We start from the raw sequence: 43,127 nt of genomic DNA on the forward strand, positions 1-43,127 counted from the left end.
GCTGGTTGAACATCGAGTCGACGATGTGGATGAACGCCTCGTAGCAGTTGAACAGGCCGTGCCGACCGGTGAGCAGGTAGCCCTCGAGCCAGCCCTGGCACAGGTGTTCGGACAGCACCTCCATGACCCGGCCGTCGGGCGCGAGATGGTCGTCGCCCGGCAGGGTCTGCGCGTCCCACGCCCGGTTGGTCTGTTCGAAGACCCCGCCAAGCCGATTCGACACCGTCTCGTCCGGCCCCATCAATCTGAAGCGGTCGGGATTGTGGGCGATCACGTCACGCAGGAAGGTTCCGAGCACGCGGGTCGCCTCGCTGCTCGTCACGCCAGGCAACTCGACGGGGACGGCGTAGTCGCGGAAGTCCGGCAGGACCAAGTCACGTAGCAGCCGGCCTCCGTTGGCGTGTGGATTGGCGCTCATTCGCCGCTCACCGGCCGGAGCGAGGGCCTGGAGCTCGGGGACGAGGCGGCCGGTGGCGTCGAAGAGTTCCTCAGGCCGATAGCTGCGCATCCACTGTTCGAGCTGAGCTCGGTGCTCGTCGTTCGTCCGTGTCTCTGCCAGCGGCACCTGATGGGCCCGCCACGTTCCTTCCACGGGCAGCCCGTCCACCGTCTTCGGTCCGGTCCAGCCTTTAGGAGTACGTAGCACGATCATCGGCCAGGCCGCCCTGGTCATACCGTTTCCCCGGCGCGCGTCCCGCTGAATGGTGCCGATGTCGTCCAGGACGCGATCGAGGGTCTCGGCGAGCTTCAGGTGCACGGCGAACGGGTCGCTGCCGCCCGCGCCGGGCCCGCCGACGAAATGGGGTTCGTAGCCGTAACCGCGCATGAGTGCCCTGAGCTCCGACTCGGGGATGCGAGCCAGGACGGTGGGATTGGCGATCTTGTAGCCGTTGAGGTGCAGCACTGGCAGCACAGCACCGTCGGTGACTGGGTTGACGAACTTGTTCGAGTGCCAGCTCGCGGCCAGCGGCCCGGTCTCGGCCTCACCGTCGCCGATCACGCACAACGCGAGTAGGTCGGGGTTGTCGAACACCGCTCCGTAGGCGTGCACGAGGGAGTAGCCGAGTTCGCCGCCCTCGTGGATCGAACCCGGCGTCTCGGGGGCGACGTGACTGGGGATTCCGCCGGGGAAGGAGAACTGACGGAACAACGCCCGCATGCCGTCCTCGTCCTGGCTGATGCCGGAGTACACCTCGGTGTACGTGCCATCCAGATAGGCGTTGGCGACGACTCCAGGTCCACCATGGCCCGGACCGGTGACGTACAGCGCGTTCAGGTCTCGCTCGCGGATAGCGCGGTTCAGGTGCGCGTACATCAGGTTGAGCCCAGGCGTGGTGCCCCAGTGGCCGAGCAGTCGCGGTTTGACGTGTTCGGGGCGCAGCGGCTCGCGCAGTAGCGGGTTGTCGAGCAGGTAGATCTGGCCGATGGACAGGTAGTTCGCCGCACGCCAGTAGGCATCGATCAGTTCCAGCTCGCTGCGGTGATAGGTGCGTGGCTCGACGGTGTCGGTGGGGTGCACAGGGTCTCCTCGGGACGGGCGGTCAGTGGACAGGTGCGGCAGGTGCGTGCGTGCTGAACCGGGCAACTCGTCGACGCATGATCGGCTTGTCGAGCACGATGTGCAGCAGCAAGAAGCTGCGCAGCCCGAGCTGGAACTGGGTGTCGAGCTGGTGGGTGTCGAGCTGGTGGGTGTCGAGACTGGCTGCGATCGCCGAATTCGGTTCGGGGCCCTGTGCTGACCACGACGCCGAGGCCCGATCCGGAGCTGACGACGGTGCCTATGAGCGCACAGTCCACAAGCACGGCCAACGCGGTGCCCGGACCAATGGCGGTGGTGCCGATCGGTGGCACCGTCGGCAGTGCCGCGTGACCGTCATGGCTAGCGCACGACGGATGCGTCCGCGGTGCTGAATACGTCGGGACTGTCGTGGGTTACGAGGACTGTGCACCGGGCGTGTTCGGCGACGTGTGCGCTGGTCGCTCCGATGAGCAGGCCGACGAAGCCGCCGTGCCCGCGGCTGCCTACGACCAGTAACTCGGCGCCGCCGCTGGCGTCGACCAGGACGTTGGCAGGGTGGCCCTCGGTCACGGTGGTCGTGATCCCGGCGGGCCGGTCGTCACCGAAGGCCAGCTGCAGGGTGTGTTCGAGCATCGACGCCGCGTCTGCGGAGGGATCCCACTCCCCGAGCCACCCCGAGATGCCGTAGCTGGCCGGGTACTCCCAGGCCAGCACCGCGTCCAGCTCGGCGTCGAAGGCCGTGCCCATCACCCGGGCCCATTGAAGGGCTTCGATGGAGGCCTTGGAGCCGTCCACCCCGACAACGATGCGGCGGCGGCCGAGCGCGGTGTTTGTTGATCCCATGACGCGAGAACCGATCCGGTCCGTGAGGACTCTGGTTGTTCGGGGGGTCGGAAAGCGATCTGCTGTGGTCGCACCCTCGACAGCCCGGTATTTCGAACCTACGCGCGGCGCGGCCGGGATTTCGCCCAGAACTGGCTGCGTCAATTCCCAAGCCTGACAGGACCTTGGGCCCATTCAGCGTGGAACAAGCGGGGGTCGGATGGAACCATGACCATGCAGCGCGAAGGCACGGGCATCGAGCTCGAGTACCCGATGTCCCTGGCCACCTACGACGATTACCCCAGTGCGCAGAAGACGGTAGATCTGCTTGCCGACGAAGACTTCCCGGTCCAACACGTGGAGATCGTCGGAACCGATCTGCGCAGCATCGAACGAGTCACCGGGCGGGTGACGCGTCGCAAAGTCGCGATCGCCGGCGCGCTGTCGGGTCTGTGGCTGGGCGTCTTCATCGGCATTGCCTTCGCAGTGATCGACCACAAGAGCGGCTCCGGTGTACTACTCACCATGCCACTGCTCGGCGTCGCCTTCGGCCTGCTGTGGAGTCAGCTGGGTTACTCCACCGTCACGCGTCGAGGCACCCGCGACTTCTCGTCCAGGACCGAGATCGTGGCGACGAGGTACGAGGTCCTCGTTGAGCACAACCTGGTCGCACGCGCGCGCTCGCTGATGTCAGCTGCGCCCGCTGCCGCGCTCTGAACCGACCCGGCCAGCGCGTCACATCGTGCAGATACTGCGCGCTTCCCGGGCAAGGGCCAGGTCTTCGCGTGCCGCTACGACGAACGTCGAGACGGCCGCACCGCTCGCGCTGATGTCGCGATCCTCAGCGGGGCCGACGTTGCGGGCTTCGTCCACCGCGATACCCAAGAACGCCAAGCCCGCCGCCGCTCGAACGCGGATCTCGGCTGACCGTTCACCGACCCCGCCGGTGAACACCAGGGCGTCCGAACCGCCGAGTGCAGCGGTCATGGTCGCGACACCCGCGACGAGACTGTGCAGGTAAACCTCGAGGGCGAGCACGGCGCCGGGGTCGCCGGCAGCAGCTGACGCCTGAATCACCCGCATGTCGCCGGTACTGGCAAGTGCGGTGAGCCCGGATTGCTCTTCGAGCGCAGTTGCCACCTCGCGCGGTGACAGCTGTTCGTGTTCTTCGAGCCAGAGCACGAGGCCGGGGTCGATGCTGCCCGACCGGGTGGCCATGACCAGACCGTCCAGTGGCGTGAAACCCATCGTGGTGTCGACACTGCGCCCATCGACGACTGCGGCCAAGGACGCGCCGGCACCAAGATGGCAGGTCACGACGCGCAGATTGTCCGGCGGCCGTCCCGACAGCTCGGCCGCCCGTCGAGACGCGTAGGCATGCGACAGGCCGTGGAAACCGTAGCGGCGCACCCCCCAGCGGGTGCGCCACTCGGCCGGCACCGCGTAGGTGGACGCGGCCGGCGGGATCGTGGCATGGAATGCGGTGTCGAAGCTGGCGACCGCGGGAACGTGGGGGAGCAGCTCGGTGACGGCATCGAGCGCAGCGAGAGACTTGGGCTGATGTAGCGGGGCGAGATCGGTCAGCGCCCCGAGCTCCTCACGTACGCGGCTGGTCACGAGTACCGGTCCGCTGAACAGTGTGCCGCCGTGCACGACGCGATGCCCGGCGGCGTCGGGGGCCGGCCAGTCGCGCAGCGTCGCCGCCAGGGCGGCTTCGTCGAACCCGTTCGAACCGGCCGGTAGTTCTGCGCTGCGCTCCACGACGTCCCCATCGAGCAGACGCAGTTTCACGCTCGACGAACCCGCGTTGACCGTGAGGACCCGGGTGGACCGTGCATCGTTCACGTCATGGTGAGGACGTCGTCCACCGGTCGACGCGCAGTGAGCGGAGCCGGGTGCCCTGCCGGCCGATGGCCGAGCCGCAGCATCATCTGCGGGTGCCCGTTCCACGACATCAGGGTCCGGAGCCGGGTGCGAAAAGCCAACAGGTCGACGGACTGGCTCAGCGGACAGCTCGCGATGCCGTCGAGCTCGGCCTGGATCATGAGTCGCATCATCGCCCGGCCGGCGTTCAGACGATCGGCGCTGGTGTCGGTGTCGGTGAAGATGACGGCGATCAGGGGTTTTTCGTCGGCGCCGGCGGTGATGAGTTGGCTGCCGGCAATGCCCGCCTCGAAGTCGCGCAGTGGCATATCCGTGTGCCGGGGACTGTGTGCCGGCACTTCGGGGATCACCGAATCGGGGATTCCGTCGTCAGCGCCGTCGCGGCGCCAGGAGGCCACCTCCGCGGCGAATAGCGGATCGGCTCGTTGGAAGCGGTCGGCCGACGACACAACGACGGCGAGCTCAACCATCTCCTCCGCCCGCGACGGGAAGTGCGCGTAGACGCCTGCGAACTGCGCAGCCTCTCGGAGGCGGTCGATCACCTCGACCGCCACGGGGCCGGGCCCGAACGCCCGTCGCTCGCTGCGACGCCCGGCAGCAACCGTGACCATTCCCGCAGCCTGAGGGTCGGATTGGTCGCGTCCGGTCAGGGTGAAGCGCACCAACAGATCTGGATCAGTGACGTCCGGCAACACGGAGACATTGGACGTCCACCCGTGTGTGCGTAGGGCAAGCGCGGTGAGTTCGGCGGCGGCGCCGCAGGAAATCAACAGGGAGTGCCCGTCCCGATCGGCGACGTGCAGTTGCCGCGTTCGGTCTGCCCGAAGGTCCAGCACGTGTCCGTCGAACGTCCACCGCCACGGCTGGGTGTTATGGATCGACGGAGCGCGGGAGGCGCAGGCCACGATCGACGAGGCCTCGGCGCGAACGAATCCGGTAGGTCCGAGTAGCTGAGACAGGGTCATGAATGCGCGCCGATCCAGACCCGATCAGGGTCTGCGGTCTCGCGAGATGCCAGAAGCGACGGCAGCGTGGACGCCGGCGTTCGAAGTACTCCCGACCCCCGCGACGCTACGCCCCCGGCAGACAGTCACCCGTGGCCTTGGACCCTAGTGCGGTGGGACTTCGGTGCAGCCACGCGCAGACGTACTGCCCTGTGCGCTCGGATCACTCACGCCCAGGCTTGGCCTGTGAACGACACAATCAGCCCGGCCGACCACGGCGAAGGGGTTTGAGTCACATGCCCCAGAACGCTGACCGACCTGACGTCCACAACAACGAGATCGACGTGTCGCTAGCAGCCCTGGGGTTGTGCGGCATGACGCACCTGTACACCGGCCACGTGTGCCGACTTCCCGAACGTCATCCGGGCGGTTGCGATTTCGTGCATCGTCGCGACATCCGGACCGGCTGACCACTCGTCGGTGAACGGGCGGCTGCTTCATTGAGCGTAGGGTTCACAGCACTGAGACCCTCAGCCGTTCGGAATCGCGGTCCGCAGCTCATTGGCCGTCCGCGAGAGCCACTGCTCGCACCGAACCTCCCGGTGACCGCCCACACGCTGGATCATCATGACTCTTCATGCTGCGCTTCCTGCTGGTGAGGACATCAACCGCTCGCCGAGCTTCACGCTGGGTACGGCCCTGGTGTGGCTGGGCCATACGTGCTCGGGACAGTGCCCACCAGCCGTACTGGATAGCCGCGCCGACGTGTGGTTCCAGCGTTTGCCGGACCGCGCGACCGGGCTATGGACCACGACGTTGGTCGACGTTGAGTTCGAAACCAGGTCTCTGCTCGACGGGCAACGTCGCGACATCACCAGAAGGATCAATCACTGCGTGCGGGCCGACCACATCAGGGTCCGCGAGCGAACCGCCGTCGAGCGCGCGACATTCGTTGCTGCTCTGGTCGCACGGCGCAACAGCGCAGGGCGTCGACAGCTGGCCCTTACGACCACGAATCTGCCGGCCCTCGCAACTGTGAGCTACTGAGCGGCTCGACGAGTCCAGGTCGGACGACGGCTACCGCGGACAGCGAGCTGTAGACGGCAAGCAGAGTGTCGGACCGGGGTCGACGGCCAAGCACTGTGCCCGTGGGCCCAAAGTGCTGTACGTCGGCCGTACCGGTCCGGGACCTGACGTCTTGCCGGCTTGGCGCAAGCCCGCCAACATGTGGAAACGCCAGCGGTTCGACAGGAGATGAGCATGAGCGTCGTCGAGCAAGATCTTGGTTCGACTGACGGCCTGTCCGGGTCCCCGCTGCACAGGCTGCGCGAGCTGCAGCGGGAAGCGTCGACCGAGTCGGCCCTGACGTTCTTCGATTCCCTGCCCCCGGTGACCGTCGAGGAGATGCTAGGCAGTTGGAAGGGTTCAGAATTGCGAACCGGCCACGAGCTGGACGGGCTGTTAGAGGCCTACGGATGGCACGGCAAGCGATACGACAGCGCGGACGAGGCGCATCCACTGGTGTTCGAAGGAAAGAACGGGCTGTTCAGCGGCAATCCGTTATTCGCACCGATGGGTCTGCTGGCCAGGCATGGCCAGAAATTCCTGAAGGCTCCGATCAGGCGGGCCGGTCGTCCGCTCGTCCGCCTGGGCACGACCGGTAAGCCGAAGGCGCGGTTGCGAATGATCGAGTATCGCGGCGTCGTGTCAGGCACCATGAGCTACGACGCGCTTCCCATCAATGACCATTTCCGCCGGGTCGATGACACCACGATGCTCGGCGTGATGGACCTTCGAGGGATGGCGCAGCCCTACTTCTTCGTGCTCGAGCTCGAGAGTGACTCCGCAACGACGACATGAGCTGACGCATGACCCGAACGCTCTATCGGGTATGAGGCGATGACGATGGCGGCGCAAGGCCGTGTCGACGCAGCGGTGCACGTCGCCGCTGAGGCCGAAGGCTCCGATTCTGCCGAATCGGCCCGATAGGGCAGGTATGGGCCTTGGCCGCAGACGTAGTTTGGCGCGGCGGCCGCGTGAGGTTCGGACGGTCGCCCGCGCCCTCACCGAGACGGTGACGACATTGCGCGAGATCCAGGCGCAGGCCGGTGCTGTGGCCGACGGAGATCCCGCATGCTGGACCAGGGACACGGCAGCATCGTCAACATCAGCTCGACGGTCATCGTGCGTGGCAGCGCGCGGGCCCCGCAGTACGCGGCGGCCAAGTACGGCATCCTCGGCGCTACGAAGTCCTACGCTCAGGCGTTCGGCGCCGACGGTCCGGGTCAACGTCTTTTGCTCCGGGTTTCATCGAGACCGAGGCGACGCTCTCGCGCGAGGACTGAAGACCGGCCGGGCCGACAAGCTGCGCAGCCTCACCCCGATGGCACGCATCCCCGGTCCGGCCGAACGCCGGCACCGCACTCTTCCTGGCCAGCGACGACGCCGCCCACATGACCGGCGGGTACATGGTCGCCGACGGCGGCTACAACATGGTCGGCGCCTGACGTGGCTGGGATGCCGCATCGTTACGCGGATCCCGAACGTCGGCCTGCACGTCCTTGACGTCGACGAATCGCTGGCTTTCTACCGCGATCTGCTCGGAATGCACGTCGTTACGGACTCCGGGTAGCTCGACGACCCGCCGCTGCTCGCGCTTACAGCAACTCCTGGCGGCAGCATCCGGATCGTCAATCTCGCGCCCGAACAGCCGGGGGGCGCCACGATCACGGTCGTCGGTGTCACCGGCATCGCACGCCGGCCGCACCGGGCGGCGAGTTCCACGACCCCGGCACCGTGCACCTGGCCGTGAGACGGCCGATCTGGACGCGGCTCTGGCAAGCTTGCGCACAGCGGGTGTACCGATCGTTGCGGCGCCCGGCGAGGTGTCGGGTGGTGGCGCCGGCCACGCGCGCGTCGGCTTCGTTCGCGACCGAACGGCTTCTTCGTCGAGCTGGTAGTCGCTCCCGAGTTGACCCGCTTCGCCGCGTGGCGGCGATCAGGTCGTCGAGCGCCGGGCGTGCGCGCGGCGCACGGCTTCATCGACCAGGCGCTGCGCGACGACGGCGAGCTTGACGTTCTCGGCCTGACTGATCTGCTTGAGCCGCGCCGTCGCCTCCTCCGCGGTACCGCCGGACCGGCTGCGAATGATGCCGATCGCCTGATCGATGACGGCGCGGCTGAGCAAGGCCGTCTGCAACTGCTCGGCCTTGGCCCGCGCCGCGGTCAGCAGGCGCGCGTTGTGCACGGCAACGCTGGCGGGTCCCACGAAGTGACCGGCGAACACAACGGCGTGTTCGGAGAAAGCGTCTCGCACATGGGCGTAGCAGTTGACCGCTCCGATGACGTCGTCGTCCACGATGAGCGGCACGGACAGCGACGAGTGCACCCCGAGCCTGGCCACCCGGCCGCCGAAGCGGGGCCAACGCTCGTCGCTGCCGAGCGAGCCGCTCAGCACCGGCCGCCCCGTCTGCATGCAGGTGATGCAGGGGCCCTCGCCGAGCACCTGGTACTGCAGGCGGTCGATCTCGAGGACGAAGTCAGCCGTCACCTCCCTGCTCTGTACATACCGTGAGCCGCCGGGCACGCCCACCATCGAGACGCCGACACCGTCGACCTTCGGGATGGCGTGGTTGGCGAAGACCGCGATCTGGCCGAGCAGCTCTTCGAAACCCCGCGAGTCGGCGACGAGGCCGGCCAGTCCGGTCAAGCCCTGGCGCAGATCGTCCTGGTCGGCGTGCAGTTCGGCGGAGTCGCGTGCGGGGTCGGCCGGTACCAGGCGGCCCGTCTGCGAGTCGTAGTCACTCATCACAGCCACCCCTCGAGGTCGAGTGCACGGTGCCGGCGGAACACCTCGCGGAAGATCCACGCAGGGGCGCCTCGAGTATGCGCCCGCTCGGTCGCGGTATGCCCCCGCTAGTCGGCATTGTCGCGAAGGAACCGGTACAGTCGGCCGAGTTGGTCCACAGCCAGTCCGGGGGCCAGAGCCGCCTACTCCGCCGGCCCTGCTCACCAGTCGGTTACGCCGCCCGGGCAATTCCCGTGATCGTCCCTTCGGATCACCATGCTCCTAGTCACCGCAGCGCACCCAGTAACAGCCCACCGATGACGGCCACCGTCACCGACCCACCGCAGGCCGCCAGCTCACGAGGCAGCGAATACGCCGAACTGGGCAAGCAGATCCGCGCCGCTGGGCTGCTGGGCCGTCGTCCCTGGGCCTACACCGCACTCGTCGGCAGCACGGGGGTCCTGTTCCTCGGCGCCTGTCTGCTTGTCGCGTTGCTCGGTGACACCTGGTGGCAGTTGCTGGCGGCCATCGGCCTCGGCATTGCCTTCACCCAAGCCGCGTTCATGGGTCACGACGGCGGCCATCAGCAGATTTTCGCGACGCGTCGCTACAACGACCTGTTCGGGCAGCTGAGCGGCAATCTGCTGGTCGGCCTGAGTTATGGGTGGTGGGTGGGCAAGCACAACCGACACCATGCCAATCCCAACACCGAGCACCGGGACCCGGACATCGGTGACGGAGTGCTGGCGTTCACCACCGGCCAGGTTGGGAGCCGGACCGGCGGCCTCGGCCGCGCTGTGGTCCGCAATCAGGCATGGCTGTTCTTCCCGCTGCTCACCCTCGAGGGGTGGAACCTGCACGTAGCGAGCATTCGATCACTACTGCCCGGTGGCGAGCGCAGCCGGCGGGGTGGTGCGCGGCGCACCGAGATCATCCTGCTCTCGGCCCATGCGGTCGTCTACATCGGCGGACTGCTCCTGGTCATGTCGCCGGTCAAAGCCCTGATCTTCATTCTCGTGCATCAGGCTGCCTTCGGTCTGTACATGGGTTGCTCGTTCGCGCCGAACCACAAAGGCATGCCCATCATCGGCCAGGACGAAGATGTCGACTTCCTGCGCCGACAGGTGTTGACCTCCCGCAACGTTCGCGGCGGGCGGTTCCTGGACTGGCTGCTCGGTGGGCTCAACTACCAGACCGAACACCACCTGTTCCCGAGCATGCCGCGTCCGTCCCTGTGCCGGGCGCAACGCCTCGTGCGCGAATATTGCGCGACGCACCACATCACGTACACCGAGACGTCATTGCTCGGCTCCTACCGGGCCGCGTTGCGTCACCTGCACGATCTGGGCGCGCCGCTGCGACCCTGCGATGAGGTGCCGTGAGTTCCGCGCAACTCGACTCCGACGCGACGCTGAGGGCCATGCTGCAGCTAGCCGCTGGCGATCGAGCAACTCTGGCGCTGATCTATTTCCACGGACACACCCAGGCCGAGGTCGCCACCGAGCTGGGGTTGTCCCGGTCCGAGGTCGGGCGCCGAGTCTCGAGAGGCCTGCTCGACCTTGGCGAACGCCTGCACCGCGTCGGGCGTGATGCACCCAAGCGATCGACCTGGACTCGCCGCGGCCGCAAGCGGTAGCGGCGCCACCCCGGCGGGTACACCGCCGATGTTGGGAAGCAGCCGGTCCGGGCCCGCCTTTAGGCGGTCGAGCCTCGCTCACGCCGGGCACTTCGGTGATCACTCGCTACGAGGTCACCATGCACGTGTCACGCCGTTTTTGCGCTGTTCCAAACCAGACCGGTCGCTCCCGACCCGCCGTCGCAGCCTTGGAACCGGACTCCTGGTGGCCCTGGGCGCCTTCCCTTAGTGGTCAGACTTCCTGCGCCGAATCGGCGGTGCTCTTCGACGCCTTGCAGCGCCGCGTAGCGATCACCGGCAAGCTGCGCGAATGCTGCGTCCAGAAGCTCACCCGAGTGTTAGATTTCGTCCTGGCAATCTCACCCGGCGATACCTGCGTCGACGTCACGGCTGTCACGGTGCTCGAACCCTCCGTAGTGCTTGCGCTGCGTGACTGGAAGAACGTCCTGGCGGGTCGCAATCTGCGCCTGTCAATCGTCGGAGCATCCCCGGCGGTGGTCCATGCCCTCGGACTCTGAGCCGGCAACCTCTGAGCCGTCACAGACCGACTTCGTCGTGATCCGGCCTGCCGACGACATCGTCGACAACCCGGGTATCGCCTCGCACTTCGACGGCCAATGGCGCAAACGTTCCGAACTGGCAGACCAGGCCTTCATCGAGTTCGACGGAGCGAACGGCGTCGTACGCGCGTATCCCTCGCAGCGAATCGAGACAAGCCCGGCCGGGGATCGGGCGCAGGTCTATGAGGTATTGGACGGCAGTCACCGCATTCCGCGGTAAACGCGACGACCAGAACATATGGTGACGGTTAGGGCCAGACGTAGTATCGTTGTGAGGGTTCGACTCTTGGAGCACTGGCCGGCAAGCGATTCGGCCTACGGATGTGAACGACAGACGCGCGCCGGTCTGGCCCTGGCTGAGCGCATGAGGGTGATATGCCGACTCGCGCGGAGGTCGGGAGTACGGACGCGGGGCCGCCGGCACTCGATCATCTGGCATACACCACCCCGGGACCTCGGGTCCCCGTTGACCTGCGTCCGGCTCCTTAACCGGGGGGTAGGAGCCGGACGCAGTGAACGCCTTCCGAAGTCGGTTGGCGGCTAATTACGTTTACCCTGATGCGCAGTCCTCACCGCAGATTCGCGCCGAGGGCTTCGAGTTCGGTGCACAGATCGGTGAGCAGGCCGTCCGGGTCCGGTAGGGCTCGGTCGTCGCTCATGACCCCGAGCACCACGCTGCCGGCGTAGCTGATGATCGAAACGCCCACGCCGAGCGAGCCGGACTGCGGCGGCCAGGCGATGACGCCGGCCACCTGGCGACCGGCGAGGTGCAGTACGTGCCGCGGTCCGGGGACGTTGGTGACGACCAGGCTGCCCTTGCTCGAGAAGATGTCGATGACCACGCCGACGACACGCCGGGGCGCGTAACCGACGAGCCTCAGGATGCCGAGCGCGACCGGCGCGGTGGCCGAACGCTTCAGGGCTGCGGTGCGGCGGCGAATGGTGGCAATCCGTTCGGCGGCGTCGACGGTGGTCACCGGCAGTTTCAGGAAGACCAACCCGAAGCGGTTACCCAGCTCGACCTCGGCGCGGTCGAGGGGGCGCAGGTTCACGGGCAGCACCGCGCGGACATCCCGCTCCGGTCCGTCGCGGTCGGCGAGGTGTCGACGCAGTGCAGCGCTCAGCGCAGCAAGCACGACATCGTTGATCGTGGCGCCCGACGCCCGGGCCGCGACCTTGACTTGCTCGAGCGGCAGCGGGGCCGACCAGCGCACCGTCTTGGCCGTCGTGAGCTGAGTGCGTAACGAGGTCCGGCGGTCGGGCGGCAGCCCGACTAGCGCCACCGTCGAGCGCACTGCTTTCGCTCCGCCGACGGCGAGATAGCCAGCGCGCTGCAGCGGGGTGTGCGCCGCGACGTGCTGGGCCGGCTGCGGTGCACCGAGCCCGCCGTCCTGCGCCTCGTCCGACAGCGACAGGAGTACCCGGAACAACGCAACACCGTCGGCGATGCAGTGGTGCATCCGGGCCACCAGCGCGGTGCCGCCGAGATAGCCGTCGACGACGTGCACGCGCCACAGCGGACGGTCGCGGGGTAGCGGCGTCGAGGCGATGCGACTGACGTGCCGGGTCAGGGCTGCAAGGTCGCCGGGTTCGGCCAGCTGCTCGCGCGTCACCTGCGCCATCGCGTCGAAGTCGGGAACGGGGACCCACCACGCGGCGGTACCGCGGTCGTCCACTCGTTGAGCGAAGCGGGGGTGGGAGGCCACGAGCCGCTTCTCGATCGCCTCGCGCACGACGTCGTCGTCGAGTGGTTCGGTGAACCACAGCACGGCGTTGACGATCAGCTCGTTGACCGAACGGTCCATGTGCAGCCACGCCGCGTCGACCGCGGCCATGCGGATTCTCGTCACAGTCGGTTCCCGATTCTCGTCATAGTCGGTTCCCGCCATGGACTCACGCCGACCGGCAGACCGTGCGCAATCGCAAGCCTGCCACAGGCCGCCGGGTCGCTATCCTGGAAGACGTAACTCGCCACGCGTTGCGTACTCGGCAGCCAGGACTGCGCAACGCACCTCGTCCGTCCAGCGGCCCTTCACGAACTCGTTCTGCACCAGGTAGCCCTCTCGGCGCATGCCGAGGCGCTCCATCAGGGCGATCGAGGGCGCGTTGCGGGAGTCGCAGCGGGCGTAGATACGGTGCAAGCCCTGATCGAAACCCTCCGTGAGCAGGGCGACGCCCGCCTCGGCCGCGAAGCCGTGGCCCTGGTGAGCAGGATGGAAGACAGCCCCGAACTCAGCGCCACGGTGCTGAACACTGCGCAGGATCAACAGCACCTCACCGACTACGACCTCATCGGCGCGCTGCTCGACAGCGAGGTACACGGCGTCGCCGACATCGTGCAGGTCGGTCGGCCCGACGCGCCGCCCGATGAGACCGTCGAGTTCACCCGTTGTCCGCGGCGCGGTGTACAGGTAACGATTCACGTCGCCTCGTCCTAGCAGGTCGAGCAACGCTGTGCCCTCGTCGGTCCGCCATGGTCGTAGGGTCAGGCGATCGGTGCGCAGGCCGTCGGCGAGGCGGATGTGCACGACCGGTCGCCGAGTCTAGAGCTGACCGTGCTGGGTCTCGATTGCTTGCTTGGCGCGGATCTCGGCTTGGACGCGACGCAGCTCGTCGTTCTCGGCCAACTCGCCGGACCGCGGCGCAAGGTCGTCCTCGGCCAAGAAGGTCTCGGCGAGCTGCTCGATCTCCTCCTGCTCGGCAGGCTCGATCGGTTGCTCGCCGCCATCGCGTTCGACGGGTTGGACGTCGGTGATGATGTCGGCTTCCGCTGCGGTGTCATCAGCTGCGGTGTCATCAGCGGCGGTGTCACCATCCTCGGTGTCCTCGGCGAGGGTGTCCGTCTGCGCGTCGGCCTCGGGCGGCGCAGACGCGCCCGAAGTGGTCGCAAACGCGGACGCAGCCAGAGCGTCCAGGGTTTGTAAGCCGCGCAGCAGGGACCGGTGCGCGGTTGAGTCGACGCCGAACACCCGCACCACAACCTGCTCGTCCAGCAGACCGAGGGGCGTGCGGACGGCGAGGTAGGGAATGCGCAGGGCGGACCGGGGTGGGGTCTTGATTGTCATGTGGAACCTCCTGCAGCGCGGATACCCGTCGTCGGGTCCGACCAAACGCCGAGCGAGGCGGGTCACCAGCTCACGTCCGTTAGCTGCCGACCGGCATGGGCAACGATGAGGCCATGCCCAGCTCGCCGGCGGCGAGCCGTGATGATGCACCGCTCAGGGAGCCGGTGACTGAGCAGGCGCAGCACGCCAAGGACACCCCGTGGGCGCGCACCGCGGCGCGCATCGGGCTCGGCTCCCGGGCGCTGGTGTACGGCTTGCTGGCCGTGCTCGTGGTGCAGATCGCCGTGCGCGGACGCAGTGCCGCCGGCCGCGACACCGACCAGAGCAGCAGCCTGCAGGTGCTGGGCCGATCAGCTGTGGGCGTGGTGGTGTTGATCGCGCTCGCCATCGCAGTGGTGTGCTACTCGCTGTGGCGCGGGTCGGAGGCGTGGCTGGGCACGGCCGATCCCGATCAGTCGCGCCTGTCCCGAGTCCAGGCGGCCGTCGAAGGGGTCGCGTACCTACCGTTCGGCTATGCCGCGCTCTCGGTGGCCTTCGGCGACGACCGCTCGGCGCAACAGGGTAGGCGTTACCGGGGGTTGTCGGCTCAGGTGTTGGGCGGCGTGCCGGGTCAGGTCGTGGTCGGTGTCATCGGCGCCGTCGTCATCTGCCTTGGCGGGTTCTTCCTGGTCCAGGGCGTTCGGCGGACCTTCATGGGTCATTTCGACTTCGACGACATGCCGCGATGGGGGCAGCGGCTGACCACGTGGAGCGGGAGCATCGGTGGCCTGGGCCGGGGCGCGGTGTTCGTCCTCGCGGGTGTCCTGGTGATCGACGCGGCGATCACCGCCGAACCGCGCAAGGCGGGTGGCATCGACGCCGCCCTTGACGTCCTGGCGCGCCAGCCTTACGGGTCGCTACTTCTCCTGCTCGCCGCGGCGGGCTTCGCCTCGTTCGCGGTCTTCGCGCTGTGCGAGGCAGTGTGGCGACGGACCTGAGACCCATAGGCTGAGGGCAACCGGCCGGGAGGGCAAACATGAGTGTTCTCGGCATCTTCGACCAGGTGACCTCGACACTGTCCGACTCGCCGTGGACCTACCCGCTCATCACCGGCATCGTTGCCGGCGACGCGGTGCTGCCGATCCTGCCCGGAGAGACGGCCGTGGTCACCGGCGGAGTGCTGTCGTCGAATACGGGGCTGTCGCTGACCATCGTCATCGTCGCCGCGCTCATTGGCGCATTCGTCGGCGACACCGCGGTCTACCTGCTCGGACGGTGGGCCGGGCCCTGGGCCCGACGGACGGTGTTCTCCGGCGCCCGGGCCCAGAAGACCCTGCACTGGGCCGAAGGACAACTCGACAAGCGCGGCGGCTCGATCATCGTCGTCGCCCGCTTCGTCCCGGGCGGCCGAACGGCGACGACGTTCGTCGCCGGCACCACCGGGTACGACCTGAAGCGCTTCGTGCTGGCCGACCTGATCGGCGCGGCGGTCTGGTCGGTCTACAACGCACTGATCGGGCGCATCGGCGGCGCGGCGTTCGAGGACGAGACGTGGAAGGCGCTACTGCTCGCGTTCGCCCTGGCGCTCGTCGGCGCCGCGGCAATCGAAGGCGTCCGGCGAGTGCTGGAACGTCGGGCCGCCCGTTCTGCCAAGTGACCCTGCGGCTGGTGCGCAGGACGTCTTCACCTGGTCCAACTCACCGGATATCGTGCGGTCCATGACTTCCGAGACCCGCGACGCTGACCAGGCAGTCGCCGATTTCGTGTCCGAGCGCGATCTGCTCGTCGAGTGTCAGGGCACGTTGAAGGTGGCCGAGGCCGAACTGGAAAACCTGCGCTCAGCGCTGGTCAGCGCCCGACGCATCGGCGCAGCCGTCGGCGTGCTGATGGGCACCCGCAACCTCACCGACGACCAGGCATTCGCGGCGCTGAGCCGGGCCAGCCAGAACCAGAATCGCAAGCTGCGCCTCGTCGCCGAGGACGTCCTTCGCACGGGCACCATCGGCTGACCCGCGTCAGCAGACGATGACCGCGGGCCCCTGGGCCCGCACCGCGTCCAGGACATCCTGCGGCGCGGTGTCGTCGGTGATGAAGGTGTTGACTTGCTCTGTTCGGGCAAGCAGCGTCGGCCCCTGCCGGCCGAATTTCTCGCCCGTTGCCAACACCACCAGCGACTCGGTGTGTCGCAGCATCGAATGGTGGTAGCCGGCCTGGGTCACCTTGACGCCCGTGACCCCGATGTCGGGATGGATCCCGTAGGCGCCGGCGAACAACACGTCCACATGCAGGTCGGCCATGTTCTGCGCCGTCATCGGACCGAGCAGGGTCATCTGCTGGCGATGCAGGACGCCGCCCAGCAGGACCAGGGTGATCTGCGGGTGCGGCGCCAACGCGGTCGCAACGTCGAGCCCATTGGTGACGACCGAGAGCGTGCGGCCGGTGAGGTAGGGCAACATCGCCTCGGTGCTGCTGCCGCCCAGGATCAGCACCGTCATGCCGTCCTCGACGAACTCGGCTGCGCGTCGACCGAGCCGGGCCTTCACCTCGTGACCGCCGCTGGACGGCAATATCGACGACAGTGTCGACGGCGCCACTGCCGCCACTGCCGCCGCCGGCGCCACTGGCGCCACTGCAGCCGCTGCGGGCGCTACGTACGCGCCGCCCCGAGCCCGTCGCAGCAGACCCTCGGACTCGAGCACGGCGAGATCGCGCCGCACGGTCGAGGCGCTGACGCCGACGGAATGCGCCAGGTGCTCGACCTGCGCCGAGCCGCTGCGGCGTAGCACGTCGAGCAGGGCACGGTGGCGATCGGGAACGAGCATCACTGACAGCCTGACCCATTCCGATGACATCGAGATCACGACACCCGCTGTTGCGCGGAACTGCGCACAGATGCTCAAAGTTGCGTGAAACTGACTGCACCTGAGGGTAGGCCATCGAAGCAACCGAACGTCGCCACAGGCGACACGAGAGGACACCTCATGGCTGACGAGGCCACCGGAACGCGCGACATCCAAGCTCACGACCGGACCAGCTTCGCTGATCTCGGCAAGGAGATGTGGGCCTACCTGACCGGTAAGGGGGCCGCCATCAACTACGAGTTCGTCGACATGACGGTGGAGGTCCCTCGCGAGACCGGCTCCGATTCGCCGCGTGCCACCTGGAAACTGAACGGCACGCTGCGCATCACGACCAGTGAGGGCGCAAGCGCGGCGTGATTGCCATCCCGATCGGCGAGCTGCAGGTCGACTCCGACCTGCAGCTCGAGGTCGACGGCGTCCCGGCCCGGCTCATCGCCAACGGCCGGCAGCTCACGTTGTCGACGAGCGACGCAGGGCGGCTCGTCGCTCGAGCCCTCGACTCCCTACCCGGGGGCCGCGGTCCGTTGCGTAGTGCGCTTGCTGAGGCCGCCACATTGCTCGATGCGCTGGGGCTGACCGCGAATGTGGTCGACGACAGCGGCGACGTACTCGAGCTCGGTCGCGGCTGCCATTCGGTGCTTGGCCGCCTGTTGTTGAGCAGTGACCGGGTGCAGCTCGGGTCGACGTCGATGCGGGTGATCGGCACGGTGGTGCGTCATTCCCAGGTGGTGCAGCGTCGCGTGGCGCTGGCTGCCGCGGGTGCGGTCGGCGGCGGCGCGGTCGCCGGTGTGGTGGTGGTTGCCGGGTTGCGCCGGCGCTCAGGATCGAGGAGTTAGAGATGACACCGCAATGGCGGGATTGGCCCGAGAGGGCGGCCTGCAACGGACTGGACACCGACATCTTCTTTCCCGTCGGCCGCGGCGCGCACGCCGCGCGGTTGGCCGAGCGGGCGCGGGTCATCTGCCGGCAGTGCCCGGTCGCGCAACGGTGCGCGGACGTCGCGATCGAGCAGGGCTTACCCGGTATCTGGGGTGGCCTCGATGAGCAGGAGCGGCGTGCGCTGCGCCGCGGCCGTTCGACCACCGGTCAGCGTGTCGCCACCGGCTGAGCCGCTTTAGTGGGCGGTTGTCGGGGCGGGAATGAAAGATGACGTGGACACTGGAAAGATTGACGGGATCGATCGCACCGCCGACGGGCGCTACATCGTCATAGCGGGTCGCCGTTGGCGCGCCAGCGACCCGGCGCTGCCCGAGGACCTGCGTATCGAGCTCGTTGCCGAGCTGATGGCAGCGCGCCGGGCTGTGCGTACCGACCCGGAGTCCGCCCGCCCGCGCGTCCAGGACGCCAAGGTCGCCCTGGGGGAGCGTGGCGAGCCATGGTGGGAAGCGTCGAGTGCCGGCGGGCGAGCGGCCCGGCGCGCCGCTGCCGCCCGCGCCCTGGCCCGGCACCGCGGTGTCGAGCCGGCCGACTGCGCCGTCGACGCCGGTTGCGTCGTCGGTGACGATCGAGGTGGGGAACACGGTGCCTCCTGACGGCTTGTGGCCAACAGAACCGAGGAGAGGATTCACATGACGTCATCCGTCACCGCCGCTGGGGCCTTCACCCCCGCCGACGGCCTCACCCTGACCCGCATGGGTTACGGTGCGATGCAGCTGGCCGGTCCCGGGGTATTCGGGCCACCTAAGGACCACGACCGCTCCGTCGCCGTGCTGCGCGAGGTCGTCGAGCTGGGCATCACGCACATCGACACGAGCGACTTCTACGGCCCGCACATCACGAACCAGATCATCAAGGAAGCCCTGCACCCGTACCCTGACGACCTCCATATCGTCACCAAGGTCGGCGCCCGGCGCGACGCCAAGGGTGGTTGGCCACAGCGTCGCTCGCCCGAGGATCTGCGGACGGCCGTGCACGAGAACCTCGAGAACCTCGGCCTCGACGCTCTTGACGTGGTGAACCTGCGGATCGGCGGGGTTGACTCGCCGCTGCCCGGCTCGCTGGCCGAGCCGTTCGGTGCGTTGGCCGAGATGCAGCAGGAGGGGTTGATCAAACACCTCGGGGTCAGCAACGTGACCGCTGAGCAGGTCGCCGAAGCGCAGACCATCGCCCCGGTCGTCTGCGTGCAGAACAACTACAACGTGGCGCACCGCGACGACGACGCGCTCATCGACTCGCTGGCCGAACAGGGCATTGCGTTTGTGCCGTACTTCCCACTCGGCGGCTTCACCCCGCTGCAGTCGAGCACGCTGTCGGCAGTCGCTGCCCGGCTCGGCGCCTCGGACCAGCAGGTGGCTCTCGCGTGGCTGCTGCAGCGCTCCCCGGCGTTACTCGTCATCCCGGGAACGTCGTCACCCGAGCACCTGCGAGAGAACGTGGCCGCGGCCGCTCTAGACCTGCCCGCCGACGCGTTGGACGAGCTGAACGGCATCGCCGGCTGAGGCTCAGCCGCGCGTCCAGGCGGTGACGTGCGCCGGCGCCGCTATCCCCGCGGACAGGTCGGGTGCTGGTTGCGGCGTGCCTGCCTTCGGTGGCGACAACGGCAGGACACCCGCCCAGTACGGCAGGGTGAGGTCCGCGTCGTCGTCCACCGGCGGACCGGTGCGGACCTTGATCGAGGCCTCGACGAGGGCCAGGCGCAACACCGTTGTGGCGGCAAGTTCCTTCGAGGTCGGCCCGCGCACCTCTGCCGAACGGCCAGGCACGATCCCTTCGACAAGAGCCTGCAGCGCGGCCTGCTTGACCTCGGGATCGGTGACCTCCTCGGCCCGCCCGTGCACGACTACGGCCCGGTAGTTGATCGAGTGGTGGAACGCCGACCGGGCCAGGACGAGACCGTCGACGAGGGTCACCGTGACGCAGACCGGCAGGCCGCCGTCGCGCGCGGCCCGCAGCGCGCGGGCTCCGGTGGAACCGTGCAGGTAGAGGTCGTCGCCGACGCGCGCGTGCAGCTGGGGCAGCACGACCGGTTCGCCGTCCACCACGAAGCCGACGTGGCAGTGGACCGCTTCGTCGAGCACTGCGTGCACGGCGTTGCGGTCGTAGGCCAACCGCTCGCGGTGCCGGGTGCCGGCCGTGCGGACGGTGGTCGGGTAGCTCTGCGTCACGGGGTTGCCTCAATTTGTACTGGTACAGTTTCGCGTTGATGCCAGTACAATACAAGCCAACCGGTAACAGCGCGAAGGCGATAACCGATTCGGTCGAGGCTGCGGTGCGCACGGGCCGACTGTCGGCCGGTGCCGCATTGCCCAGTGTGCGCGCTCTCGCTCAAGACCTGGGTCTCGCGCCCGGCACCGTGGCCGCTGCGTACCGCTCGTTACGCGACCGCGGCGTGGTCGAGACGTCGGGTCGCGGAGGCACCCGGGTGCGTTCTCGGCCGCCTCTGACAGCGCGTTCGCAGGCCTGGCCCGTGCCGCCCGGCGTTCGTGACCTCGCCTCCGGTCAGCCGACTGCCCATTTACTGCCCTCGCTCGTTCCGGTGCGCGGCGCGATCAGCGGGACCGCCGCAGCGCCTGTCACCCCGGTCCTGCCGGATTTGCTCGCGGTGGCGCGCCAGCGGCTGGCGGACGACGGCGTGCCGGCAGGGCACGTGACGGTGGCCGGGGGAGGGTTGGACGGGATCGCCCGGGTGCTGTCGATTCACCTGCGACCAGGTGACGTGATCGGGCTCGAGGACCCTGGTTGGCCCAACACCCTGGACCTTGCCGGCGCGCTGGGCCTGCGCGTGCACCCGCTGCCGGTCGACGCACAGGGCCCGACGCCGGCCGGCGTACGGCGCGCACTGCTCGCCGGGGCGCGTGCCCTCGTCGTCACCAACCGCGCACAGAACCCCACCGGCGCCTACCTCACCGCGCCACGCGCTGCGGCGCTGCGGCGCATACTTTCTGGTACGGACGCGCTCGTAGTCGAAGACGACCACGCCGGTGAACTGGCTGCGGTCCCGCTGGCCACCCTCGCCGCGGCGACGCAATCCTGGGCGTTCGTCCGCTCGGTGTCCAAGCCATACGGTCCCGATCTGCGGGTGTCGCTGCTGGCTGCGGACGAGGCAACGCTTGCCAGCGTCGAGGGCCGCATGCGCATCAGTACCGGTTGGGTCAGTGGCCTGCTGCAGCAGCTGACGCTGGCAATGCTCTGCAACCCGCGGGCGGCCGACGTCGTAGCGCGGGCCGGCGCGGCCTACGACGAGCGACGGACCGCGCTCCTCGAGGCGCTGGCCGAGCGCGACGTCCCGGCGGTGGGCGCCACCGGATTGAACGTGTGGGTTCCGGTACCCGACGAGACGGCCGTCGTGGCCGGGTTGCTGCGCGCCGGCTGGGCAGTGGCTCCGGGTGCGCGGTTCCGGCAGACGTCGGGGCCGGGCGTGCGGGTCACCGTCGGCGACCTCGACCCCCGCCGCGACATCGAGCCGCTCGCCGACGCGATCGCCGTCCTGCTCACCAGGACGGCGGCTCGCTGGACAACCTGACCGGCGCATAATGGTTAGCGTGGCTAACGAACTTGTTCCGTGACGTTTCCTTGCACTGGGTGACAGCTTCACCGAGGGTCTGAACGACGCGCGTGCCGATGGGTCGATGCGCGGCTGGGCCGATCGCTTCGCCGGGTTGCTCGACGAGGCCCGCCCGGGCACGCGTTACGGCAACCTCGCAATCCGCGGGCGGCTGCTGCAGCAGATCGTGGACGAGCGGTTGCCGGTCGCGTTCGCCGCGCGCGCCGACCTGGTGGGTTTCTCGGCTGGCGGCAACGACATCCTGCGGGTCGGCCGCGACCCTGACGAGGTCGCGGCCCCTTACGAGCAGGCCGTCCGGCAGCTGCGCGCGGCCGGCAGCCGGGTGCTCGTGTTCACCCGGCTTCGACGTCGGTGCCACCTCGTCGACCTCTGGTCCTTGGACTCGTTGCGCGACCGCCGGTCGTTCAGCGACGACCGGTTGCACCTGTCCGCCGAGGGGCACGAGCGGGTCGCCCGTCTGGTCGCGTCCGTCGTCGGCATTCCGTCCGGCAATCCGGAGGAGGTGTACTCGACGATGACGTCCGCGGGCTCGCGTCGTGAGGACCTGCACTGGGCTCGCGAGCACCTGCTGCCGTGGGTCGGCCGGCGGGTGCGGCACCAGTCCAGCGGTGACCACGTCGCCGTCAAGCGGCCGGACCTCGTCGAGCTGCGGTCCCCGGCGTAGTGAGTCGCGCGGCGAGGTAGGGCGCGGTCACGCTGGTGGCGTCGGCGGCGATGGACGCCGGCGGCCCGGCTGCCACCACGCGCCCGCCCGCTGATCCGCCGCCCGGCCCCAGGTCGATCACGTGGTCGGCCCGTGCGGCAACGTCCATGTCGTGCTCGACGATCACCACGGTGGCGCCGGTGTCGGCCAGTGCCCGCAGCTGAGTCATGAGCCGGTCTGTGTCGGCGGGGTGCAGGCCGGTGGTCGGCTCGTCGAGCAGGTAGAGCGTGCCCGCGCGCTGCCGGCGTTGCAGCTCGCTCGCCAGCTTGATGCGTTGAGCCTCGCCGCCGGACAGCTCGGTCGCCGGCTGCCCGAGCGTTAGGTAACCCAGGCCGATGTCGCGCAGGGTGATCAGGCTCCGCGCGATTCCCGGCTGGTCGGCGAAGACGTCGACGGCCGCATCGACGGTTAGGGCCAGGACGTCGGCCACCGAGTGCTCACGCCACATCACCTCGAGTGTCTCGGGTCGGTAGCGGGCGCCGCGACAGGTCGGGCACGGGCTGTAGGTGCCGGGCAGGAACAACAGCTCCACCGCGACGAAGCCCTCGCCCTGGCAGGTCTCGCACCGCCCGCCGACCACGTTGAACGAGAACCGGCCCACGCCGTAGCCGCGCCGTCGGGCCTCGTCGGTGGCGGCGAACAGTTTGCGGACGCCGTCGAACAGCCCGGTGTAGGTGGCGAGGTTCGAGCGGGGCGTCCGCCCGATTGGCCGCTGATCGACCTGGACGAGGCGGCGCACACCGGCCGTACCGATGACGTGGTTGACGCCGCCGGTTGGGGCCAGCAGGTCATCGTCGCCCTCCTCAGGGGCGGTGTCGGTGCCTAGCGCTTCGCGGAGCGCGTCGGCGAGCACGGCCAGCAAAGTCGACTTGCCTGAGCCGGAGACACCGGTCAGGACCGTCAGAATACCTAAAGGTATGTCGACGTCGAGGTTGCGCAGGTTGTGCCGCTCGATGCCGCGCAACCCGAGGACGCCGGTGGGGGAACGCGGCTGGTGCTGCGGGCCGGCGGGTGCAGCGAACAGGTACGGGCGGGTGACCGACTCGGCGACCTCGCGCAATCCGTTGACCGGGCCGCTGTAGACCAGGCGGCCGCCGCCGGAACCGGCGCCAGGACCGATGTCGACGAGCCACTCGGCGGCGCGCACCAGGTCGAGATCATGCTCGACGACGACGAGCGAGTTGCCCGCGGCGCGCAGCCGGTCGAGCACCGTTCGCAGGGCCGCCGTGTCGGCGGGGTGCAGCCCGGCGGACGGCTCGTCCAGCACATAGACCACCCCGAACAGCCGCGACCGCAAAGCCGTGGCCAGCCGTAAGCGCTGCAGCTCGCCGGACGACAGCGTCTGGGCCGGCCGGGCGATCGACAGGTAACCTAGGCCCAGTTCGACGAGCACGTCGATGCGGGCAAGGACGTCGGGCACGACCGCTGCGGCCACGTCGCTGTCGAGCTGGTCCCGGAGCACTGAGCGCAGGTCGGTGACCGGCAGCGCAGCGAGCTCGGGCATCGATCGGGCGGCGAAGCGCACAGCGAGGGCGTCGGCCCGCAATCCCGACCCGTCGCACAGCGGGCACGCGCTGACCTCGACGAACCCCAGCACCCGGCGGCGCAACGTCGAGCTCTGGGTGTCGGCCAACGTGTGCAGCACGTAACGTCGCGCGCTCTGGTAGGTGCCTTGGTACGGGCGCTGAATGCGATGTGCCTCGCGCTCCGCGTGCACGGTGACCACGGGCTGCTCATCGGTGAACAGGATCCAGTCGCGGTCGGCCTGCGCGAGCTCACGCCACGGCCGGTCGACGTCGTAGCCGAGCGTGGCCAGGATCTCGCGGTAGTTCTTGCCCTGCCACGCACCGGGCCATGCTGCAATGGCGTGTTCGCGGATCGACAGCGACGGGTCGGGCACCAACGAGCTCTCACTCACGTCATGGAGGCGGCCCAGGCCCGAGCAGCGCGGGCAGGCGCCGGCCGGGGTGTTCGGGGAGAAGGCGTCGGAGTCCAGTCGCGGTGCGCCGGCCGGATAGGCGCCGGCGCGCGAGAGCAGCATGCGCAGCGAATTCGACACCGTGGTCAGCGTGCCGACCGTCGAGCGCGAGCCCGGTGTTGCGTGCGACTGCTGCAGGGCGACCACCGGCGGGAGGCCGTCGATGTCGCGGACGTGTGCGGCGCCGGCCTGGTGGATGAGCCGGCGCGCGTACGGCGCCACCGACTCGAGGTAGCGCAACTGCGCCTCGGCGTAGATCGTGCCGAACGCCAGCGAAGACTTGCCCGACCCCGAGACGCCCGTGACCACGACGAATGCATCGCGCGGCAGGTCGACGTCGACATCGCGCAGGTTGTGGACGTTGGCACCGCGCACCCGGATGACGCCGTCGTCGTGCACGTCGCCGACCCTAATGTGGACGCGTGCACGAGGGCGGCTTGACGCGAGACGTGGCTGTCACGCACCTGGCCGGCTTCGAGCGCATCGCCGCGCCGCGTCCGGACCTGCGCGCGGCGTCGGTGGCACTGTGCGTCGTGCCGGGGCCGGCCCTGCTGATCACCCGACGGGCGCCCCGGTTGCGCGCACACGCGGGCCAGTGGGCGCTGCCGGGTGGGCGGCGCGACCCGGGGGAGTCGGTCGAGGATGCGGCACGCCGCGAGCTGCTCGAGGAGACCGGCCTGACGCTGGGCGCGGACGCGGTGCTCGGGCTGCTCGACGACTACGTCACCCGCTCGGGATACGTGATGACCCCGGTGGTGACGTGGGCCGACGCGGTGCCCGCGAGGCTGGCCGGCGCGGAGACCGAGGTGGCAGAGGTGTACCGGATTCCGGTGAACGACTTCGACGTCGAACCGGGCTTCATCACCATTCCCGAGTCGGACCGGCCGGTCATTCGGCTCCCGCTGCTCGGCGGGCACGTGTACGCACCGTCCGCGGCCATCGTCTACCAGTTCTGCCAGGTCGTCGTTCGTGGTCTGCACACCCGCGTAGCGCACTACGAGCAGCCGGTCTTCGCCTGGCGGTGACGTGGCCGGTCAGTGCGGTGGTTTCAGCACCGCGAACGGATCGGTGACCGTTAGCTGCCGAGTGGCGAAGCGGTACAGCGTCGCCGGGCGACCGCCGGCCTGGCCCGACGGTGCGGTGCGGCGCGTCGATTCGATCATCTGCCGACGGGTGAGCACGCGGGTGAGGTTGGTGGCGCCCACCTCGTAACCCAGGGCGGCGCTGACGATGTCGCGCAACTCCGAGATGGGGAACGCGCGCGGCGCCAGGGCGAAGCCGATGTTGGTGTACGACAGCTTCGCCCGCAGCCGCTCGACCGCGGCACCGACGAAGAAGCCGTGGTCGAAGGCCAGTGCCGGGAGGTCGTCGACCGCTTGCCATGCGGTGTCGCCGGGCAGGGCGGGGTCGATGTCAGCGGGTACGAGGCCCAGGTAGGCGGTGGCCAGGACGCGGCTGCGCGGGTCTCGGTCAACGGCACTATGGGTGGCGAGCTGTTCGCGGTGGGCCAGCTCCCGGACGTCTACCTTGACGGCGAGGTGCCGAGCGATCGCCTCACGCAGCCGCTCGTCGGGCTCGACGCCGCCGCCCGGTAGGGCCCAACGGCCGCGGAACGGCGCCCGCGCGCGCTTCCAGAGCAGTACGCATAACCGCCCGTCGCGCACCGACAGCACGACCGCCAGCACCTCGTGCGGGTAGCAGCGGAGGTCTACCGCATCACTCCGCGCGCCCGTTGCCACGACGGTGATGCTATCGTCGGGCCAGTAATCGCCCGACAGGCGAAAACCTCCGAGAGGGAGGCCGTCATGACCCAGACCGTGGCGACGTGGCAGGACGAGGTGCACCGCCTTGCGCGTGAGCGCGACGCCGTAGTTCTCGCGCACAATTACATGACGCCGGAGATCCAGGACGTCGCCGATCATGTCGGGGACTCGTTGGCGCTCTCGCGGATCGCAGCGCAGACCGACGCCAGCACGATCGTGTTCTGCGGGGTGCACTTCATGGCCGAGACCGCCAAGATCCTCAGCCCGGGCAAGACGGTGCTGGTCCCTACCGAGCTGGCCGGTTGCTCGCTGGCCGACACGATCGACGTCGAGCAGCTGCGGGCCTGGAAGGCCGAGCACCCGGGCGCGGCCGTCGTCGCCTACGTCAACACCTCGGCCGCGGTGAAGGCCGAGTCCGACATCTGCTGCACGTCGTCCAACGCGGTCGAGGTCGTCGAGTCGATCCCGCGCGAGCAGGAGGTGCTGTTCCTGCCCGACCAGTTCCTGGGCGCACACGTGCGCCGCCAGACCGGGCGCGACAACATCCAGGTGTGGCTGGGGGAGTGCCACGTGCACGCCGGTATCAGCCCCACCGACGTGCGGGCGCAGGTCGCCGCGCACCCGGATGCCGAGCTGCTCGTGCACCCCGAGTGCGGCTGCGCCAACTCGGCGATCTGGCTGGCCGGTGAGGGCGAGCTGCCGATGGGCCGCACCCAGATCCTGTCCACCGGCGGCATGGTCGACGCCGCCCGCGGCATGACGTCGCGCACCGCGCTCGTCGCCACCGAGATCGGCATGCTGCACCAACTGCGCAAGGTCAACCAGCACACCACCTTCCTGCCGATGAACCCCAAGGCGTCGTGCCGGTACATGAAGATGACCACCCCCGACCTGCTGCTGCGAGCGCTGCGCGAAGGGCGTGACGAGGTCGAGGTCCCGGTCGACGTCGCGGCGAAGGCGCGCAACGCGGTCGAAAGGATGATCGCGATCGGTCAGTCAGGTGGCGGGGAATGAGCGTCGACGTCCTGGTGGTGGGCGCTGGTGTTGCTGGCCTGTCGACTGCATTGGGGCTCGCGGCTACGCGTTCGGTCGTCGTGCTCAGCGCCGGTGACGGCAGCACGCCCTGGGCGCAGGGCGGCATCGCGACCGCCTTCGGCGACGACGACCCGGCCGAGCACGCCGCGGACACGCACGTCGCGGGCGCGGGGATCTGCGACGAGGATGCCGTGCGGGTGCTCGTCGAGGAGGGCCCGAGCCGGGTTGCCGAGTTGATCGCGTCGGGCGCCGTGTTGGACCGCACCGCGTCCGGTGAGCTGTCGCGCACCATCGAGGGCGGTCACCGTCGGCCGCGCGTCGTGCACGCCGGCGGCGACGCCACCGGCGCCGAGGTCGCCCGCAGCCTGCTCGCCGCGGTGCGCGCTGCCGGCGTCCGGATCGTCGACGCGCGGGTGACAGGTCTGCTGCTCACCGATTCCGGCCGGGTCGTCGGCGCGGTGACGTCGCAGGGCGAGTACCGCGCGCGGGCCGTCGTCCTCGCAACCGGCGGCATCGGGAACGCCTACCGTGCCAGCACCAACCCGGCAGCCGTGCGCGGCGAGGGGATCGCTCTCGCGCTGCGAGCTGGTGCCTCCCTCGTCGACATGGAGTTCGTGCAGTTCCACCCGACCGTGCTGTACACCGGCGCTACGTCGGGCCAGTTGCCGCTCGTCACCGAAGCCGTGCGCGGTGAGGGCGCGCACCTGCTCGACGTCCGCGGCCGGCGCATCATGGTCGGACGGCACCCGCTCGAGGACCTCGCGCCACGTGACATCGTGGCGCGCGAGATCGACGCGGCCATGCATCGCGACGGGTCGCCGTACGTGTGGCTCGATGCGACGGCGATCGACGCGGCTACTTTGCGTCGGCGGTTCCCGACCGTGCTGGCCTCGTGCGCAACGATCGGCGTCGACCCTGCCCGGGAGCCGATCCCGGTCGCGCCGGCCGAGCATTTCCTGTGCGGCGGCATCCGTACCGATCGGCGCGGCGCCACCGACGTCCCCGGTCTCTACGCGGTCGGCGAGGTGGCGGCCACCGGCGTGCACGGTGCCAACCGGCTCGCGTCGAACAGCCTGCTGGAGGGCCTGGTCTTCGGCCGCCGGCTGGCCGGCGAACTGACGCTCGCGCTGCCGGCCCAGGCGAAGGCGACCCGATCCATACTCCTTGGTACGGATGCTCAGCCCGAGCGGGTCCGCGAGGTGCTGACGGCGTTCGCCGGCATCCGCCGGGACGCCGCCGGTCTGGCGGCCGCGCGCGACGAGCTAACCGCACTCGGCGACGGGCCGATGGCCACCGTGGCCGGCGCGGTCGTGGCCGGGGCGCAAGCACGGACCGAGAGCCGCGGCTGCCACTGGCGGGCGGACTTCCCGACGAGCAGCGCCGCGTGGCTGCGGCCGGTGGTCGTGCGCCTGGGCGCCGACGGTCGACCCGGGGTGCAGCAGGAGCTGCAGGCCGCGTCCTAGTTCGCCTTCTCGGCCGCACGGACCACGCCGCGACCGATGATCAGCTGCTGGATCTGGCTGGTGCCCTCGTAGATGCGGAACAGCCGGGCGTCTCGATACAGGCGCTCGACAGCTACGCCGCGCATGTAGCCCATGCCACCGTGGATTTGCACGGCCCGGTCGGCAACCCGACCGACGGCCTCCGAGGCGTAGTACTTGACCATCGACGGTTCGGTGCGCTGCATGGTGCCGTCATCGAAGGCCTTCGCCGCGCGGCTGAGCATGGACTCGGCGGCGTAGAGCTCGGTGGCCGACTCGGCGAGCATGGCCTGTACGAGCTGGTAGTCGGCAATGCGCGAGCCGCCCTGGCGGCGGCCGATGGCGAACTCGGTGGACTCGTCGAGCAACCGGCGCATCATGCCGACGCAGATGGACGCGACCGATAAACGCCCGCGGGCCACGGAACTCATGGCGATGCGGTACCCCTGGTCGCCGCCGACCCGCGTCGAGGCCGGTATGCGCACGCCGGTCAGGTAGATCTCGCTGGTGAGACTGCCGGCCTGGCCCATCTTGTGGTCCTTCGGGCCGACCTCGAAGCCAGGGGTGTCGGTGGGAACGGCGAAGACACTGATGCCTTCATCCGTGTCGCCGTTCATGACCCGAGCAAAGATCATCACCAGGTGGGCAGCCGGTGCGTTGGTGATCCAGCGCTTGGTGCCGTCGAGGACGAACTCGTCGCCGTCGATGCGCGCCGTGGTCTTCAGCGACGACGGGTCGGAACCGGCGTCGGGCTCGGTGAGTCCGAACGAGGCGATCACCTCCCCGGAGGCGATGCGCGGCAGCCAATACTGCTTCTGCTCGTCACTGCCGGCCATGACCAGGATCTGGCCGGCCAGGCCGTTGTTCGTGCCGAGCATCGAGCGGAACGCCGGTGCGGCGTAGGACAGCTCGACGACGAGCGCCTCTTCCTGCTGCATCGTCAGCCCGAGCCCACCGAACTCCTCGGGGATCGCAAAGCCGAACAGGCCCATCTCGGCGGCCTGTTTGCGCAGCGCCTCGGGGATCTCGTCCTTCTCGTCGATCTCCGCCTCGCGCGGGAGCACCTCGCTGCGGACGAATCGCTTCACCTCGGCCAACGCCTGCCGGAAATCCTCGTCGTCCACCCGTCGCCTCCCTCAGCGTTCGCGTCGCCTCACGCTAGTCCGCGGCGCGCACCGTCAGCACCGGGCAGCGCGCACCCAACAGCACGCGCTGCGCGGTGCTGCCGAGCACGGCCTTGGCAACAGCGGACGTCCGTTTGAGGCCGACGACGATCAACTCGGCGCCGGACTGTTCGGCGGCGCCGAGCAGCACCTCGGCCGGGCGGGCGCCGGACGTCTCCTCGATAGTGCGGATCTCGTGCCGGACGCCGAGTTCTTCGAGTTCTGCGTCCAGCGCGTCGAGAACCTTCTCGTCGGCGGCGGTCGGGTGCGTGTACCCCGCCGCGCCAACGACGTTCACCACCACCACGTCGGTATCGCGCCACGTCGCCTCCTGCGCAGCGAGGCGGACGGCCAGCAGGCCGGAGTTGTCAGGCACGTATCCAACGACGACGCTCATGCATCGGATCGTAGGCCGTTGCGTGCCGCTAGGGTCTGCAGGATGCTTCTCGACTTGCCGGACGGACGCCGGCTGGAGATCGAGGTCAGCGGCCCGGCCGATGGTGTCCCGTTGCTCTTCCATCACGGCACACCCGGCTCCTCGGCCCCGGTTCGCGCGTTCGGCCGCGCCTCGTCTGCGCGCGGGTTGCGGCTCGTGACGTACTCGCGCGCCGGCTACGGCGACTCGTCTCGGCTTCCGGGGCGCTCCGTCGTCGACGTGGTCGCCGACGCCGAGGCAGTGCTCGACTTCGTCGACGCGCCGCGCTGTCTGGTGGCGGGGTGGTCGGGCGGGGGGCCGCACGCCCTTGCCTGCGGCGCGCGCCTGTCGTCGCGGGTGGCCGGCGTGCTGTCCATCGCCGGCGTCGGTCCGTACGGCGTGGCCGGTCTGGACTTCCTGGCCGGAATGGGCGAGCAGAACGTCCAGGAGTTCGGCGCGGCGCTGGCAGGTCCCGAGGCGCTGCGTGCGTTCCTCGACAAGGACGCCAAGGAGCTGCGTACGACCACGTCCGCCCACATTGTTTCGGCGCTGAGCAGCCTGCTGCCCGACGTCGATGTCGCAGTGCTCACCGACGAGTTCGGCGAAGACATGGTGGCCGGGTTCGCCGGGGCGCTGCGACACGGCGTGGACGGGTGGTTGGACGACGACCTCGCGTTCACCAGGCCGTGGGGCTTCGACCTCGCTGAGATCCGCGTACCCACTTTCATCTGGCAGGGCAGCGCCGACCTCATGGTCCCCTTCGCGCATGGCCGGTGGCTGGCCTCGGCCGTGCCCGGTGCGACCGTCCACCTGATCGACGGCGAGGGTCACCTGTCGATCGGCATCGGCGCGCTCGACGCGATGCTCGACGAGTTGGTCGGGGTGTTGTGACCCGCTGATTGACGTGGTGGGATGCGCACCCTGCTCAACCTGATCTGGCTCGTGCTTGCGGGGCTGTGGCTGGCGATCGGCTACGTGCTCGCCGGCATAGTCTTCTGCCTGCTGATCATCACCATCCCGTTCGGCATAGCCTCATTCCGCATCGCGGCTTACGCGCTGTGGCCATTCGGACGCACCGTGCCTGACCATCGTTGGTATCCCGCTCGGGGTCGCAAGCATGAAAATGATTCCGGTGTCACTCACGCCTCTCGGGCACGAGATCGTGCCCTTGCCGTAGCGCGAGAGCAGGCTGCTTGACCGATCCGGGCAGCTGGATGAAGGAGGGCCATGTCGGCACGTCGCAGTGCGCTGATCACCGGTGGGTCGAGCGGCATCGGGCTGGCGTGTGCCCGCACGTTGCATCGCGAGGGGTGGGACGTGTCGCTCGTCGGACGCCGCGAGAGCGCGCTGCTCCACGCCGCCGACTCGATCCAGGCCGGCGGCGGTGACGGCGAGGTCGCTACCTTCATCGCCGATCTCGGCACGCCTGATGCGCCAGGCGGCGTCGTCGAGCAGCACACCGCCAGCTTCGGCGCTATCGACGCGCTCGTGGCGGGCGCCGGTAATTACGACCTCGACGACGTCCGCAGCGTCACTGCCGAGCGCTGGGACACGACGTTGAACCTGCACCTTCGCGGCGCGGTGCTGGCCGCCGGTGCCGCGGCTCGACACATGAGCGCAGCCGGTTGCGGGCGCATAGTGCTGCTGTCCTCCGTCAACGGCTTGCACTCCGAGCCTGAGTCGATCGCCTACAGCGCGGCGAAGACCGCAATCATCAGCGTCGCCCGCTCGCTCGCCGTCGACCTCGCGCCGGGCGGCGTGCAGGCCAACGCGGTCGCACCGGGTTGGGTGACCACACCGATGACCGAGGCTCACCTGGCCGCGACGAGCGCCGAACAGCTGCGCCGGGTCAACCCGATGGGCCGGGCGGGGACGGCCGACGAGATCGCCGGCCTTGTTCGTTACCTGATCGTCGACGCACCGGACTTCCTGACCGGCGCAACCATCACTATCGACGGCGGGCAGACCGCGCTGGCCCCGATGCCCTAACGACCGCTCAGCGCGGGCTGGCGGAGTACGGCATGTCCTTGTCGACACGCGGTTCAGGCGGCAACCCGAGCACCCGTTCGGCCAGGATGTTGCGCATGACCTCGGACGTTCCGCCCTCGATCGTGTTGGCCATCGAGCGCAGGTAGCTGTAGCGGTGGTCGCGCCCGGTGCGGGACCGCGTCCGCTGGCCCTCGGGCGGGGTGTAGGTCATCGGGAACAGCAACCCGTCGGCGCCCGAGACGTCGACGCAGAAGTCGTAGATGTCCTGGTTGAGCTCGGCGTCGCCCAGCTTGGCCGTCGACCCTTCGGGCCCGGCGTCCGCCCCAGCCTTCGCCTGTTCCCGCGCCCGGATGTTGGTCAGGCGAAGTGCTTCGGCCCGCACCCACAGCTGCATCAGCCGGTCGGCGTACTCAGGGGGTCGGCCGTTCTCACGGAATACCCGGACGGCGTCGGCGATGCTGCCCTCGCCGCGCGGGTTGACCCGACCGCCGATGGACACGCGCTCGTTCATCAGGGTGGTGATCGCAACCTTCCATCCTTCGCCGACGGCGCCGAGGCGCTGGGTGTCCGGGATGCGGACGTCGGTCAGGTAGACCTCGTTGAACTCGGCGTCACCGGTGGCCTGGCGCAGCGGCCGGACGTCGACGCCGGCCGACTGCATGTCGAGGAAGAAGTACGTCAGCCCGGCGTGCTTGGGCTTCGACGGGTCGGTACGGGCGACGATCAGACCCCAGCTCGCCACATGGGCCAGGCTCGTCCACACCTTCTGGCCGTTGAGCACCCACTCATCGCCGTCGCGCACGGCGCTGGTGGACAGCGACGCGACGTCGGACCCGGCGCCCGGCTCGCTGAACATCTGACACCAGATCTGCTCACCGGTGAAGATCGGGCGCAGGAACCGCGCGAGGTCGGCCTCGGTGGCATACGCACGTAGCGTCGGCGCGGCCATGCCGTAGCCGATCGGGTTGGTGTTGAAGGAACGTGGCGCACCGGCCGCCATCAGCGCCTCGTCGACGACGCCTTGCGTCGAGCGGGGCAGCCCCAACCCACCGAGACCCTGGGGGAGGTGGACCCACGCCAGACCCGCGTCGAACTGCGCGCCGAGGAAGGTGGCCGCATCGTTCGAGTCCGGCGGGACGTCCGCGAGCAGCTGCTTGACCAATCCGTCGACGTCGACGTCGCTCATGGTGTGTCCCTTCCGCCGGCGCGGTGCACTTGATAGACAAGCTGTACCACCTCGAGCGCCGACGACACGAGCGGACGACCCCCATGACTTTCGCCCTCACCGAGGAGCACGCCGAGCTGCGCGCATCCGTCCGGCGCTTCCTGACCGACCGCTCACCGGTGTCGGCTGCGCGCCGGTACATGACCGAGCCGGGCGCCTACGACGAGGCGCTCTGGACGCAGATGGCCGACCAACTCGGCCTGCCAGGGCTGGCCGTGGCCGAGGAGTACGGCGGCTCCGGGTACGGCACCGCCGAGCTCGCGATAGTGCTGGAAGAACTCGGTTCGATGCTCTACGTCGGGCCCTACTTCGCCACCGTGGCCCTGGCCGGACAGACGCTGGCGGCCAGCGAGGACGCGCAGGCCAAGGCCCACTGGTTGCCCGGGATCGCCGACGGCACGACCACCGCCGCACTTGCAGTGGGCGAGGGTGGCCGCACCTGGGTCACCGACTTTGCCACCCGGGCAACAGCCGCCGGCGACGGTTGGACGCTCGACGGCACCAAACGATTCGTCATCGACGGCGCCACCGCCGGCCTGCTCCTGGTGTTCGCAGCCACCGACGATGGCGTGGGGTTGTTCGCGCTCGACCGCACGACCGACGGCGTGCAGCCCACCGCACTCGACACTCTGGACCTCACCCGCCGGCTGGCCGACGTGACGTTCACCAGTGCATCGGCGACCCGCATCGGCGGCGAGGCATCGGAGCTGCTCGCGCACGCCTCGGATCTGGCCGTGGTGGCGCTCGCCGCCGAGCAGGTCGGCGGCACGCAACACTGTCTCGACGAAACGGTTGAGTACGCGAAGCTGCGGGTGCAGTTCGGGCGCAAGATCGGGTCGTTCCAGGCCGTCAAGCACCGCGCCGCCGACGTGCTGCTGGCCCTCGAGACGGCACGCAGTGCCATGGCGCACGCCGCCGCCGTGGTCGACGCCGGGGGAGACGAGGCGGCCCTGTCCGCGGCCCTGGCGGCGTCGCTGTGCTCCGAGGCATTCACTGAGGCGGCCCGGGCCAACATCCAGCTGCACGGCGGCATCGGCTTCACCTGGGAACACGACGCCCACCTGTACCTCAAGCGCGCCAAGTCCGACGAGCTGTTGTTCGGTGCGCCGGTGTATCACCGCATGCGGCTGGGCGCGCTCACCGGCATCACAGGCTGAGGCCGGGCGGCGGGCGTGGCCCGCAACCAATGCACCAGCGGCCAGGCCAGCAGCGCCCCGAGCAGGCCGCCCAGGCTGTTGTGCTCGACGTCGGCCAACGACGGAACCCGGCTCGGCAGGTAGACGTACTGCGCCCACTCGATGGCCGCGGACGCGAGCACGCAGCCCAGCACGCCGACCCACACACGGCGCAGCACGACAGCTACCAAGAAGCCGGCCGGGACGAAAAGCGCGACGTTGGCCAAAATTTCGATCTGCGACCAGTCGAGCCCGCCGCGGGTCAACCGGCGGACCACGTCGTTCAGCGCCCCGAAGGTGGCGGCCTCTGAGTCCGCCGGCAGCAGGGTCAGCCGGGCGATCACCAGCGTGTAGAGAACGAGCAGCACAGCGGCAACCGCACGGATCGGGGCTCCTCGCATGAGCACACCCTAAGCAGCGAACGTGGGTGTCCGGTGGGCGGCGGATGAGGCGGAGCCGTAACACCTGACTCCGGACACCCGGGCCGAAAGACTGTCCGAAGTGATGAAGGCGTGAGGGAGACTCCGGGCATACCAGTCAGCGCCCACGAAGGTCCCCATGGTCCACCCGAGCAACCTCCCCCGACCGGACGCGGCCGCTCGCCGTGTCGGGGCCCTACGCCGCGCCGCCGTGCGCGCCGCGCAGGCGCCCTCGGTCCTGAACACCCAACCGTGGCAGCTGCGAATCCACCGCGGTGCGCTGCACGTGCACGCCGACCACCGCCGTCAACTGGCCGCTCTCGACCCGCAGCGTCGCGTGCTCACCGCAAGCGTTGGTTGTGCGGTGTTCGCCGCCCGTGCGTCGCTCGCGGCCGACGGCTACGGCGTCGTGGTCCGGCGATTCCCGGATCCCTTCGCCGCCGACCTGCTGGCCGTCCTGGAACCCGATGCGAGCGCCACGGTAGATGCGTCCGCGCTTTCCGACGGCGACTGGCTCGGCGACGTTCGTACCGCCGTGACCGCCGAGGGGGTGCGGCTGCACGTGCTCGATGAGCTCGAGCGCGGGCTGGTGTCTGAGCTGAACGGCCAGGCCGACCGGATCGAGAACCTGGATCCCACCTACCGCGCCGAGCTGGACGCGTGGACCCCGAATGGCGACCGCGACCGGGTCGTCGGGGCCGACGAGTGCCTTGCCCTGCTGGTCACTGACGGCGATGAGGCGACGGACTGGCTGCGGGCCGGCGAGGCCATGATGCGGGCCCGGCAGGTCGCAGCTGCGGCCGGACATGACGTTCGGCCGTCGACGCAGGTCATCGAGGTTGCGTCCGCACGTGCTCGACTCCGGCGCGCGCTGGGGTTGAGCGGACATCCCCAGATGCTGTTGCGAGTCGGCCGGGGCTCGAGCACTTCCGCGACCAACCGTAGGCGGTTGGTCGACGTGTTGGTCGAGGAGTCCTGACGTGACCGTTAAGCACGTCGACGCCGGACAACGCTGGCTGCGCGCCGCGGCCGAGATCGGGTCGGCGTTGCTGTCGACCGGCGCCGATCCGATGCCCGCGATCGCCACCAGCGCACTCGACGCCGCGGCGGCCGACCTCGTCACCGTCGGCCTGCTGACCCCCGATCAGCGCGAGATCGTCGTCGAGATCGCGGTCGGCGAGGGCGCCGACGACCTGCTTGCCCAACGGCTCCTGGTGAGCGACACCGCTGCGGCCCTCGTCCTCGACGGTGGGCAGGCGGTGTTGCTCGCCGCCGCCCAGGCGGGCGACCCGGCTCAATTCGGGCCGGCGCTCGACCCGGGCCCGGTGCTCGTGCTGCCCCTGCCCGCCGGCGCGCGGGTCCGCGGTCTGCTCACCGTGGCGCGTCGTCGAGGTCGCGCTGCCTTCAGTGTCGACGAACTCGAGCTGGCCGCGGCGTTCGCCACGTGTGCCGGCGTCGCGCTGGAACTCGCCGACTCGAGGACGGCGGAGAAGAGGCTCGTCCTGCTCGAGGACCGCGATCGGATCGCCCGCGACCTGCACGATCACGTGATCCAGGAGCTGTTCGCCATCGGCCTGCGGCTCGAGAGTGTGGCGACCGGCCTGGGGCGTGGCAACAGCGCGGCCCAGAAGGTGTCTGAGCGGGTCGAGGACATCGACCGCACGATCCGGCGCATCCGCACCACGATTTTCGCCCTGCGCGGGCCGCTTGACCTGAATACCGACGGTGTGCGGCAGCAGGTCATCGAGATCGCCTCCGACCTCACGCCCGCGCTGGGCTTTCCGGCCCGCGTCGCGTTCGACGGACCCGTCGACCTGACCGCCGATCCCGACCTCGCCGACGACATCACTGCGGTAGTACGTGAAGCGCTGACCAATGTCGCCAAGCACGCGCGCGCATCCTCGGCGTCGGTCGACGTCAGCGTGGTAGCCAGTGAGATCGTCGTGATCGTCGAAGACGACGGGGTGGGGCTCGTCGATCCCCAGCGCCACAGCGGCGGTCTGGGCAACATGCGCGCCCGGGCCGAGCTGCACAGCGGCACCATGAGCGTCGAGCCCGCCACCGGCGGGGGAACGCTGCTGACGTGGCGGGCCTGCCTGCGCTGATCATCAGCGCAGCGGCAGCACCGGCTCGCGACGCAATTCAGAGCGGGCCAGTGAGCGCAGGTGCACCTCGTCCGGGCCGTCGAACAGGCGCATCGCCCGATGCCAACCCCACATGGCCGCAAGTGGCGTGTCATCGCTGACCGCCGCGCCGCCGTGCACCTGGATCGCCCGGTCGATGGTGGCGAGCGCCGCCCGGGGCACCACCACCTTTGCGGCGGCGATGAGGTCCTTGGCTGCCTTGTTGCCCTGCGTGTCGATGGTGTGCGCGGCGAGGTGGCACAGCGCGCGGGCCTGCTCGATCTCGATCCGGGACTCAGCGATCTGGTTCTGCACAACGCCCTGCTCGGCAAGCGGTTTGCCGAACGCGACCCGGTCAAGTGAGCGCTGGACCATCAACGCCAACGCACGTTCCGCGGCTCCGAGGGCCCGCATGCAGTGGTGGATGCGACCGGGGCCGAGGCGGGCCTGTGCTGCCGCGAAGCCGCCGCCCTCCTCGCCGATCACGTTCGAGACGGGGACGCGGACATCGGTGAAAATAACCTCGGCGTGCCCGTGCTGGTCCTGCCGCCCAAAGACCGGCAGCGACCGCGCGATATTCACGCCCGGGGTGTCGACCGGGACGATCACCATCGACTGCTGGCGGTGGGTGGCAGCGTCCGGGTCGGTCTTGCCCATGACGATCAGCACCCGGCAGCGCGGGTCGTTCGCGCCCGACGTCCACCACTTGCGTCCATTGATCACGTAGTCGTCGCCGTCGCGCTGGATGCGGGTCGCGATGTTGGTGGCGTCGGAGGAGGCGACCTCGGGCTCGGTCATCGCAAAGGCTGAGCGGATCTCGCCATCGAGCAGTGGCTGCAGCCACGTCGCCTGCTGCTCCTCGGTGCCGAGCAGGTGCAGCAGCTCCATGTTGCCCGTGTCCGGCGCCGCGCAGTTGAACGCCTCCGGCCCTATGTCGAGGCTCCAACCCGACAGCTCCGCCATCGGCGCGTACTCGAGTTGCGTCAGCCCGGACTCCGAGGGCAGGAACAGGTTCCACAAGCCCTGTTTCCTGGCCTTCGCCTTCAGCTCCTCGATCACCGGCGGCACGGTGTGGTCGTCCGGACCAGCCTGTGCACGGTAGGCGGCATAGTCCGTCTCGGCCGGCAACACCTCCTCGGCCATGAACTGCCGTACCGACTCCAGCAAATCCTGCGCTCGTGTGCCCACAGCAGGAGACTATTCCTCCGATCTGCCGAGGGACGTACGGTCGACCTCGCGGTGCTGGTCGGGCACCCCGGATGCGAAGAGTGCTCCATGCGAGATGCGGACATCGTCGAGGCGGCTCGAGCGGCGACGGGCAAGCGCAACGGCGGGCTGTCCGGGATCCACCCGGTCGATCTGTCGGCGCATGCTGCGCGGGATCGTCGAGCGCACGGGCATCGACCCGGCGCTCGTCGACGACGTGATCTGGGGTTGCATGAGCCAGGTCGGTGAGCTGACCTCGGACATCGGCCGCAACCCGCCAGCGTCGTCGCCGGCCACTGAGACCCCGTGGTCGCCGGCGGCGTCGAGTCGATGAGCCGGGTGCCCATGGGCAGCTCGTCCGGCGGCGCGTGACCGTTCGGCGAGGGGTTCCGCGAGCGCTACGGCGATACCCGACCGAAACAGGGCGTTGGTGCCGAGATGATCGTCGACCAGTGGGGGCTCACCTGTCAGCAGCTCGACGAGTTCAGCCTCGAGTCGCACGCCAAGGCGGCTCGGGCACAGGACGAGGGCCGCTTCGCCGGCCAGATCGTCGAGGTCGCCAACCCCGAAGGTGTCAAGATCACCGCCGAGAGGGGGTGCGACGCGGCGGCACGATGGAATCGATGGCGAAGATCAAACCGGCGTTCCGCGAGGACGGGGCCATCACCGCGGGCAACGCCTCGCAGATCAGCGACGGTGCCTCGTCGCTGCTCATCACGACCACCGAAAAGCGGCCGAGCTGGGCCTCACGCCGATCGCTCGCGTGCACACCGCCGTGGTCGCCGGCTCGGACCCGATCATCATGCTCACCGGCCCGATCCCGGTGACCGCCAAGGCGATCGCGAAGAGCGGGCTGTCGATCGACGACATCGGCGCCTTCGAGGTCAACGAGGCCTTCGCGCCCGTTCCGCTGGCGTGGCTGCACGAGACCGGCGCCGATCCGGCGCGACTCAACCCCAACGGCGGCGCGACAACGGCATCCGCTACGGCCTGCAGACCATGTGTGAGGGCGGTGGCCAGGCCAACGCGACGATCCTCGAACTGCTCTAGCGCCCCTCAAACTTCGCCGGACGGCGTTCGCGGAACGCCGCCGTACCTTCAGCGAAGTCGACGGTCCGCAGTAATTCGAGCTGGCCTTCGCGCTCGAGCGTGTGTGCGGCGTCGAGGTCGGGCAGCGTCGCAGCGGCGATCGCAGCCTTCGTGCGGGCGTAGGCCAGCGGCGGACCGCTTGCCAGCCTGTCGACCACCGCGGTCAGCTCGTCGTCGAAGGTGTCGTCGCCCACGACGTGCGAGATCAGTCCCCACTCGAGCGCCTGGGCGGCAGGCACGCGCTCGGCGAGCAATGCCATCCTCGACGCCCGGGCCCTACCGATTGCTGCCGGCACGATCGTGGTGGCGCCCCCGTCGGGCATCAGCCCGATGTTGGCGAAGGCGAGCAGGAAGTAGGCGCTGGCGCGGGTGACCTGCAGGTCGCAGGCGAGCGCGATGGTCGCGCCGATACCGGCGGCCAGGCCGTTCACCGCAGCCACGACCGGTTTGGGGGAGTGCACAACCGCGCGGACGAGCGCGTTGCCCAGGTCGAGGGTCAAGGTGGTAGCGCTGTCGGCGGAGATGTCGGCGCCGGAACTGAATGCGCGGCCCTCGCCGGTGACGACCACGACACGGATCTGCGGGTCGTGCGCGGCGGCCTCGACCCGCTCGACCGCCTGCTGCAGCATGGGCGGCGTCAGTGCGTTCAGGGCCCCGGGGCGGTTGAACCGGACGGTCAGCCGGCCGGCGTCGAGGGTGATGTGCAGGTCGTCCATCTCAACGGCCCTGCCAGACGGGGGCGCGGTTCTCGGCGAAAGCCGTCGCGCCCTCGCGGGCGTCGGCGGAGGTGAGCACCGGCCTCATGATCGGTTCCTGTTCGCGGAACCCTTCCTCAAGCGTCCAGTCCCGTGCGCCGGTGAGAATCTGCTTGCTGGCCGCTACCGCGAGCGGACCGTTCGGCGTGACCCGGCGGGCCAGCGCGAGAGCCCCGTCGAGTGCGTCCCCGGGTGAGGTGAGGCGGTTGACGAGGCCGTAGCGGTGGGCGTCCTCGGCGCCCATCGGATCGCCGGTGAGGGCGAGCTCCATGGCAATCGCCGGCGGCAGCACGCGGGGCAGGCGCAGCAGCCCGCCGGCCGCGGCGACCAGACTGCGCTTGACCTCGGGAATGCCGAACTTTGCGTTCTCGGCGGCGACGATCAGATCGCAGGCCAGCGCCACTTCGCAGCCACCGGCCAATGCCCAGCTTTCGACCGCGGCGATCAACGGCTTGCGGGGCGGCCGTCCACACAGCCCGGCGAAGCCGCGTCCCTCGACCGCGACCTGCTCGCCTTCAGGAAGGCCTTGAGATCCATGCCTGAGCAGAAGGTGCCGCCGGCCCCGGTGATGATTCCGATGGTCAGCGAATCGTCGGCGTCGAGTTCATCGACGGCGGCCGCCATGCCTACGGCGACGGCGTTCGTAATGGCGTTACGCACCTTTGGTCGGTTGATGGTGATGATCGAGATGCCGTCGATGTGTTCGACGAGAACGACGTCGCTCACGCCCGGCTCCTAGCGGGGAGCCATGCGGATGGCGCCGTCGAGACGGATCGTCTCGCCGTTAAGCATCGGGTTGGCGATGATCGCACTGGCCAGTAGGCCGTACTCGGACGGGTTGCCCAGCCGGGCCGGGTGCGGGACCTGCGCGCCGAGCGCGGCCCTGACGTCTTCGGGCAACCCGCCCAGCAGCGGGGTCTCGAACAGGCCCGGGGCGATCGTGACGACGCGGATCTTGATGCTCGCCAGGTCGCGCGCCACCGGCAGTGTCAGGCCGACGATGCCGCCCTTCGATGCGGAGTACGCGGCCTGGCCGATCTGGCCGTCGAAGGCGGCAACCGAAGCGGTGTTGATGATGACGCCCCGCTCACCGTCGACCTCATCGGTGCGTGCGATGCGCTCGGCGGCCAATCGGATGACGTTGAACGTGCCGATCAGGTTGACGTTGATGATCTTGGTGAAGTCGGACAGCGGGAACGCGCCGCCCTTGCCGACCGTCTTGATCGCATTGCCGATGCCGGCGCAGTTGACGGCAACTCGCAACGGGCCGAGGTCGGCGGCGACGTCGAGCGCGGCGGTCACGTCCTCCTCGGAGGTCACGTCGCCCGGGCTGAACCGTGCCTTCTCGCCGAGTTCCTTCGCGACGTCCGCGCCAGCAGAGCTGGGGAGGTCGATCAGGACCACGCTGGCGCCCTCGCCGGTGAGTTTGCGGGCCGTTGCGAGACCGAGTCCCGAGGCCCCTCCGGTGATGATTGCAACGGCTCCGTCGAGTCGCACTGGCGTACTCCATTCGTCACGGCACACTTTCGGCCGACTATAGGACGGCGCTCGTCGGCTACGTCACTCGCTGCGCGCCCAGCCCAGGCACAGCCGCGCACCATACTTTGGGCACCATGGCCCGTATGGACAGCGCGAGTAGCGAGACGACCGAGGTCTCGTCACACAGGTCGGTGCGCCAGGTCGAGGCGTTCCGCGACCGCGTCAGGTCCAAGCCCGGCGGCGCGCTCGGCTGGCGTATCGGCGTCACCGTCGTCGGCGTAGCCATCGTCGCCGGCGGCATCGTGCTCCTGCCGCTGCCCGGCCCTGGTTGGTTGATCATCTTTGCTGGCCTCGGCGTCCTGGCCACCGAGTACGAGTGGGCGAAGCGGCTGCTGCGCTTCGCGCGCGACCAGGTGCAACAGTGGACGGACTGGGTCAAACGCCAGCCCCGCTGGATCCAGGGTGTCGTCGGAGTGCTGGGCGCTGTGTTCCTGGCCGCCGTCTTCCTCGGCGTCTACGTCGTGCTGTACCGCTGAGTGCTGCCTGTAGTCTGACCTGCGCCGCTCGGTTGCCCGGGTGGCCGTCCCGGGCGATTAGCTCAGCGGGAGAGCACTGCCTTCACACGGCAGGGGTCACTGGTTCGATCCCAGTATCGCCCACCACTGGAGCCCCCGAATTCATTGGGGTAAGACGTCTCATTCGCTACTGAAGGCGTAGGGGACTCCGCGGTTAGTCCGCAAAAAGTCCGCACTTGTTCACTTCACCGGGCCCGTTGGTAGGCGCGGCTGGGCGTGGCGAGCGTTGGTCGAGCGGTTGGTCTATAGCATCAACGCTATGACCTGGGGTACCGTCGAGCTCGAGCCTGAGGTTCGCGAATGGCTCAAGCAGTTGCCCGTCGAGCAGTTCGCGACGGTCGCGTTCTACGTCGATCTGTTGTCTGAGGAAGGTCCGCTGCTCGGCGAGCCGTACACGCGTCAACTGGACGGCAAGCTCCGCGAGCTTCGGTTTCATCTCGATAGACAGTCAGTGCGCGTGACGTACTGGATTGCACGTGGTCGGCGGATCGTGTTGCTGACAACGTTCGTCAAGAACCGGATGCGCGAGGTTCGAGAGGTCGACCGGGCACGGCGAGCGCTGGACCGGTGTATCGCAGAGGACCACACGCTGGAGGATGAGACAGATGGCTGATCGCAGCAGCTGGGCAGAGGTCCGGGAGCGGCGGATGGCTGAGCCCGGCGCCAAGCAGGCCTACGACGCTGCTCGGCTGGCCTACGAGCTCGGGCGCACAGTGCGACAGCTGCGCGAGGCGCGCGGCTGGAGCCAGACCGAGCTGGCGAAGGCCGCATCGATGACGCAGTCCGCCGTTGCCCGCTTCGAGGGCGGCGGCACGGTGCCGAGCCTGCCGGTGCTCAAACGGCTCGCCAGCGCGTTGGATGCTGACCTCGTCGTGCAGGTAACTCCACGGGCCGGCGTCGCGTAGAGGGCGATCGGCTGGTTGATCATTGTCGGTGCAGTTAGCCCGGCGCTTTCACGCTGACAGCGTGGTGATCAACTGAAAAGTGCTCCAG

47 protein-coding genes, 1 tRNA gene and 5 pseudogenes are annotated in these 43,127 nt (G+C 69.2%); 33 read left to right on the plus strand and 20 right to left on the minus strand.

From position 1 onward, the window contains the following. A pseudogene (locus ACFFC4_RS18205) lies at positions 1-1,519 on the minus strand (phosphoketolase); the annotation flags it as partial. 360 nt (positions 1,520-1,879) lie between these two features. Continuing rightward, a complete protein-coding gene (locus tag ACFFC4_RS18210) occupies positions 1,880-2,362 on the minus strand; it encodes a universal stress protein (RefSeq protein ID WP_375503481.1) in 483 nt (160 codons plus the stop codon). Positions 2,363-2,569: 207 nt separating this feature from the next. On the opposite strand from ACFFC4_RS18210, the gene ACFFC4_RS18215 reads away from it, so the two are divergent. Further along, positions 2,570-3,058, plus strand: a complete 489-nt coding sequence (locus tag ACFFC4_RS18215) for a general stress protein (RefSeq protein ID WP_375503483.1) — start codon at positions 2,570-2,572, stop codon at positions 3,056-3,058. 18 nt (positions 3,059-3,076) lie between these two features. On the opposite strand, the gene ACFFC4_RS18220 is transcribed toward ACFFC4_RS18215, so the two are convergent. After that, complete coding sequence (locus ACFFC4_RS18220) at positions 3,077-4,186, minus strand: acetate/propionate family kinase (protein WP_375503485.1); 1,110 nt, start codon at positions 4,184-4,186, stop codon at positions 3,077-3,079. Next, on the minus strand, positions 4,183-5,190 hold the full coding sequence (locus ACFFC4_RS18225) for an Acg family FMN-binding oxidoreductase (RefSeq protein WP_375503487.1): 1,008 nt from the start codon (positions 5,188-5,190) through the stop codon (positions 4,183-4,185). Before ACFFC4_RS18225 ends, ACFFC4_RS18220 begins: the two co-directional genes overlap by 4 nt. A 275-nt stretch (positions 5,191-5,465) precedes the next feature. On the opposite strand from ACFFC4_RS18225, the gene ACFFC4_RS18230 reads away from it, so the two are divergent. The 4 genes and pseudogenes from ACFFC4_RS18230 to ACFFC4_RS18245 form a co-directional block, all read left to right on the plus strand. Further along, the gene (locus ACFFC4_RS18230) at positions 5,466-5,639 is read left to right on the plus strand and encodes a hypothetical protein (protein ID WP_375503489.1); all 174 of its coding nucleotides are present in this window, start codon (positions 5,466-5,468) and stop codon (positions 5,637-5,639) included. Positions 5,640-5,796: 157 nt separating this feature from the next. Next, the gene (locus ACFFC4_RS18235) at positions 5,797-6,216 is read left to right on the plus strand and encodes a hypothetical protein (RefSeq protein WP_375503491.1); all 420 of its coding nucleotides are present in this window, start codon (positions 5,797-5,799) and stop codon (positions 6,214-6,216) included. 213 nt (positions 6,217-6,429) lie between these two features. After that, complete coding sequence (locus ACFFC4_RS18240; protein WP_375503493.1) at positions 6,430-7,029, plus strand: DUF4334 domain-containing protein; 600 nt, start codon at positions 6,430-6,432, stop codon at positions 7,027-7,029. Positions 7,030-7,293: 264 nt separating this feature from the next. Then, a pseudogene (locus ACFFC4_RS18245) lies at positions 7,294-7,676 on the plus strand (SDR family NAD(P)-dependent oxidoreductase); the annotation flags it as partial. A gap of 491 nt (positions 7,677-8,167) precedes the next feature. Here ACFFC4_RS18245 and ACFFC4_RS18250 read toward each other — a convergent pair. Beyond that, positions 8,168-8,977 (minus strand): GAF and ANTAR domain-containing protein, encoded by an 810-nt coding sequence (locus tag ACFFC4_RS18250; RefSeq protein ID WP_375503495.1) that lies wholly within the window; start codon positions 8,975-8,977, stop codon positions 8,168-8,170. Between the two features lie 296 nt (positions 8,978-9,273). Between ACFFC4_RS18250 and ACFFC4_RS18255 the strand changes: the two genes are divergently transcribed. The 4 genes from ACFFC4_RS18255 (at position 9,274) to ACFFC4_RS18270 (ending at position 11,372) form a co-directional block, all read left to right on the plus strand. Beyond that, entirely contained in the window at positions 9,274-10,338 is a 1,065-nt protein-coding gene (locus ACFFC4_RS18255; protein ID WP_375503497.1) for a fatty acid desaturase family protein, read from the plus strand. After that, positions 10,335-10,592, plus strand: a complete 258-nt coding sequence (locus ACFFC4_RS18260; protein ID WP_375503499.1) for an RNA polymerase sigma factor — start codon at positions 10,335-10,337, stop codon at positions 10,590-10,592. The genes ACFFC4_RS18255 and ACFFC4_RS18260 overlap by 4 nt, the downstream gene beginning before the upstream one ends. A 257-nt stretch (positions 10,593-10,849) precedes the next feature. Next, on the plus strand, positions 10,850-11,110 hold the full coding sequence (locus ACFFC4_RS18265) for a hypothetical protein (RefSeq protein ID WP_375503501.1): 261 nt from the start codon (positions 10,850-10,852) through the stop codon (positions 11,108-11,110). Then, positions 11,094-11,372, plus strand: a complete 279-nt coding sequence (locus ACFFC4_RS18270; RefSeq protein ID WP_375503503.1) for a hypothetical protein — start codon at positions 11,094-11,096, stop codon at positions 11,370-11,372. Before ACFFC4_RS18265 ends, ACFFC4_RS18270 begins: the two co-directional genes overlap by 17 nt. 349 nt (positions 11,373-11,721) lie before the next feature. Here the strand turns inward: ACFFC4_RS18270 and ACFFC4_RS18275 are convergent, their stop codons facing one another. The 3 genes from ACFFC4_RS18275 to ACFFC4_RS18285 all read right to left on the minus strand — a co-directional run bounded on the left by ACFFC4_RS18275 (position 11,722) and on the right by ACFFC4_RS18285 (position 14,217). Further along, positions 11,722-13,002 (minus strand): wax ester/triacylglycerol synthase family O-acyltransferase, encoded by a 1,281-nt coding sequence (locus tag ACFFC4_RS18275; RefSeq protein WP_375503505.1) that lies wholly within the window; start codon positions 13,000-13,002, stop codon positions 11,722-11,724. A 99-nt stretch (positions 13,003-13,101) separates the two neighbouring features. Next, entirely contained in the window at positions 13,102-13,680 is a 579-nt protein-coding gene (locus ACFFC4_RS18280; RefSeq protein WP_375503507.1) for a GNAT family N-acetyltransferase, read from the minus strand. A gap of 15 nt (positions 13,681-13,695) precedes the next feature. Then, complete coding sequence (locus ACFFC4_RS18285; protein ID WP_375503509.1) at positions 13,696-14,217, minus strand: hypothetical protein; 522 nt, start codon at positions 14,215-14,217, stop codon at positions 13,696-13,698. A 164-nt stretch (positions 14,218-14,381) separates the two neighbouring features. Between ACFFC4_RS18285 and ACFFC4_RS18290 the strand changes: the two genes are divergently transcribed. The 3 genes from ACFFC4_RS18290 (at position 14,382) to ACFFC4_RS18300 (ending at position 16,205) form a co-directional block, all read left to right on the plus strand. Continuing rightward, positions 14,382-15,194 carry a DUF1206 domain-containing protein gene (locus ACFFC4_RS18290; protein ID WP_375503511.1) on the plus strand — a complete coding sequence of 271 codons (813 nt, stop codon included), beginning with the start codon at positions 14,382-14,384 and terminating at the stop codon, positions 15,192-15,194. Between the two features lie 38 nt (positions 15,195-15,232). After that, entirely contained in the window at positions 15,233-15,853 is a 621-nt protein-coding gene (locus ACFFC4_RS18295) for a DedA family protein (RefSeq protein ID WP_375503513.1), read from the plus strand. A gap of 61 nt (positions 15,854-15,914) precedes the next feature. Beyond that, complete coding sequence (locus ACFFC4_RS18300; RefSeq protein WP_375503515.1) at positions 15,915-16,205, plus strand: ANTAR domain-containing protein; 291 nt, start codon at positions 15,915-15,917, stop codon at positions 16,203-16,205. Positions 16,206-16,211: 6 nt separating this feature from the next. Here the strand turns inward: ACFFC4_RS18300 and ACFFC4_RS18305 are convergent, their stop codons facing one another. Beyond that, positions 16,212-17,018, minus strand: coding sequence for a DeoR/GlpR family DNA-binding transcription regulator (locus tag ACFFC4_RS18305; RefSeq protein WP_375503517.1), 807 nt, complete (start codon positions 17,016-17,018; stop codon positions 16,212-16,214). 159 nt (positions 17,019-17,177) lie between these two features. Here ACFFC4_RS18305 and ACFFC4_RS18310 point away from each other — a divergent pair, with 159 nt between their 5' ends. From ACFFC4_RS18310 to ACFFC4_RS18330, 5 genes are read left to right on the plus strand one after another with little or no spacing between them, the layout of a single operon-like run. Beyond that, the gene (locus tag ACFFC4_RS18310) at positions 17,178-17,414 is read left to right on the plus strand and encodes a hypothetical protein (RefSeq protein ID WP_375503519.1); all 237 of its coding nucleotides are present in this window, start codon (positions 17,178-17,180) and stop codon (positions 17,412-17,414) included. Continuing rightward, positions 17,411-17,893 carry a hypothetical protein gene (locus tag ACFFC4_RS18315; protein WP_375503521.1) on the plus strand — a complete coding sequence of 161 codons (483 nt, stop codon included), beginning with the start codon at positions 17,411-17,413 and terminating at the stop codon, positions 17,891-17,893. Before ACFFC4_RS18310 ends, ACFFC4_RS18315 begins: the two co-directional genes overlap by 4 nt. A gap of 2 nt (positions 17,894-17,895) precedes the next feature. Then, a complete protein-coding gene (locus ACFFC4_RS18320; protein WP_375503523.1) occupies positions 17,896-18,165 on the plus strand; it encodes a WhiB family transcriptional regulator in 270 nt (89 codons plus the stop codon). 43 nt (positions 18,166-18,208) lie between these two features. After that, positions 18,209-18,589, plus strand: a complete 381-nt coding sequence (locus tag ACFFC4_RS18325) for a hypothetical protein (protein WP_375503525.1) — start codon at positions 18,209-18,211, stop codon at positions 18,587-18,589. A gap of 36 nt (positions 18,590-18,625) precedes the next feature. Further along, the gene (locus ACFFC4_RS18330; protein ID WP_375503527.1) at positions 18,626-19,495 is read left to right on the plus strand and encodes an oxidoreductase; all 870 of its coding nucleotides are present in this window, start codon (positions 18,626-18,628) and stop codon (positions 19,493-19,495) included. A gap of 3 nt (positions 19,496-19,498) precedes the next feature. On the opposite strand, the gene ACFFC4_RS18335 is transcribed toward ACFFC4_RS18330, so the two are convergent. Continuing rightward, a complete protein-coding gene (locus tag ACFFC4_RS18335) occupies positions 19,499-20,161 on the minus strand; it encodes a pyridoxamine 5'-phosphate oxidase family protein (RefSeq protein ID WP_375503529.1) in 663 nt (220 codons plus the stop codon). Between the two features lie 38 nt (positions 20,162-20,199). Here ACFFC4_RS18335 and ACFFC4_RS18340 point away from each other — a divergent pair, with 38 nt between their 5' ends. Both ACFFC4_RS18340 and ACFFC4_RS18345 read left to right on the plus strand, forming a co-directional pair. Continuing rightward, positions 20,200-21,519, plus strand: a complete 1,320-nt coding sequence (locus tag ACFFC4_RS18340; RefSeq protein ID WP_375503531.1) for an aminotransferase class I/II-fold pyridoxal phosphate-dependent enzyme — start codon at positions 20,200-20,202, stop codon at positions 21,517-21,519. A gap of 55 nt (positions 21,520-21,574) precedes the next feature. Beyond that, positions 21,575-22,225, plus strand: coding sequence for an SGNH/GDSL hydrolase family protein (locus tag ACFFC4_RS18345; RefSeq protein WP_375503570.1), 651 nt, complete (start codon positions 21,575-21,577; stop codon positions 22,223-22,225). Here the strand turns inward: ACFFC4_RS18345 and ACFFC4_RS18350 are convergent. Further along, positions 22,185-24,641 carry an AAA family ATPase gene (locus ACFFC4_RS18350; protein WP_375503533.1) on the minus strand — a complete coding sequence of 819 codons (2,457 nt, stop codon included), beginning with the start codon at positions 24,639-24,641 and terminating at the stop codon, positions 22,185-22,187. The genes ACFFC4_RS18345 and ACFFC4_RS18350 overlap by 41 nt on opposite strands. 23 nt (positions 24,642-24,664) lie before the next feature. Here ACFFC4_RS18350 and ACFFC4_RS18355 point away from each other — a divergent pair, with 23 nt between their 5' ends. Continuing rightward, entirely contained in the window at positions 24,665-25,267 is a 603-nt protein-coding gene (locus ACFFC4_RS18355; protein ID WP_375503535.1) for an NUDIX hydrolase, read from the plus strand. A gap of 9 nt (positions 25,268-25,276) precedes the next feature. Here ACFFC4_RS18355 and ACFFC4_RS18360 read toward each other — a convergent pair whose 3' ends face one another. After that, positions 25,277-25,981, minus strand: coding sequence for an NUDIX domain-containing protein (locus tag ACFFC4_RS18360; protein WP_375503537.1), 705 nt, complete (start codon positions 25,979-25,981; stop codon positions 25,277-25,279). A gap of 66 nt (positions 25,982-26,047) precedes the next feature. Between ACFFC4_RS18360 and nadA the strand changes: the two genes are divergently transcribed. After that, complete coding sequence (gene nadA / locus ACFFC4_RS18365; RefSeq protein ID WP_375503539.1) at positions 26,048-27,019, plus strand: quinolinate synthase NadA; 972 nt, start codon at positions 26,048-26,050, stop codon at positions 27,017-27,019. Beyond that, entirely contained in the window at positions 27,016-28,503 is a 1,488-nt protein-coding gene (nadB, locus tag ACFFC4_RS18370; RefSeq protein ID WP_375503541.1) for an L-aspartate oxidase, read from the plus strand. The genes nadA and nadB overlap by 4 nt, the downstream gene beginning before the upstream one ends. Here nadB and ACFFC4_RS18375 read toward each other — a convergent pair. Next, positions 28,500-29,645: an acyl-CoA dehydrogenase family protein gene (locus ACFFC4_RS18375; protein WP_375503543.1), complete on the minus strand. Its 1,146-nt coding sequence runs from the start codon at positions 29,643-29,645 to the stop codon at positions 28,500-28,502. The genes nadB and ACFFC4_RS18375 overlap by 4 nt on opposite strands. Before the next feature lie 34 nt (positions 29,646-29,679). Further along, positions 29,680-30,081 (minus strand): universal stress protein, encoded by a 402-nt coding sequence (locus ACFFC4_RS18380; RefSeq protein ID WP_375503545.1) that lies wholly within the window; start codon positions 30,079-30,081, stop codon positions 29,680-29,682. Between the two features lie 42 nt (positions 30,082-30,123). Between ACFFC4_RS18380 and ACFFC4_RS18385 the strand changes: the two genes are divergently transcribed. The 3 genes and pseudogenes from ACFFC4_RS18385 to ACFFC4_RS18395 all read left to right on the plus strand — a co-directional run bounded on the left by ACFFC4_RS18385 (position 30,124) and on the right by ACFFC4_RS18395 (position 32,088). Beyond that, complete coding sequence (locus tag ACFFC4_RS18385) at positions 30,124-30,990, plus strand: alpha/beta fold hydrolase (RefSeq protein WP_375503547.1); 867 nt, start codon at positions 30,124-30,126, stop codon at positions 30,988-30,990. A gap of 21 nt (positions 30,991-31,011) precedes the next feature. After that, positions 31,012-31,276: pseudogene (locus ACFFC4_RS18390) on the plus strand (YccF domain-containing protein). A gap of 50 nt (positions 31,277-31,326) precedes the next feature. Further along, the gene (locus ACFFC4_RS18395) at positions 31,327-32,088 is read left to right on the plus strand and encodes an SDR family NAD(P)-dependent oxidoreductase (RefSeq protein WP_375503549.1); all 762 of its coding nucleotides are present in this window, start codon (positions 31,327-31,329) and stop codon (positions 32,086-32,088) included. Positions 32,089-32,095: 7 nt separating this feature from the next. On the opposite strand, the gene ACFFC4_RS18400 is transcribed toward ACFFC4_RS18395, so the two are convergent. Beyond that, positions 32,096-33,274, minus strand: coding sequence for an acyl-CoA dehydrogenase family protein (locus tag ACFFC4_RS18400; protein WP_375503551.1), 1,179 nt, complete (start codon positions 33,272-33,274; stop codon positions 32,096-32,098). A gap of 83 nt (positions 33,275-33,357) precedes the next feature. On the opposite strand from ACFFC4_RS18400, the gene ACFFC4_RS18405 reads away from it, so the two are divergent. Then, on the plus strand, positions 33,358-34,470 hold the full coding sequence (locus ACFFC4_RS18405) for an acyl-CoA dehydrogenase family protein (protein ID WP_375503553.1): 1,113 nt from the start codon (positions 33,358-33,360) through the stop codon (positions 34,468-34,470). On the opposite strand, the gene ACFFC4_RS18410 is transcribed toward ACFFC4_RS18405, so the two are convergent. Further along, entirely contained in the window at positions 34,428-34,889 is a 462-nt protein-coding gene (locus ACFFC4_RS18410) for a VanZ family protein (protein ID WP_375503555.1), read from the minus strand. The two genes, ACFFC4_RS18405 and ACFFC4_RS18410, sit on opposite strands and share 43 nt — an antisense overlap. 157 nt (positions 34,890-35,046) lie before the next feature. Between ACFFC4_RS18410 and ACFFC4_RS18415 the strand changes: the two genes are divergently transcribed. After that, the gene (locus ACFFC4_RS18415) at positions 35,047-35,886 is read left to right on the plus strand and encodes a hypothetical protein (protein ID WP_375503557.1); all 840 of its coding nucleotides are present in this window, start codon (positions 35,047-35,049) and stop codon (positions 35,884-35,886) included. 1 nt (position 35,887) lies between these two features. Next, positions 35,888-37,012 (plus strand): GAF domain-containing sensor histidine kinase, encoded by a 1,125-nt coding sequence (locus tag ACFFC4_RS18420; RefSeq protein WP_375503558.1) that lies wholly within the window; start codon positions 35,888-35,890, stop codon positions 37,010-37,012. A gap of 3 nt (positions 37,013-37,015) precedes the next feature. Here ACFFC4_RS18420 and ACFFC4_RS18425 read toward each other — a convergent pair whose 3' ends face one another. Next, a complete protein-coding gene (locus tag ACFFC4_RS18425) occupies positions 37,016-38,218 on the minus strand; it encodes an acyl-CoA dehydrogenase family protein (RefSeq protein WP_375503560.1) in 1,203 nt (400 codons plus the stop codon). An 87-nt stretch (positions 38,219-38,305) separates the two neighbouring features. On the opposite strand from ACFFC4_RS18425, the pseudogene ACFFC4_RS18430 reads away from it, so the two are divergent. Continuing rightward, positions 38,306-39,286: pseudogene (locus ACFFC4_RS18430) on the plus strand (acetyl-CoA C-acetyltransferase). On the opposite strand, the gene ACFFC4_RS18435 reads toward ACFFC4_RS18430, so the two are convergent. The 3 genes and pseudogenes from ACFFC4_RS18435 to ACFFC4_RS18445 all read right to left on the minus strand — a co-directional run bounded on the left by ACFFC4_RS18435 (position 39,283) and on the right by ACFFC4_RS18445 (position 41,577). After that, on the minus strand, positions 39,283-40,041 hold the full coding sequence (locus ACFFC4_RS18435; RefSeq protein WP_375503562.1) for an enoyl-CoA hydratase: 759 nt from the start codon (positions 40,039-40,041) through the stop codon (positions 39,283-39,285). The pseudogene ACFFC4_RS18430 and the gene ACFFC4_RS18435 overlap by 4 nt on opposite strands. A 1-nt stretch (position 40,042) precedes the next feature. After that, a pseudogene (locus tag ACFFC4_RS18440) lies at positions 40,043-40,806 on the minus strand (crotonase/enoyl-CoA hydratase family protein). A gap of 9 nt (positions 40,807-40,815) precedes the next feature. Next, positions 40,816-41,577, minus strand: coding sequence for a 3-hydroxyacyl-CoA dehydrogenase (locus ACFFC4_RS18445; RefSeq protein WP_375503564.1), 762 nt, complete (start codon positions 41,575-41,577; stop codon positions 40,816-40,818). A gap of 125 nt (positions 41,578-41,702) precedes the next feature. Here ACFFC4_RS18445 and ACFFC4_RS18450 point away from each other — a divergent pair, with 125 nt between their 5' ends. The 4 genes from ACFFC4_RS18450 (at position 41,703) to ACFFC4_RS18465 (ending at position 43,039) form a co-directional block, all read left to right on the plus strand. Next, entirely contained in the window at positions 41,703-42,095 is a 393-nt protein-coding gene (locus tag ACFFC4_RS18450) for a TIGR02611 family protein (protein WP_375503566.1), read from the plus strand. Positions 42,096-42,146: 51 nt separating this feature from the next. Further along, positions 42,147-42,221, plus strand: a tRNA-Val gene (locus ACFFC4_RS18455). A gap of 172 nt (positions 42,222-42,393) precedes the next feature. Continuing rightward, a complete protein-coding gene (locus tag ACFFC4_RS18460; RefSeq protein ID WP_375503572.1) occupies positions 42,394-42,747 on the plus strand; it encodes a type II toxin-antitoxin system RelE/ParE family toxin in 354 nt (117 codons plus the stop codon). Next, positions 42,740-43,039 carry a multiprotein-bridging factor 1 family protein gene (locus ACFFC4_RS18465; RefSeq protein WP_375503568.1) on the plus strand — a complete coding sequence of 100 codons (300 nt, stop codon included), beginning with the start codon at positions 42,740-42,742 and terminating at the stop codon, positions 43,037-43,039. The genes ACFFC4_RS18460 and ACFFC4_RS18465 overlap by 8 nt, the downstream gene beginning before the upstream one ends. Positions 43,040-43,127: the final 88 nt, after the last annotated feature.

Source organism: uncultured Jatrophihabitans sp. (genome assembly GCF_964244045.1).
Lineage (GTDB): Bacteria > Actinomycetota > Actinomycetes > Mycobacteriales > Jatrophihabitantaceae > Jatrophihabitans.

What these genes read in the sequence shown, in the direction of transcription:
- ACFFC4_RS18210 (WP_375503481.1), bottom strand. Translation starts at nt 2,362, where the DNA reads ATGGGATCAACAAACACCGCGCTCGGCCGCCGCCGCATCGTTGTCGGG.
- ACFFC4_RS18215 (WP_375503483.1), top strand. Translation starts at nt 2,570, where the DNA reads ATGACCATGCAGCGCGAAGGCACGGGCATCGAGCTCGAGTACCCGATG.
- ACFFC4_RS18225 (WP_375503487.1), bottom strand. Translation starts at nt 5,190, where the DNA reads ATGACCCTGTCTCAGCTACTCGGACCTACCGGATTCGTTCGCGCCGAG.
- ACFFC4_RS18230 (WP_375503489.1), top strand. Translation starts at nt 5,466, where the DNA reads ATGCCCCAGAACGCTGACCGACCTGACGTCCACAACAACGAGATCGAC.
- ACFFC4_RS18235 (WP_375503491.1), top strand. Translation starts at nt 5,797, where the DNA reads ATGACTCTTCATGCTGCGCTTCCTGCTGGTGAGGACATCAACCGCTCG.
- ACFFC4_RS18240 (WP_375503493.1), top strand. Translation starts at nt 6,430, where the DNA reads ATGAGCGTCGTCGAGCAAGATCTTGGTTCGACTGACGGCCTGTCCGGG.
- ACFFC4_RS18250 (WP_375503495.1), bottom strand. Translation starts at nt 8,977, where the DNA reads ATGAGTGACTACGACTCGCAGACGGGCCGCCTGGTACCGGCCGACCCC.
- ACFFC4_RS18255 (WP_375503497.1), top strand. Translation starts at nt 9,274, where the DNA reads ATGACGGCCACCGTCACCGACCCACCGCAGGCCGCCAGCTCACGAGGC.
- ACFFC4_RS18270 (WP_375503503.1), top strand. Translation starts at nt 11,094, where the DNA reads ATGCCCTCGGACTCTGAGCCGGCAACCTCTGAGCCGTCACAGACCGAC.
- ACFFC4_RS18285 (WP_375503509.1), bottom strand. Translation starts at nt 14,217, where the DNA reads ATGACAATCAAGACCCCACCCCGGTCCGCCCTGCGCATTCCCTACCTC.
- ACFFC4_RS18295 (WP_375503513.1), top strand. Translation starts at nt 15,233, where the DNA reads ATGAGTGTTCTCGGCATCTTCGACCAGGTGACCTCGACACTGTCCGAC.
- ACFFC4_RS18300 (WP_375503515.1), top strand. Translation starts at nt 15,915, where the DNA reads ATGACTTCCGAGACCCGCGACGCTGACCAGGCAGTCGCCGATTTCGTG.
- ACFFC4_RS18305 (WP_375503517.1), bottom strand. Translation starts at nt 17,018, where the DNA reads ATGCTCGTTCCCGATCGCCACCGTGCCCTGCTCGACGTGCTACGCCGC.
- ACFFC4_RS18310 (WP_375503519.1), top strand. Translation starts at nt 17,178, where the DNA reads ATGGCTGACGAGGCCACCGGAACGCGCGACATCCAAGCTCACGACCGG.
- ACFFC4_RS18320 (WP_375503523.1), top strand. Translation starts at nt 17,896, where the DNA reads ATGACACCGCAATGGCGGGATTGGCCCGAGAGGGCGGCCTGCAACGGA.
- ACFFC4_RS18330 (WP_375503527.1), top strand. Translation starts at nt 18,626, where the DNA reads ATGACGTCATCCGTCACCGCCGCTGGGGCCTTCACCCCCGCCGACGGC.
- ACFFC4_RS18340 (WP_375503531.1), top strand. Translation starts at nt 20,200, where the DNA reads ATGCCAGTACAATACAAGCCAACCGGTAACAGCGCGAAGGCGATAACC.
- nadA (WP_375503539.1), top strand. Translation starts at nt 26,048, where the DNA reads ATGACCCAGACCGTGGCGACGTGGCAGGACGAGGTGCACCGCCTTGCG.
- nadB (WP_375503541.1), top strand. Translation starts at nt 27,016, where the DNA reads ATGAGCGTCGACGTCCTGGTGGTGGGCGCTGGTGTTGCTGGCCTGTCG.
- ACFFC4_RS18380 (WP_375503545.1), bottom strand. Translation starts at nt 30,081, where the DNA reads ATGAGCGTCGTCGTTGGATACGTGCCTGACAACTCCGGCCTGCTGGCC.
- ACFFC4_RS18385 (WP_375503547.1), top strand. Translation starts at nt 30,124, where the DNA reads ATGCTTCTCGACTTGCCGGACGGACGCCGGCTGGAGATCGAGGTCAGC.
- ACFFC4_RS18395 (WP_375503549.1), top strand. Translation starts at nt 31,327, where the DNA reads ATGTCGGCACGTCGCAGTGCGCTGATCACCGGTGGGTCGAGCGGCATC.
- ACFFC4_RS18400 (WP_375503551.1), bottom strand. Translation starts at nt 33,274, where the DNA reads ATGAGCGACGTCGACGTCGACGGATTGGTCAAGCAGCTGCTCGCGGAC.
- ACFFC4_RS18405 (WP_375503553.1), top strand. Translation starts at nt 33,358, where the DNA reads ATGACTTTCGCCCTCACCGAGGAGCACGCCGAGCTGCGCGCATCCGTC.
- ACFFC4_RS18410 (WP_375503555.1), bottom strand. Translation starts at nt 34,889, where the DNA reads ATGCGAGGAGCCCCGATCCGTGCGGTTGCCGCTGTGCTGCTCGTTCTC.
- ACFFC4_RS18415 (WP_375503557.1), top strand. Translation starts at nt 35,047, where the DNA reads ATGGTCCACCCGAGCAACCTCCCCCGACCGGACGCGGCCGCTCGCCGT.
- ACFFC4_RS18435 (WP_375503562.1), bottom strand. Translation starts at nt 40,041, where the DNA reads ATGGACGACCTGCACATCACCCTCGACGCCGGCCGGCTGACCGTCCGG.
- ACFFC4_RS18450 (WP_375503566.1), top strand. Translation starts at nt 41,703, where the DNA reads ATGGACAGCGCGAGTAGCGAGACGACCGAGGTCTCGTCACACAGGTCG.
- ACFFC4_RS18460 (WP_375503572.1), top strand. Translation starts at nt 42,394, where the DNA reads ATGACCTGGGGTACCGTCGAGCTCGAGCCTGAGGTTCGCGAATGGCTC.
- ACFFC4_RS18465 (WP_375503568.1), top strand. Translation starts at nt 42,740, where the DNA reads ATGGCTGATCGCAGCAGCTGGGCAGAGGTCCGGGAGCGGCGGATGGCT.